The sequence below is a fragment of the Citreicoccus inhibens genome, from assembly GCF_019039035.1.
Lineage (GTDB): Bacteria > Myxococcota > Myxococcia > Myxococcales > Myxococcaceae > Citreicoccus > Citreicoccus inhibens.
In genome coordinates this window covers 1-55,804 of record NZ_JAHNZT010000015.1, presented here as the reverse complement: position 1 = coordinate 55,804, position 55,804 = coordinate 1, and the positions used below count along the sequence as shown (strand labels likewise).

General features: G+C 69.3%; 51 protein-coding genes and 1 other RNA gene (1 of these 52 cut by a window edge). 31 read left to right on the top strand and 21 right to left on the bottom strand.

Translation table 11 applies throughout. The annotated features are described in order from the left end of the window. The 3 genes from KRR26_RS19065 to KRR26_RS19055 form a co-directional block, all read right to left on the bottom strand. A protein-coding gene (locus KRR26_RS19065; protein ID WP_217080473.1) for a hypothetical protein crosses the window boundary here: on the bottom strand, positions 1 to 44 show its 5' end (the start). 1,474 nt of this gene lie to the left of the window's left edge; 44 of the gene's 1,518 nt are visible here — the first part of the coding sequence; it begins with the start codon at positions 42 to 44; its stop codon lies beyond the left edge, outside the window. A 37-nt stretch (positions 45 to 81) separates the two neighbouring features. Then, positions 82 to 846: a Stp1/IreP family PP2C-type Ser/Thr phosphatase gene (locus KRR26_RS19060; protein ID WP_120202117.1), complete on the bottom strand. Its 765-nt coding sequence runs from the start codon at positions 844 to 846 to the stop codon at positions 82 to 84. 96 nt (positions 847 to 942) lie between these two features. After that, entirely contained in the window at positions 943 to 1,326 is a 384-nt protein-coding gene (locus KRR26_RS19055; protein ID WP_120202115.1) for a DUF192 domain-containing protein, read from the bottom strand. Between the two features lie 17 nt (positions 1,327 to 1,343). Here KRR26_RS19055 and KRR26_RS19050 point away from each other — a divergent pair, with 17 nt between their 5' ends. The 5 genes from KRR26_RS19050 to rsmA all read left to right on the top strand — a co-directional run bounded on the left by KRR26_RS19050 (position 1,344) and on the right by rsmA (position 12,261). Then, positions 1,344 to 1,835 carry a tRNA (cytidine(34)-2'-O)-methyltransferase gene (locus KRR26_RS19050; protein ID WP_217080472.1) on the top strand — a complete coding sequence of 164 codons (492 nt, stop codon included), beginning with the start codon at positions 1,344 to 1,346 and terminating at the stop codon, positions 1,833 to 1,835. Positions 1,836 to 1,881: 46 nt separating this feature from the next. Beyond that, positions 1,882 to 7,647: a DnaJ domain-containing protein gene (locus KRR26_RS19045; protein WP_217080471.1), complete on the top strand. Its 5,766-nt coding sequence runs from the start codon at positions 1,882 to 1,884 to the stop codon at positions 7,645 to 7,647. 130 nt (positions 7,648 to 7,777) lie between these two features. Continuing rightward, positions 7,778 to 10,375, top strand: a complete 2,598-nt coding sequence (locus KRR26_RS19040; protein ID WP_217080470.1) for a response regulator — start codon at positions 7,778 to 7,780, stop codon at positions 10,373 to 10,375. Between the two features lie 36 nt (positions 10,376 to 10,411). Beyond that, on the top strand, positions 10,412 to 11,410 hold the full coding sequence (gene tsaD, locus KRR26_RS19035; RefSeq protein WP_199723663.1) for a tRNA (adenosine(37)-N6)-threonylcarbamoyltransferase complex transferase subunit TsaD: 999 nt from the start codon (positions 10,412 to 10,414) through the stop codon (positions 11,408 to 11,410). 20 nt (positions 11,411 to 11,430) lie between these two features. Next, entirely contained in the window at positions 11,431 to 12,261 is an 831-nt protein-coding gene (gene rsmA / locus KRR26_RS19030) for a 16S rRNA (adenine(1518)-N(6)/adenine(1519)-N(6))-dimethyltransferase RsmA (RefSeq protein ID WP_120202107.1), read from the top strand. 19 nt (positions 12,262 to 12,280) lie between these two features. Here rsmA and KRR26_RS19025 read toward each other — a convergent pair whose 3' ends face one another. After that, entirely contained in the window at positions 12,281 to 12,550 is a 270-nt protein-coding gene (locus tag KRR26_RS19025; RefSeq protein ID WP_120202105.1) for a hypothetical protein, read from the bottom strand. A 170-nt stretch (positions 12,551 to 12,720) separates the two neighbouring features. Here KRR26_RS19025 and KRR26_RS19020 point away from each other — a divergent pair, with 170 nt between their 5' ends. The 5 genes from KRR26_RS19020 to KRR26_RS19000 all read left to right on the top strand — a co-directional run bounded on the left by KRR26_RS19020 (position 12,721) and on the right by KRR26_RS19000 (position 16,361). Next, the gene (locus KRR26_RS19020) at positions 12,721 to 13,365 is read left to right on the top strand and encodes a deoxynucleoside kinase (protein WP_120202102.1); all 645 of its coding nucleotides are present in this window, start codon (positions 12,721 to 12,723) and stop codon (positions 13,363 to 13,365) included. 172 nt (positions 13,366 to 13,537) lie between these two features. Continuing rightward, entirely contained in the window at positions 13,538 to 14,449 is a 912-nt protein-coding gene (gene panB, locus KRR26_RS19015; RefSeq protein ID WP_120202099.1) for a 3-methyl-2-oxobutanoate hydroxymethyltransferase, read from the top strand. A gap of 2 nt (positions 14,450 to 14,451) precedes the next feature. After that, the gene (gene panC, locus KRR26_RS19010; RefSeq protein WP_217080469.1) at positions 14,452 to 15,306 is read left to right on the top strand and encodes a pantoate--beta-alanine ligase; all 855 of its coding nucleotides are present in this window, start codon (positions 14,452 to 14,454) and stop codon (positions 15,304 to 15,306) included. Between the two features lie 16 nt (positions 15,307 to 15,322). Next, on the top strand, positions 15,323 to 15,808 hold the full coding sequence (gene smpB / locus KRR26_RS19005) for an SsrA-binding protein SmpB (protein WP_120202095.1): 486 nt from the start codon (positions 15,323 to 15,325) through the stop codon (positions 15,806 to 15,808). Between the two features lie 37 nt (positions 15,809 to 15,845). Continuing rightward, complete coding sequence (locus KRR26_RS19000) at positions 15,846 to 16,361, top strand: ClpXP protease specificity-enhancing factor SspB (RefSeq protein WP_120202093.1); 516 nt, start codon at positions 15,846 to 15,848, stop codon at positions 16,359 to 16,361. A gap of 7 nt (positions 16,362 to 16,368) precedes the next feature. On the opposite strand, the gene KRR26_RS37655 is transcribed toward KRR26_RS19000, so the two are convergent. The 6 genes from KRR26_RS37655 to KRR26_RS18970 all read right to left on the bottom strand — a co-directional run bounded on the left by KRR26_RS37655 (position 16,369) and on the right by KRR26_RS18970 (position 21,538). After that, on the bottom strand, positions 16,369 to 17,133 hold the full coding sequence (locus KRR26_RS37655; RefSeq protein WP_147422869.1) for a PEGA domain-containing protein: 765 nt from the start codon (positions 17,131 to 17,133) through the stop codon (positions 16,369 to 16,371). Positions 17,134 to 17,153: 20 nt separating this feature from the next. Next, complete coding sequence (locus KRR26_RS18990) at positions 17,154 to 17,495, bottom strand: DUF971 domain-containing protein (RefSeq protein WP_120202089.1); 342 nt, start codon at positions 17,493 to 17,495, stop codon at positions 17,154 to 17,156. A gap of 83 nt (positions 17,496 to 17,578) precedes the next feature. Next, positions 17,579 to 19,291, bottom strand: a complete 1,713-nt coding sequence (locus KRR26_RS18985; protein WP_120202087.1) for an HD domain-containing phosphohydrolase — start codon at positions 19,289 to 19,291, stop codon at positions 17,579 to 17,581. Positions 19,292 to 19,312: 21 nt separating this feature from the next. Continuing rightward, on the bottom strand, positions 19,313 to 20,215 hold the full coding sequence (locus KRR26_RS18980) for a LysM peptidoglycan-binding domain-containing protein (RefSeq protein WP_120202084.1): 903 nt from the start codon (positions 20,213 to 20,215) through the stop codon (positions 19,313 to 19,315). Continuing rightward, positions 20,212 to 20,643, bottom strand: coding sequence for a FecR domain-containing protein (locus KRR26_RS18975; protein ID WP_199723662.1), 432 nt, complete (start codon positions 20,641 to 20,643; stop codon positions 20,212 to 20,214). The genes KRR26_RS18980 and KRR26_RS18975 overlap by 4 nt, the downstream gene beginning before the upstream one ends. A 91-nt stretch (positions 20,644 to 20,734) precedes the next feature. Then, entirely contained in the window at positions 20,735 to 21,538 is an 804-nt protein-coding gene (locus tag KRR26_RS18970; protein WP_120202079.1) for a carbon-nitrogen hydrolase family protein, read from the bottom strand. Positions 21,539 to 21,744: 206 nt separating this feature from the next. On the opposite strand from KRR26_RS18970, the gene KRR26_RS18965 reads away from it, so the two are divergent. The 16 genes from KRR26_RS18965 (at position 21,745) to purB (ending at position 40,245) form a co-directional block, all read left to right on the top strand. Further along, positions 21,745 to 22,230, top strand: coding sequence for a ribosome maturation factor RimP (locus tag KRR26_RS18965; RefSeq protein WP_120202077.1), 486 nt, complete (start codon positions 21,745 to 21,747; stop codon positions 22,228 to 22,230). Between the two features lie 62 nt (positions 22,231 to 22,292). Beyond that, positions 22,293 to 23,996, top strand: coding sequence for a transcription termination factor NusA (nusA, locus tag KRR26_RS18960; protein WP_120202074.1), 1,704 nt, complete (start codon positions 22,293 to 22,295; stop codon positions 23,994 to 23,996). A 17-nt stretch (positions 23,997 to 24,013) separates the two neighbouring features. Next, positions 24,014 to 24,355 carry a YlxR family protein gene (locus KRR26_RS18955; RefSeq protein ID WP_120202072.1) on the top strand — a complete coding sequence of 114 codons (342 nt, stop codon included), beginning with the start codon at positions 24,014 to 24,016 and terminating at the stop codon, positions 24,353 to 24,355. Positions 24,356 to 24,433: 78 nt separating this feature from the next. Next, a complete protein-coding gene (infB, locus tag KRR26_RS18950; RefSeq protein WP_120202070.1) occupies positions 24,434 to 27,607 on the top strand; it encodes a translation initiation factor IF-2 in 3,174 nt (1,057 codons plus the stop codon). A 114-nt stretch (positions 27,608 to 27,721) separates the two neighbouring features. After that, complete coding sequence (locus KRR26_RS18945) at positions 27,722 to 28,318, top strand: DUF503 domain-containing protein (protein ID WP_120202068.1); 597 nt, start codon at positions 27,722 to 27,724, stop codon at positions 28,316 to 28,318. Continuing rightward, a complete protein-coding gene (gene rbfA, locus KRR26_RS18940) occupies positions 28,315 to 28,674 on the top strand; it encodes a 30S ribosome-binding factor RbfA (protein WP_120202066.1) in 360 nt (119 codons plus the stop codon). The genes KRR26_RS18945 and rbfA overlap by 4 nt, the downstream gene beginning before the upstream one ends. Positions 28,675 to 28,706: 32 nt before the next feature. Continuing rightward, positions 28,707 to 29,573: a tRNA pseudouridine(55) synthase TruB gene (truB, locus tag KRR26_RS18935; RefSeq protein ID WP_120202064.1), complete on the top strand. Its 867-nt coding sequence runs from the start codon at positions 28,707 to 28,709 to the stop codon at positions 29,571 to 29,573. Positions 29,574 to 29,587: 14 nt separating this feature from the next. Then, positions 29,588 to 29,950 (top strand): ubiquitin family protein, encoded by a 363-nt coding sequence (locus tag KRR26_RS18930; protein ID WP_217080468.1) that lies wholly within the window; start codon positions 29,588 to 29,590, stop codon positions 29,948 to 29,950. A gap of 82 nt (positions 29,951 to 30,032) precedes the next feature. Further along, complete coding sequence (gene rpsO / locus KRR26_RS18925; RefSeq protein WP_120202356.1) at positions 30,033 to 30,302, top strand: 30S ribosomal protein S15; 270 nt, start codon at positions 30,033 to 30,035, stop codon at positions 30,300 to 30,302. Positions 30,303 to 30,679: 377 nt separating this feature from the next. Next, entirely contained in the window at positions 30,680 to 32,842 is a 2,163-nt protein-coding gene (gene pnp / locus KRR26_RS18920) for a polyribonucleotide nucleotidyltransferase (RefSeq protein ID WP_120202354.1), read from the top strand. Between the two features lie 137 nt (positions 32,843 to 32,979). After that, positions 32,980 to 33,774 (top strand): hypothetical protein, encoded by a 795-nt coding sequence (locus KRR26_RS18915; protein WP_217080467.1) that lies wholly within the window; start codon positions 32,980 to 32,982, stop codon positions 33,772 to 33,774. A gap of 9 nt (positions 33,775 to 33,783) precedes the next feature. Then, positions 33,784 to 34,794 (top strand): M23 family metallopeptidase, encoded by a 1,011-nt coding sequence (locus tag KRR26_RS18910; protein WP_217080466.1) that lies wholly within the window; start codon positions 33,784 to 33,786, stop codon positions 34,792 to 34,794. A gap of 69 nt (positions 34,795 to 34,863) precedes the next feature. Further along, positions 34,864 to 35,319, top strand: coding sequence for a dUTP diphosphatase (gene dut, locus KRR26_RS18905; RefSeq protein WP_120202056.1), 456 nt, complete (start codon positions 34,864 to 34,866; stop codon positions 35,317 to 35,319). 104 nt (positions 35,320 to 35,423) lie between these two features. Next, positions 35,424 to 37,985, top strand: a complete 2,562-nt coding sequence (locus tag KRR26_RS18900; RefSeq protein ID WP_120202053.1) for a bifunctional serine/threonine-protein kinase/formylglycine-generating enzyme family protein — start codon at positions 35,424 to 35,426, stop codon at positions 37,983 to 37,985. Further along, complete coding sequence (locus KRR26_RS18895) at positions 37,982 to 38,935, top strand: ABC transporter substrate-binding protein (RefSeq protein WP_120202352.1); 954 nt, start codon at positions 37,982 to 37,984, stop codon at positions 38,933 to 38,935. The genes KRR26_RS18900 and KRR26_RS18895 overlap by 4 nt, the downstream gene beginning before the upstream one ends. After that, a complete protein-coding gene (gene purB, locus KRR26_RS18890) occupies positions 38,932 to 40,245 on the top strand; it encodes an adenylosuccinate lyase (protein ID WP_120202051.1) in 1,314 nt (437 codons plus the stop codon). The genes KRR26_RS18895 and purB overlap by 4 nt, the downstream gene beginning before the upstream one ends. Positions 40,246 to 40,248: 3 nt before the next feature. Here purB and KRR26_RS18885 read toward each other — a convergent pair whose 3' ends face one another. Beyond that, positions 40,249 to 41,205, bottom strand: coding sequence for a phosphoribosylaminoimidazolesuccinocarboxamide synthase (locus KRR26_RS18885; RefSeq protein WP_217080465.1), 957 nt, complete (start codon positions 41,203 to 41,205; stop codon positions 40,249 to 40,251). 64 nt (positions 41,206 to 41,269) lie between these two features. Further along, positions 41,270 to 41,857, bottom strand: a complete 588-nt coding sequence (locus KRR26_RS18880; protein WP_120202046.1) for a hypothetical protein — start codon at positions 41,855 to 41,857, stop codon at positions 41,270 to 41,272. Between the two features lie 51 nt (positions 41,858 to 41,908). Here KRR26_RS18880 and KRR26_RS18875 point away from each other — a divergent pair, with 51 nt between their 5' ends. Further along, positions 41,909 to 42,640: an RNA methyltransferase gene (locus KRR26_RS18875; RefSeq protein WP_120202044.1), complete on the top strand. Its 732-nt coding sequence runs from the start codon at positions 41,909 to 41,911 to the stop codon at positions 42,638 to 42,640. A 48-nt stretch (positions 42,641 to 42,688) separates the two neighbouring features. Here KRR26_RS18875 and KRR26_RS18870 read toward each other — a convergent pair whose 3' ends face one another. From KRR26_RS18870 to KRR26_RS18860, 3 genes are all read right to left on the bottom strand, one after another. Continuing rightward, positions 42,689 to 42,961 carry a vegetative protein gene (locus KRR26_RS18870; RefSeq protein WP_120202042.1) on the bottom strand — a complete coding sequence of 91 codons (273 nt, stop codon included), beginning with the start codon at positions 42,959 to 42,961 and terminating at the stop codon, positions 42,689 to 42,691. A gap of 153 nt (positions 42,962 to 43,114) precedes the next feature. Continuing rightward, positions 43,115 to 44,359, bottom strand: a complete 1,245-nt coding sequence (locus KRR26_RS18865) for a S1C family serine protease (RefSeq protein ID WP_120202040.1) — start codon at positions 44,357 to 44,359, stop codon at positions 43,115 to 43,117. Between the two features lie 87 nt (positions 44,360 to 44,446). Further along, positions 44,447 to 44,737, bottom strand: a complete 291-nt coding sequence (locus KRR26_RS18860; RefSeq protein ID WP_217080464.1) for a hypothetical protein — start codon at positions 44,735 to 44,737, stop codon at positions 44,447 to 44,449. A gap of 100 nt (positions 44,738 to 44,837) precedes the next feature. On the opposite strand from KRR26_RS18860, the gene KRR26_RS18855 reads away from it, so the two are divergent. Together KRR26_RS18855 and KRR26_RS18850 are read left to right on the top strand one after the other, a co-directional pair. Further along, complete coding sequence (locus KRR26_RS18855) at positions 44,838 to 45,914, top strand: CFI-box-CTERM domain-containing protein (RefSeq protein ID WP_120202037.1); 1,077 nt, start codon at positions 44,838 to 44,840, stop codon at positions 45,912 to 45,914. Then, entirely contained in the window at positions 45,911 to 46,486 is a 576-nt protein-coding gene (locus tag KRR26_RS18850) for a TlpA family protein disulfide reductase (protein ID WP_407931725.1), read from the top strand. The genes KRR26_RS18855 and KRR26_RS18850 overlap by 4 nt, the downstream gene beginning before the upstream one ends. Positions 46,487 to 46,822: 336 nt before the next feature. On the opposite strand, the gene KRR26_RS18845 is transcribed toward KRR26_RS18850, so the two are convergent. Further along, entirely contained in the window at positions 46,823 to 48,745 is a 1,923-nt protein-coding gene (locus KRR26_RS18845; protein WP_407931726.1) for an OmpA family protein, read from the bottom strand. Between the two features lie 182 nt (positions 48,746 to 48,927). Further along, positions 48,928 to 49,830: a LysR family transcriptional regulator gene (locus KRR26_RS18840; protein ID WP_120202032.1), complete on the bottom strand. Its 903-nt coding sequence runs from the start codon at positions 49,828 to 49,830 to the stop codon at positions 48,928 to 48,930. A 101-nt stretch (positions 49,831 to 49,931) separates the two neighbouring features. Between KRR26_RS18840 and KRR26_RS18835 the strand changes: the two genes are divergently transcribed. Further along, positions 49,932 to 51,035, top strand: coding sequence for an aldo/keto reductase (locus KRR26_RS18835; protein WP_217080463.1), 1,104 nt, complete (start codon positions 49,932 to 49,934; stop codon positions 51,033 to 51,035). A gap of 57 nt (positions 51,036 to 51,092) precedes the next feature. Here the strand turns inward: KRR26_RS18835 and KRR26_RS18830 are convergent, their stop codons facing one another. Continuing rightward, a complete protein-coding gene (locus tag KRR26_RS18830) occupies positions 51,093 to 52,688 on the bottom strand; it encodes a M16 family metallopeptidase (protein WP_217080515.1) in 1,596 nt (531 codons plus the stop codon). Then, positions 52,688 to 54,043 carry a M16 family metallopeptidase gene (locus tag KRR26_RS18825; RefSeq protein WP_217080462.1) on the bottom strand — a complete coding sequence of 452 codons (1,356 nt, stop codon included), beginning with the start codon at positions 54,041 to 54,043 and terminating at the stop codon, positions 52,688 to 52,690. The genes KRR26_RS18830 and KRR26_RS18825 overlap by 1 nt, the downstream gene beginning before the upstream one ends. Before the next feature lie 246 nt (positions 54,044 to 54,289). Between KRR26_RS18825 and ssrA the strand changes: the two genes are divergently transcribed. Then, positions 54,290 to 54,652: a transfer-messenger RNA gene (ssrA, locus tag KRR26_RS18820) on the top strand. A gap of 166 nt (positions 54,653 to 54,818) precedes the next feature. Here ssrA and KRR26_RS18815 read toward each other — a convergent pair. Then, positions 54,819 to 55,283 carry a hypothetical protein gene (locus KRR26_RS18815; RefSeq protein WP_217080461.1) on the bottom strand — a complete coding sequence of 155 codons (465 nt, stop codon included), beginning with the start codon at positions 55,281 to 55,283 and terminating at the stop codon, positions 54,819 to 54,821. A gap of 9 nt (positions 55,284 to 55,292) precedes the next feature. Next, a complete protein-coding gene (locus KRR26_RS18810) occupies positions 55,293 to 55,685 on the bottom strand; it encodes a hypothetical protein (protein ID WP_217080460.1) in 393 nt (130 codons plus the stop codon). Positions 55,686 to 55,804 lie beyond the last annotated feature (119 nt).

The window sequence follows — 55,804 nt, the reverse complement described above, 5'->3', positions numbered from 1 at the left end:
GCCGCCGCGAGTGCGCCAACCACCACGAGAGCCCACGACAGCATGGGGTCCTCCAGGTCGACGGCGGGTGGGAGGGGCGGCTCAGGAGGCGTGGTAGCGGGCGAGCACGCAGGTGACGTTGTCGTTGCCGCCCGCGGCGTTGGCCAGGTCGATGAGCTGACCACAGGCCTTCTCCAACTCGGGCGTGCGCGCGAGGATATCCTGCATCTGCGCGTCCGTCACCATGCCGCTCAGGCCGTCCGAGCAGAGCAGGAAGACGTCGCCCTGCTGGGGCTCCACGCGGGACACGTCCACCTGCACCTGCTCCTTCATCCCCAGCGCCCGGACGATGACGTTCTTGTGGGGGAAGTTCTCGATCTCCTCGGGCGTGAGCTTCTTGGCCTTGAGGTAGTCGTTGAGGAGCGAGTGGTCCTCCGTCACCTGCTTGAGCGTACCGGCGCGGAAGAAGTACACGCGGCTGTCGCCGACATGGCCCACGTAGGCCACGTCGCTGGCGAAGTGCAGGGACACGATGGTGGTGCCCATGCCCTTGTACTTCGAGTCCGCGCTGGCCCGCTCGAAGATGCGCGCGTTGGCGAGCTTGATGCCCGTGGAGAGGCGGTTCTCGTCGTAGCTGCGCGCCTTGTCCATCTTGAAGGGCCAGGTCGCGTCCTGGTCCTTGGACGTCATCCGGTAGAACTCACCCAGCTCGTCCACGGCGATGCGGCTGGCAATCTCTCCGGACGAGTGACCGCCCATGCCATCGGCCACGCAGCAGAGGTTCTCCTCCGCGAGCACGAGGTAGTTGTCCTCGTTGTGGTTCCGCTTCATCCCGACGTGGGTGCTGCCAGCTACCTCGATGCGCATGCGCGGGGACTCTTCAAGGGGAGGGGCGTGAAGTGGCCGCGGAGGTTAACAAAGCGCTCCGAACAGGGTCAAAACCCAAGCGCGGCCAGGATGGGGTCAGCCAGCCCCCCCGCCCTCGGTCGAGGGGCGGACGGGCTCGAAACTCAACAAATCGCCTTCCTGGGTGCCGCTGGCGGTGAGGACACCCGCCGGAAGCTCCAGCACCGAGTGGGCCCGGAAGTACACCGAAGTGGCCCGCCAGGGAGGCAATGCCGCCATCTGCTTGACGACGCGCCCTTCCTTGTCCAGGAAGGCCACGTCGATGGCGATGCGCATGAAGAACGTATGGATGGAGTTACAGGGGACGATGTGGAGCCCTTCGCCCACCGGGAGCAGTGTGCGCCCCATCAACCCCTGGAAGCGCTGCACGAAGGACTCGGCCCGTTCGGCCTGGTCCGCGAGCAGTCGCTGCCGCGTCTCGTTGTTCACCCTCCAGCGCATGCAGCGCCTTCTACTCCATGATTGAGCCCCTGGCGCGTCCGCTTCACCTCGTTCTCGTCTCACCCCAGATTCCCCCCAACACCGGCAACGTGGCCCGGCTGTGCGCGGTGACGGGCTGCCGCCTCATCCTGGTGGAGCCCTTGGGGTTCTCCATTGACGACCGGCATCTGAAGCGCGCCGGGCTGGACTACTGGGACAAGGTCTTCCTGCGGCTGTATCCCACCTATGACGCCTACGTGGCGGACTACCCGGAAGCTCGGCGCTGGCTGTTCTCGGCGCGGGCGGCGCGGACCCTGTACTCGGCGCGGTTCGAGCCGGGGGACCACCTGGTGTTCGGCTCGGAGGTCTCGGGGCTGCCCTCCGAGGTGGTGGAGGGAGGCACGGGGGCGCCCCTGACGATTCCCATGTTGCCCGAGCGCCGGAGCCTGAACCTGTCCACCTCGGTGGGGATTGGGACGTACGAGGCCCTGCGGCAGATCCAACTTGGGGCGGCGGCCGGGCAGGCCTGACCGTCAAGTTGAGCGGCGGTCGAGAGGGACTACACTCCGGATACGAATGCCCTCCTCGCAGGTCGCCGATGCGCTGTATGCCGCTCACAAGTCCCGCGCCACCGGGCTGCTGAAGCTGCATTCGGGCGGGCTGCACTCCTCGTTGCTGTTGCGCGAGGGGGACCTGGTGGGCGCGCGGCTCGGGTTTGGGTATCAGAGTCCGACGCAGGCGTTGCTCCAGCGGGGGATGCTCGGGGCCGAGGCCCTGGATGCGCTCTGGGCGCGAGGGGGCGCGGCGGCCCCGGACGAAGAGCTGCTGGAGGAGTACGGGCTCGAGCCCGACGTGGTGGTGGAGCAGCAGGTCCTGGCCCAAGTCCGTCGGCTGAGTGAGCTGGCGGAGGGCGCCGAGTTCGAGCCCAGCGCGGTGGAAGGGGAGTTTCGTCCCATCGCGGGGACGCGGGTGGTGCGAGCCGCGCTCGAGCCGATCCACGCGGACGCACCGAGGGCGCGGGTGTACCGCTGCATGGATGTAGCAGCGTGCGAGCCCTGGACCGCGGATGCGTCCGAGTTGGAGTTGCTCGGGACGTTGGAGACGTTCCGGCGGCCGGAGTCGCTGACCGCGGCCCAGGAGGCCCTGCTCCACGTCCTAGAGCGAGAGGGGCGGCTGGAAGCGCTCTCCGTGGAGGAGTGGGACGCGCGCGAGCGGGCCCGGCTGGCGGAAGAGGCGCGAATCGCGGAAGCGCTTCGGTTGGAGGAAGAGGCGCGAATCGCGGAGGAGCGCCGGCTGGCCGAGGAGGCTCGGCTGGCGGAGGAAGCGCGGATCGCTGAGGCGCTTCGGTTGGCGGAAGAGGCGCGTCTCGCTGAAGAGGCGCGCATCGCCGAAGAGCTTCGGTTGGCGGAAGAGGCGCGTCTCGCTGAAGAGGCGCGCATCGCCGAAGAGCTTCGGTTGGCGGAAGAGGCGCGTCTCGCTGAAGAAGCACGCATCGCCGAAGAGCTTCGGTTGGCGGAAGAGGCGCGTCTCGCTGAAGAAGCACGCATCGCCGAAGAGCTTCGGTTGGCGGAAGAGGCGCGTCTCGCTGAAGAAGCACGCATCGCCGAAGAGCGCCGGTTGGTTGAAGAGGCTCGTCTCGCGGAAGAAGCACGCATCGCCGAAGAGCGCCGGTTGGTTGAAGAGGCTCGGTTGGCGGAAGAGGCGCGCATCGCTGAAGCGCTGCGACAGGCCGAAGAGGCTCGGCTGGCGGAAGAGGCGCGTCTCGCTGAAGAGGCACGCATCGCCGAAGAGCTGCGCTTGGCCGAAGAGGCTCGCATCGCTGAAGGGCTTCGGTTGGCGGAAGAGGCACGGGTCGCAGAGGCGGCGCGTCTCGCTGAAGAGGCACGCATCGCCGACGAACTTCGGCTGGCTGAAGAAGCGCGCATCGCCGAAGAGCTGCGCTTGGCCGAAGAGGCGCGCATCGCCGAAGAGCTTCGGTTGGCGGAAGAGGCACGTCTCGCTGAAGAGGCACGCATTGCCGCCGAACTTCGGCTGGCGGAAGAGGCACGGGTCGCCGAAGAGCTGCGTTTGGCTGAAGAAGCGCGCATTGCCGAAGAGCTTCGGTTGGCGGAAGAGGCGCGCATCGCCGAAGAGCTTCGGTTGGAGGAAGAGGCACGTCTCGCGGAAGAGGCACGTATCGCCGAAGAGCTTCGGCTAGCGGAAGAGCTGCGCTTGGCGGAAGAGGCACGTCTCGCGGAAGAGGCGCGCATCGCCGAAGAGCTGCGCTTGGCGGAAGAGGCACGTCTCGCTGAAGAGGCACGTCTCGCTGAAGAGGCACGCATCGCCGAAGAGCTGCGCTTGGCCGAAGAGCTGCGCTTGGCCGAAGAGGCACGTCTCGCTGAAGAGGCACGCATCGCCGAAGAGCTGCGCTTGGCCGAAGAGGCAAGGGTCGCCGAAGAGCTGCGCTTGGCGGAAGAGGCACGTCTCGCTGAAGAGGCGCGCATCGCCGAAGAGCTGCGCTTGGCCGAAGAGGCGCGCATCGCCGAAGAGCTGCGCTTGGCCGAAGAGGCGCGCATCGCCGAAGAGCTGCGCTTGGCCGAAGAGGCACGTCTCGCTGAAGAGGCACGCATCGCCGACGAACTTCGGCAGGCGGAAGAGGCAAGGGTCGCCGAAGAGCTGCGCTTGGCGGAAGAGGCACGTCTCGCTGAAGAGGCACGCATCGCCGAAGAGCTGCGCTTGGCCGAAGAGGAGCGCATCGCTGAAGAGCTTCGGTTGGCGGAAGAGGCGCGCATCGCCGACGAGCTTCGGCTAGCGGAAGAGGCACGGGTCGCCGATGAGCTTCGCTTGGCGGAAGAAGCACGCATCGCCGAAGAGCTTCGGTTGGCGGAAGAGGCCCGCATCGCTGAATCGGCGCGTCTCGCCGAAGAGCTGCGGTTGGCGGAAGAGGCACGTGTCGCCGAAGAGCTGCGCTTGGCCGAAGAGGCGCGCATCGCCGAAGAGCTTCGGCTGGCGGAAGAGGCACGGGTCGCCGAAGAACTTCGACAGGCGGAGGAAGCGCGTCTCGCAGAAGAGGCTCACATCGCCGAAGAACTTCGGCTGGCAGAGGCGGCACGGGTTGCCGAAGAGCTTCGGCTGGCGGAGGAGGCTCGGGTCGCCGAAGAGCTTCGACTGGCGGAAGAGGCTCGTCTTGCTGAAGAAGCGCGCATCGCCGAAGAGGTTCGGTTGGCGGAGGATGCTCGCGTCGCCGAAGAACTTCGACTGGCCGAAGAGGCACGTCTCGCTGAAGCAGCACGCGTTGCGGAAGAGCGTCGACTGGCGGAGGAGGCACGGGTCGCTGAAGAGCTGCGCTTGGCCGAAGAAGCGCGTCTTGCTGAAGAAGCACGCATCGCCGATGAGTTTCGGTTGGCCGAAGAGGCTCGTGTCGCTGAAGAGCTTCGGTTGGCCGAAGAGGCTCGTGTCGCTGAAGAGCTTCGGTTGGCGGAGGAGGCGCGTGTCGCCGAAGAGCTTCGGTTGGCGGAGGAGGCGCGTGTCGCCGAAGAGCTTCGGTTGGCCGAAGAGGCACGTGTCGCCGAAGAGCTTCGGTTGGCCGAAGAGGCTCGTGTCGCTGAAGAGGCACGTGTCGCCGAAGAGCTTCGATTGGCCGAAGAGGCACGTGTCGCTGAAGAGGCACGTGTCGCTGAAGAGGCTCGTGTCGCTGAAGAGGCACGTGTCGCCGAAGAGCTTCGATTGGCCGAAGAGGCTCGTGTCGCCGAAGAGCTTCGGTTGGCGGAGGAGGCGCGTGTCGCCGAAGAGCTTCGGTTGGCCGAAGAGGCTCGTGTCGCTGAAGAGGCTCGTGTCGCTGAAGAGGCTCGTGTCGCTGAAGAGCTTCGGTTGGCGGAGGAGGCTCGTGTCGCTGAAGAGCTTCGGTTGGCGGAGGAGGCACGTGTCGCCGAAGAGCTTCGGTTGGCCGAAGAGGCACGTGTCGCCGAAGAGCTTCGGTTGGCCGAAGAGGCTCGTGTCGCTGAAGAAGCGCGCGTTGCCAAAGAGCTTCGGTTGGCGGAGGAGGCGCGTGTCGCCGAAGAGGCTCGTGTCGCTGAAGAAGCGCGCGTTGCCAAAGAGCTTCGGTTGGCGGAGGAGGCGCGTGTCGCCGAAGAGCTTCGGTTGGCGGAGGAGGCGCGTGTCGCCGAAGAGCTTCGGTTGGCCGAAGAGGCTCGTGGCGCTGAAGTGGCTCGTCTTGCTGAAGAAGCGCGCGTTGCCGAAGAGCTTCGGTTGGCCGAGGAGGCTCGGCTCGCTGAAGAGGCGCGACTCGCTGAAGAGCGTCGACTGGCCGAGGCGGCTCGCTTGGCGGAGGCCACTCGACTCGCGGAGGCTCAGCGTCGCGCCGAGGAGGCCCGTCGCGCGGAGGCCGCTCGCCGCGCCCACGAGGCCCGCATCGCCGAAGACGCACGGCGCGCCGAGGAAGCCCGCCTCGCAGAAGAGGCTCGCGCGGCGGAACTGGCTCGTCGCGCCGAGGAGGCCCGCAAGGTCGAGGCCCAGCGCCTCGCCGAGGCCACCGCGCCCCGTGACCTCCCTCGTCGCGCGGAGCCTCCTCGCCGCACTCGCGCCCCCGCTTCGCCTTCGGCTCCTCCGGTCCTCACTCCCGTCGCGGTGCCCGCTGCCCCCGTTGCCCAGGCGGAGCCGGAGCCGCTGTCGCTCGGGCCCGAGGACATCATCTCCTCCGAGCCTCAGCCCCAGGCTCCTGCGCAGGCCGCCGCAAGCCTCGACCTGCCCCTGACCGAGAACTCCGACGCCATCCGGGCGGCTCGGGAGCGCGCGCAGGCCGCCCTCGTCCAGGACATGCAGGAGGCCCTCCGGCGCTCCGCCACGCAGCCGTTGGACCCCTGGCTCGCGGACGAACCCTCCCCCCACGCCGCCCCGCCTCCCGCCGAGTCGGAACTGCCGCTGTTGGAGGCCGAACCCGAACCGGGACCCGAGAACTGGGGCGATGTCATCCCGGCCTCGCCAGCCCTTCCGGACTCCGAGGCGCCTCCGACCGCCCCCGTCGTCCCCGTCGAGACCGACCCGACCCCGGACCTCTGGGCCGTCAAGCCCCCGCGCTTCCCGTCCTCAGCGCCACCTCCGCTCCGGCTGGGGCCCCAGGCCTCTCGGGCGGGGGAGGAGGACCTCTGGCGCATCGTCGCGTTCGACAAGCCCGCCGAGCCCGCCGAGACGCTCACCGCCTCCTTCGAGGCCGCGCTCCAGCAGGTGGATGCCCACCTGGAGGCCCTCGTCCGCTCGGACGTTCGCCTGAGTGGCGGGGATGTCAACGAGCCCCCGGTCGAGGCCATTGTCGAGGCCACGTTCGAGGCGCTGGATCCCCTCGGCTTCGCCCCCTTCCCGGGTGACAACGCCAGCCCAACTGGCCAGACTGCCCCCGAGTCGTTCGAGGATGACCTGGACGACTGGGACTTCGACGAGGACGACGTGGCGGCAGATCCCTCCAATCCCGACGAGGCAGCGAAGCTCCGGCGCCAGCGCCTGCTGAAGCGCGCGATGGAGAACATGGGTGTGCTCGGCTCACGTCCCGCCGCGCCCACCGGTGCCGCGCCCGTCACCGAACCGGGCCCCTCCGCCGCCGCCGAGCCTCCCACGGAAGCCCCCAAGGGCGACGAGGTCCGGCTCGCCCAGCAGATCGAGCAGCGCTACGCGGACCTCCAGGGCAAGCGCGACCACTTCGCCGTGCTCGGCGTTCCTCAGGACGCCACGCGGGACCAGGTGAAGAGCGCGTTCCTGCGCCTCGCCAAGCTCTTCCACCCGGATCGCCTGCCGCCGACCCTGCCGCAGCTCGCCCCGAAGATGACCTCCGTCTTCGAGTCCATCCGCGAGGCCTACGAGGTCCTCTACGACGACGCGCGGCGCAAGGCGTACGTCCAGCAGACGCAGGCGCCCCAGGCTCCGGCGAAGCCCGCGGCGGGACAGGCCTCGGGGCGGCCCGGCGCGCGCACGGACAGCCCGCCCGACGACCTCTTCAAGATGGGCGAGGTCTACTTCCGCAAGCGGGACTTCGCCGCGGCCACGGACCATTACGAGCGCGCATATGCGCAGGACCCGCGGCCGGTGTACCTGGCGGCGCGCGCCTGGGCCATCTACATGGACCCGAGCCGCAAGGCGGACATGCCCAAGGCCAAGCAGCTGATGGCGGACGCCGTGCGGGCCGACCCCAACTGTGACCGGGCGCACTATCAGCTCGGGGTCATCGCCCGAGTCGAAGGGGATATGGATCGCGCCGAGCGGCACTTCCGGGACGCGGTGCGCTCCAACCCCAAGCATCTGGAAGCCAACCAGGAACTTCGCCTCATCGACATGCGGAAGAAGAATCCGCCGAAGAAGGGCCTGTTCCGGTGAATCCCCCGTCTGCCCGGTGCCGGCCGGGTGCGCGGGGCGTCCCCGGCATTGACACACCTTGAAACCGGGTCCGATGCTCCGCCCGGTCTCCCCGTCCTACTCCGGCCCTCCGCATTGAAAGGCAAGCAACGTGGCCAAGCAGCACCTGCTCCTGGTCGATGGTGACGCGAAGAGCCTTCGCGTGATGGAGGTCAGCCTGAAGAAGGCTGGCTTCTCCGTGACGACGGCCATTCACGGCAAGGATGCGCTCGAGAAGGTCCAGATCAGCCCTCCGGACCTGGTGCTGGCGGACACCAAGATGCCGGAGATGGACGGCTTCGAGCTGTGCAAGACGCTCAAGTCCGACGAGCGCTTCAAGTTCATCCCGTTCGTCTTCCTGACGAACCAGAAGTCGGTCGAGTTCAAGGTGCGCGGCCTGGAACTCGGCGGTGACGACTACCTCACCAAGCCGATCTACATCAAAGAGATCGTCACCCGCGTGAAGATGATCCTCCAGAAGGCGGAGAAGGAGAGGATCGAGAAGCGCGAGACGACGAAGGGCGGCTTCGCCGGCAGCCTCGCGGACATGGGCGTGGTGGACCTGGTCCAGACGTTCGAGATCGGCCGCAAGACGGGCGTCATCTCCATCCAGGGCGAGCGCGCGGGCACGGTCTACTTCAAGGAGGGCCGCGTCATCGACGCGGAGCTGGGCCGGCTCAAGGGCGAGAACGCCTTCTACCGCCTGCTCAATACCTTCGAGGGCCAGTTCGAGGTGCAGTTCACCACGCTCGACCGCCCCGAGCGCATCGAGGTCTCCACGCAGGGCTTGCTGATGGAGGGCATGCGCCGGCTCGACGAGTGGGGCCGGATGCTCGAGCAGCTTCCGCCGCTGGAGACGGTGTTCGAGATTGATTACCACCAGCTCGCGGACCGCCTCTCGGAGATCCCCGATGAGGTCAACGGGCTCCTGCGCTTGTTCGATGGCAAGCGCGCGCTCAGCCGCGTGGTGGAGGACTCGGACTTCGAGGACCTGGCGGCGCTGGGCATCATCAGCAAGCTGTACTTCGAGGGGCTCATCCGCGAGCTGGGCAACGCGCCGCAGGAGCCCGTGCACAGCGGCAAGCCTGGCATCGAGCAGTGGCTGAACGCGGCCCCCGCGCCCAGCGCGCCCGCCGAGCAGGAAGTGGTCCCCGCCGTCACCGAGCCCGAGCCGGTGGCCGCCGCCGAGCTGACGCCCGTGGCCACGCCCGAGCCCGTCGCTCCGGTCGCGCCCCCCGCGCCGACGGTGCTGGCGCCGCCCGCGGGCGTGGAGGACGTGCCGCCCGCCCCCGCGCAGCCCGCGGAGGTCATCATCTTCCCAGCGCGACCCAAGCGCTTCGAGGAGGAGTCGTCCGACGACGTGAACGCGGAGGTGCCGCCGCTCGCGCAGGAGGGCTCGGCGTTCCTCGTGGAGCCTCCGCCGGCGCACCTCGCGGTGGAGCAGGCCCGCCGCAGCCTGCTGCTGGATTGGAGCCGCGTGGACACGGAAGGGCTCAGCGCGCCCAGCACCTGGGGACCGGGCTCTTCGTGGGCACCGGGCCCGCGCGCGCGCTCGTCGCAGCCGCCCTCCGCTCCGGCTTCGTCGCCGCAGGGTGATCCGGCGATGTCGCGTGCGCCCATCTTCGGCGGTGCGGCGATCGCGCCCAGCCCGCTCGCGAACGTGCCGCCGCCCACGCCTGCCCCGCCGTCGTCCGAAGTCACCTGGGTGAGCGGCAATCAGGTGCCGCCTCCGCTCGGGGGGCCGGTGGGCGAGGCCGCGGAACTTCCAGTCGCGCCGCCGCAGCAGCTCGCGCTGCCGCCGTATCCGGGCCATGGCGTGCCCACGCCCTCCATCCCCATGGAGCCAGTGGACCTGGCCACGCTGGAGGCCCAGGCCGAGCCGCCGCGCGCCGCGCCTCTGTCGCCGGAGCCCGTGACGCCAGCGTCGCCTCGCGGCGCGCCGGAGCCCGTGAAGGCCCCGGCGGCCCCGGCACCCGTCGCGAGTGCGCCGGACGTGGACGATGCCGCCCTGGCCGCGGCCGTGAAGCCCAAGCGGACCGGGTTGTTCATCGGGGTAGGGGTCGCGCTCGTTGCCCTGGTGGCGGCCCTCGTCGCGATGCGCAGCGGTCCCACGCCGCAGCCCACGTCCACGCCCCCGGTCGAACAGGCCCATCCGACTCCGCCGAAGCAGGCCCCCCCTCCGACGACGGCCACGCCCACGACGACCGCTGCACCGGCAACCCCGCCCCCGCCCACGAGTGCCCCCACCGTGGCGGACGCAGGCCTCGCCACCGGCGCCCAGAAGCCCGAGGAGGAAGAGGACACGACGCCTCCGGCTCCCAACGTGGACCCGGAAGTCGCCTATGCCGAGGCCATCAAGGAGGGCCGCTCGGCCATCGTCTCGAAGCGCTTCAAGACGGCGCAGGGCAGCTTCCGCAAGGCGCTGACGCTCAAGCCCGCCTCCATCGAGGCGAAGTCCGGGTTGGGCTACGCGCTGGTGAGCGGCAACTCCGCGTCTGAGGCGAGCTACCGCGAGGCGGCGAAGTTGCTACAGGACGTGGTCCGCGAGGAGCCGAAGAACTCGCGCGCCTGGCTGTCGCTCGGCATGGCGCTTCAGTTCTCCGGAAAGAATCCCCAGGCAACCGAGGCCTACAAGAAGTACTTGTTCCTGGAACCGACGGGCGCGTCGGCCGGTGAAGTCCGCCAGATGCTCAAGTCCATGGGCAACTAGGCGGCCGGCCGCTCTCCTCCCGTCCTTCCTGGAGTCATCGTGCTCATCCTCGGTCTGGAAACCTCTTGCGACGAGACGGCGGCCGCTGTCGTCGAGGACGGCCGGCGCGCGCTGTCCGACGTCGTCTCCACCCAGGTGGACATCCACCGTCGGTGGGGCGGGGTGGTGCCCGAGCTGGCCAGCCGCAACCACATCGTGCAGGTCATGCCCGTGGTGCACGAGGCCCTCACGCGCGCCGGGAAGACGCTGTCGGACATCGACCTCATCTCGGTGACGTCGGGGCCGGGGCTCATCGGCGCGCTGCTGGTGGGGCTCCAGGTCGCCAAGGGGCTGAGCCTCGCCACGGGCAAGCCGTTCGTGGGCGCCAACCACCTGGAGGGCCACCTCTTGGCCATCCGGCTGCTGGAGGATGCGCCCGAGCCGCCCTTCCTGGGGCTCGTGGTCTCTGGAGGCCACTCCAGCCTCTACGAGGTGCAGGACTTCGGGCGCTATCGGCTGGTGGGCAGCACCCGCGATGACGCCGCGGGCGAGGCCTACGACAAGACGGCGCGCATCCTGGGCCTGCCGTACCCGGGAGGACAGCCGATTGATGAACTCGCCCAGCGTGGCAACCCCGAGGCCATCCGCTTCCCGCGCGCGCTGCCGGGCGACAACTTCGACGTGTCGTTCTCGGGGTTGAAGACGGCGGTGCTGCACCACGTGCGCAAGCACGGCGTCCCGGAGGGGCAGGCGCTGTCGGACCTGTGCGCGTCCTTCCAGGAGGCGGTGGCGGACGTGCTGTCGAAGAAGCTCGTCGCGGCCGCGCGGCGGCTGGGCCACCAGCGCCTGGTGCTGTGCGGCGGCGTGGCGGCCAACTCCCGGCTCCGCGCGCTCTGTCAGCAGCGCGCCGAGGAGCGGGGCCTGCGCATGTACCTGCCGCCGGTGCGGTTGTGCACGGACAATGGCGCGATGATCGCCGTCGCGGGGTATGAGGCGTGGCGCCGCGGTCTGCGCGGCGACTTCCGCCTGGCGGCAGACCCCGCCTGGCGCATGTGAGAGAGAGCAGGGGACACCGAGTGGAATCGCCGCGAGACATCCTCAAGCGCCATGGCCTGCGTCCCAAGCACAGCTGGGGGCAGAACTTCCTCGGGGACGAGGAGGCCCTCCAGGACATCGCGGACGCGCTCGCGTTGCGCGAGGGCGAGCCCGTGGTGGAGCTGGGCCCCGGCCTCGGGCACCTGACGCGCTTCCTCGCCGCCACGGGCGCGCGCGTCACCGCGGTGGAGCGCGACCGCGACATGATTGCCGTGCTGGAGAAGGAGGCCATCCCGGGCGTGAAGGTCGTGGCGGGCAACGCCGCGGACGTGGACTTCGCCCAGGTGGCCGGAGTGCCCGAGGTGGCGGTGGCTGGCAACCTGCCGTACCACCTCTCCAGCTCCATCCTCTTCCAGGTGCTGGCCCAGCGCACCCACGTGACGCGGGCGGTCTTCACCCTCCAGAAGGAAGTGGTGGAGCGCCTGGCCGCCGAGCCGGGCAACCGCGACTACGGGCTGCTCACCGTGCTGCTCGGCCTGCACTTCCAGGCGGAGCAGGTGCTCACGTTGGAGGCGTGGCGCTTCCACCCGCCGCCGAAGGTGGACTCGGCCGTGCTGCGCCTCACGCGGCTTGCCGCGCCGCGCGCGCCCATCACGGATGACGCGCGCTTCACGCGGCTGGTGAAGTCGGCCTTCGCGCACCGGCGCAAGACGCTGCTCAACTCGCTGAAGTCGGACTCGGAGCTCGCCTCGCCCGAGCAGCTCGTCGCCGCGCTGGCGACCGCGGGCGTGGATGGCACGCGCCGCGCGGAGACGTTGTCGCCGGAGGAGTTCGCGGCGATCGAGCGTGCGCTGGGGCCTGTGACGAAGTGAACAGCGCGCGGTGCTGGGCTCAGCGCTTGGGGCCCAGCGTCGCGAGCAGGCCGCCCTGCTGCTCCAGATAGGCGCGGAACTCGGCCTCGGGCAGACGCATGCGCGCGAGCACCGCGCTCAGCACTTCATCCACGGTGCCCTCGGGGCGGCGCTTCAGCTCGAAGGCCACCTTGAGCAGCGCCACGCCGTAGAGCGGGTCCACCTCGGCGGGTGAGGGTGCCTTGGGCGCGAGGGCTTCCTTGCGCTCCTCCAGTCGCACCACTGTCTTCACCCGCTGCCTGCCGCTCATCGAGCCGAGCACCCTTCGCGTGACGTGGAAAGTGGCGGGCGACCGTAGGGGATGCGCTCCATCAGCGTCAAGGCCGCGCGAGCCGGTGAAAATTGCCGGTCGCGCGCGACCATGTTGTGTTATCCGCCCCTCGCTCGTGTGTCACCACCGGGGTCGGGAGGCCTCGGCCGATGGACTACCGCTACATCGTCGTCGAAGGCCCCATCGGCGTGGGGAAGACGAGTCTCGCCAACATCCTCACGGAGCGCCTCGGTGGACGGCGCATCCTCGAGGTGGTGGAGGAGAACCCCTTCCTGTCGAGCTTCTACGCGGACCGTCAGAAGTTCGCGTTCCAGACGCAGATCTTCTTCCTGCTCTCGCGCTTCCGTCAGCAACAGGAGCTGTTTCAACAGGACCTGTTTCGCTCGGTCACCATCAGCGACTACCTGTTCGCCAAGGACCGCATCTTCGCCAACCTCACGTTGGCGTCGGATGAGCTGGGGCTCTACGACCGCGTCTTCGAGGCACTCGGGCCTCGGGTGACCAAGCCGGATCTCGTCATCTACCTCCAGGCTCGCCTGGACGTGCTCCTGCAGCGCATCAAGAAGCGCGGGCGCGAGTTCGAGCGGAAGTTCGACGCGGGCTACCTGGAGTCGTTGACCCACTCCTACAACGACTTCTTCTCCCACTACACGGAGACGCCGCTCTTGGTGGTGAACACGTCGGACATTGACTTCGTGAACCACGAGCCAGACCGCGAAGACCTGCTGAAGGCCATCGAGAACGCGCGCACGGGCACCCAGCACTATCTGCCGCAACCGTCAAGGCGAGGCTGAGAACAAACGCCCGTCTGGATGCTTGCTCGACTCCGGGCCCCACGCGAGGCCCGAGGGCGTTAGAGTGGCGGACGCGGCACCCATGTTTCCGGCGATCCCCGAATGGGGACGGTGAGAAGCGGACGGTCCGCGCGCAACTCAACCCACCCGCTACATCCACAGGAGGTGAACCATGAAGGACAAGGTCACCATCCACACGCTGAAGCGCCTCAAGCAGATCGGTCAGAAGATCTGCATGGTCACCGCATACGACGCCACCTTCGCCCACATCCTCGACGATGCCGGCGCGGACGTGCTGCTCGTCGGTGACTCGCTGGGCATGGTCATTCAAGGGCACGACTCCACGCTGCCCGTCACCATGGACCAGATGGTGTACCACTGCGCGGCGGTGTCCCGCGGTGCGCGCCGGGCCCACGTGGTGGGCGATCTCCCGTTCATGAGCTACCAGGTGTCGCCGCAGGAAGCGGTGCGCAACGCCGGGCGGCTGGTGTCGGAAGGCGGCGTGGGCAGCATCAAGCTGGAGGGCGGCGCCGAGTTCGCCGACACCGTGCGAGCCATCGTCCGGGCCAGCATCCCCGTCATGGGCCACCTGGGGCTCACGCCGCAGTCCGTGCACCGCATGGGCGGCTATGTCGTCCAGGGCCGTGACGAGGACACCGCGCGCAAGCTGCTGGAGGACGCGCTCGCGCTAGAGGAGGCCGGTGCCTACTCGCTGGTGCTGGAGGGCGTGCCCCTGGAAGTCGCGCGCACCATCACCCAGAGCCTGAAGATTCCGGTCATCGGCATTGGCGCGGGTCGCTACTGCGATGGTCAGGTGCTCGTTTGCTACGACCTGTTGGGCATGAACCCGGACTTCAAGCCCAAGTTCGTCAAGCGCTTCGCCAACCTGTACGGCGCCATCACCGAGGCCACGGGCACGTTCTTCTCCGAGGTGCGTCAGGGCACGTTCCCGGATGAGGAGCACTCGTTCAAGGCGAGCAAGAACATCCGCCTCGTCGCCAGTCTCCCTGGCAACACGAGCGTCGAGGAGACGGCGGAAGGCTCGGGCGAGAAGGTCGGGCCCATCTACGGGGCGCCGGTCTAACCATGGCCCCCATCGTCCTGCGCACCGTGGCGGAGGTGAAGTCGTGGGCCGCCGCTCACCACCGCGAGGGCCGTCGCATCGCCCTGGTCCCCACCATGGGCTACTTGCACGAGGGCCATCTGTCCCTGATGCGCGAGGGACGCCGGCGCGCGGACGTGGTGGCCACCTCCATCTTCGTCAACCCGACGCAGTTCGGTCCCAACGAGGACCTGAGCCGCTACCCGCGTGACTTCGATGGAGACCTGGGCCGCTGCGCCAGTGCGGGCGTGGAGGCCGTCTTCGCCCCGGAGCCCGGCGAGATGTATCCGCCGGGCTACCAGACCTACGTGGAGGTGACGGACGTCAGCCAGGGGCTGTGCGGCGCCCGGCGTCCGGGACACTTCCGCGGCGTGGCGACCATCGTCGCGCGCCTGTTCACCCTGTTCCGCCCCCAGGTGGCCCTGTTCGGCGAGAAGGACTACCAGCAGCTCCAGGTCATCAAGGCGCTCAACCGCGACCTGTACCTGGATGTGGACATCGTCGGGATGCCGACGGTGCGCGAGGCGGATGGACTGGCCATGAGCAGCCGGAACGCCTACTTGTCCGCCGAGCAGCGGCAGCGGGCCCTGGCCCTGTCCCGGGGACTCCGGGCGGCCCAGGCCCTCTACGCCTCGGGGACACACGAAGCCCCGGCGCTGGTGGAGGCCGTCCGTCGCGAGCTGCGAGCGGCGGACCTTCGAGAAGACTATGTGGAAGTGATGGACGCGGAGCGGCTGGTGCCCCTGTCCACGGTCGCGCCGGGCCAGGCGGCGCGCGTGCTGGTGGCCGCCTTCAGTGGCGCCACGCGGCTCATCGACAACATGCCCCTGGGCGGATAGGAGACGCGAGCAAGGTATGGCGGGTGGAAAGTCGAAGGGGCTGGGCAGCGAGCCCGGGGTGAAGATCATCGCCGAGAATCGGCGTGCGCGCTTCGACTACACCGTGGACGAAAAGGTGGAGGCCGGGCTGGAGCTGACCGGGAGCGAGGTGAAGGCGCTCCGAGACGGGACGGCCAGTCTGGCGGACGCCTATGCACTGCCGAAGGGCGCCGAGCTGTTCCTGCTCAACGCCCACATCGGCTCCTACAAGGCGGCCAGCGTCTTCGACCACCTGCCCACGCGAGGCCGCAAGGTGCTGATGCACCGCGCGGAGATCGATCGCTGGACGGCGAAGGTGCGCGAGCGCGGTTATTCCATCATCCCGCTTGTGCTGTACTTCAAGAAGGGGCGCGCCAAGGTGGAGCTCGGTCTGTGTCGTGGCAAGACGCACGACGACCGGCGGCAGGACATCAAGGAACGGGAGACGAAGCGGGAGTTGGATCGGGCCATGCGCCGACGGTGAATCACGCGCCCGAAATACTTCCCGCCGAACAAGCCGGATGGACAAGAAGGTTCTCGACAAGAAGGAGCGGCTGCTGGCCGCGCTCGACCAGGGGATGGTGATGATCCGCCTGGACGCGCGCCGTCCCGGCGTGCTCGTGCCCCCGTCGCTGAGAGGCGAGGCCGACGTGCGGCTCAACCTCTCCTACCGCTTCGACCCGCCGGACCTCGCGGTGGGAGAGTGGGGCATCCGCTCCACGCTCAGCTTCGCGGGGTCGCGCTTCACCGTGGCGGTCCCCTGGTCCGCGCTGTTCGAGATCTCCAGCCACGTGACGCGCGAGTCGTGGCTGTACCCCGACGACCTCCCGCCCGAACTCTTCGCGCAGCCGCCCATGACGGCCGCGCGCCCCCCCATGCCCGTGCCGGTGCCCGTGGCCTCCGAGCGCCCGCGCCCGTTCCTCCGCGACGTGTCGAGCGAGCGGACCGAAGAGCCCCCCGTGAGCCCTGTGACTCCCGAAGGGCCTCGCGACGAGCCGCCCACGCCGCGCCGCGGTCACCTGCGCGTCGTGAAGTAGCCTGGGCTCAGCGCTGGAGCCGGACGTTGAGGTCCACCGGCTCCGCGCCCGTGAACGTCCCCTTCCATGTGCGGTACCCCTTGAGCTTGAGCTGCACGGGGATGGGGTGGTCCGGGTAGACGTTGTCCATCATGAGCGGCGTCGTGCCCACGGACACGCCATCCACCAGCACGGTGGCGCCGTCCGGCTCGCTGCGGATGGTCAGCATGGGGTTGCCGCCGCCTCGCAGGGCCCGCTCCACCTGCAGGTGGAGCTGGGACCAGAGCCACACGCCCGCCCCCGCGAGCAGCGCGGCGATGCAGACCGCGATGACGAGCCCACCCCAGCGGCGCCGTGCCCGCGCGGGTGCGGTCGGGTCCACGTCCCACGTGCTCTCGGGACGAGGCGCCCGGGCCTCCAGCTCCAGCGCGCCCCCCGGCGTGTCGAGCACGCTGGGTTCCGCCGAATCCGTCCGAGCCGCCCGGTGGTCCTCCGCGAGCAGCAAGGGCTCTTCGGCGGGCGGAGGAGGCAGGGGCGCGGAGGCGGCGGACTTCAGCGCGAACGCTGCCGCGTGAGGCCTCGCGCCGCAGCGAGCACACGGCCCCTCGTCGGAGTCACGCGCGGCGCCGCAGTGCGCGCAGGGGCGCAGCAGCGCACCGCTCGCGCTCAACGCGGGGCCTCCCGGCAAGGGCTCCCACGCGGGTTCGCCGTCCTCCGCGTGGGGCGAGGTGCCCGGCGCGTCGTCGTGAGCTGCGTGAGGAGGAGGCGAGGGCGGCCGATTCCTAGGCGTCACGCGAGGCACTCCGAGGCGCGTCAGCCCTGGGGCTGGGTGATGTCGCGCAGGTGCTTCCAGGGATAGATGCCGGTGTTGTGCTGGTCGCTGAAGACGAAGGCCAGCGCGTAGTTGCCCACCGGTTGCACTTGCAACACGCGCAGGTCCGCTGGCACCTTCGCCGGGTCCAGCGTGCGTTTGTTCGTCCACTCGTCCACGCACGCGGCGCAGGGGCACTGCTGACGCAGCACCTGCGCGGTGGCGGTCGTCTGCACTCCGTCATCCCAGGTGAGCGTCAGGCGCTGGGCATCCGGCGACAGCCGGGCGTCCGTGGCGGTGACGGGCTTGGGGGCGGGCTTGATGCGATCCCAAAAGCTGCTCAACGGTCCACCTTCCGAAGTCTCGACAGCGAGGAGCCCTCCCTACCATCCTTCCGGCTCTGGTGGGGGGCAAGCCCGAGGGGCCGCTATGAGGCCAGCTTGACGGGCAGTCGATGTCCCTCCAGCCGGACGCCCTTCTGCCCCAGCACCCGCCGCAGCGCGAGCACCACCCGAGGATCCAACTGGGCGCCGCTGAGGTTGTCGAGAATCTCCATGGCCTTCTCGAGCGGCATGGCCTTCTGGTACGGGCGCGTGGAGGTGCACGCATCGAAGGTGTCCGCGCACGCCACGATGCGCGCGAGCAGCGGGATGTCCTCGCCCTTCATGCGGTCGGGATAGCCAGTGCCGTCCCAGCGCTCGTGGTGGTGCCGCACGCACGCGCGCACCGCGCCCAGGAAGCTCACCGGCCCGATGATGGCGTCACCGATGGACGGGTGCTCGCGCATGATGGCCATCTCCTGGTCCGTCAGCCGCGACTGCTTGCAGAGGATGGACTCCACGATGCCAATCTTACCGATGTCGTGGAGGATGCCGCCGTACTGGAGCTGGCGCAGCTCGCGCTCCGTCAGGCTCATCTCGCGGCCAATCTCCACCGCCACGTCGCCCACGCGCTGGCTGTGACCGCGCGTGTACGCGTCCTTCGAGTCGATGGAGTTGGCCAGCGCGACGATGGTCTCCAGGTAGCCCTTCTCCAGGCTCTCGTAGAGGCCGCGGTTCTCCAGGTCGTAGGCCATGAGCTGCTTGCTCATGTAGTTGAACGTCTGGGCCAGCTCCCCCAGCTCGTTCTTCTGGCGGATGTCCACCTCGACGCCGAACTTGCCGTGCGCCAGCTCCAGCGCGCCGGCGATGAATCCCTTCAGCGGACGCGTGAGGGTTCGCGAGAACACCGCCGCCAGCGCGAGCGCCACGCCCAGCGCGCCGCCCAGGCCCAAGAGGATGCGGCGCTCCATGGTCTCCACTTGCCGGTACGCGTGCTCCACGGGCTGCTCGGACACGATGGCCCAGCCCGCCTCGGGCAGCACCGTGTACGCGGCCACCACCGCGTCGCGGCCCTCGCCGAAGTTGCCCACGTGGAACAGCTCCGTGTCCGGCGAGCCCGCCAGTTGTTTCAGCAGGTGCGCCACCGGGCTGCGCTTGGACACGTCATCGCCCACGCGCCCCAGGTCGCCACCGCCCGTGATGAGGTGCCCATGGCGGTCCGCCAGGTACGCGAAGCCCGTGCTCCCCACGCGCTCCTGCGCCAGCATCTGCCGCAGGTTGGAGAGCGTGATGTCCGCGGCGATGTAGCCCTGAATGGGCTCGCCCACCGGGAAGGCCAGCGTCACCACGGGCCCGCCCCCTCCCGCGGGCATCACCACGTCGGAGAGGCGCAGGTCCGTGGGGTCGGTGTCGAGCAGGGCGCGAGCGCGCTCCTCGTGTTCGGCCACGGCGCTGGGGGACACGTCGTGCACCGCGAAGGCCTGGAGCCCAGGCAGCCGCTGCTTGTTCGCGCCGAACGCGGTGATGGCGAGCACCTCCGCGCGTTGGGTCAGCACCGCGGCGAGGTGCGAGCGCTGGGCGTCGCGCGGCAGCTCGAAGAAGCCGCCCGGCACGCGGGCCAGCCCCATCACCAACTGCGCGGGCTCATCGAGGAAGTTCTCGGCCTTGAGCCGCAGCTGCTTCACGCGCTCCTGGGCCAGCTCCTGGGCGTCGCGCACGAGCAGCTCGCGCGTGTGGGTGACCGAGAGGTAGCCCACCATCATCGTGGGGACGATGGCCGCCACCGACATCAGGAGGAGAATGGCTTTGAACAGGCGCACGGCGGGGCTCCTCGCAAAGGGCTACTTCTGCCAGCCCTGCTTCACCTTCACGTTGAGCTCGAGCGTGTTCGCGGCCAGCTCGAAATGCCGTGCCACCGAGGGCCCCGACCTGCCCCGCGCCGGACTCAGCGCCCGCACCGTCCAGCGGTAACGTCCTGCGGGCAGTCCGGGCAACACGAGTTGCAGCGCCGTCACCGCCTGCTTCACCACGGGCGCCCCGCCACGTCGGGTCGCGGGCTCCGCGAGGACCTCCACCTCGTACTCGTCCGCACCCTCCACGGCCGCCCAAGCCAGCGTCACCGGCCCGAGCAGTCCCTGCTCCGGACGGAACGCGAGACGTCGGTTGTCCGCGGGCTGCGAGGGCTCGGGCGCTTCGGGCGGCTCGGGAACGCTGGCGCCCTGACGCACGAGGACGCGCTCGCCCTGCGTCACCGTCCGGCTGGTGTTCTTCGCCTCCACGGTGACGGGGGGACCCTGCCGGTTGATGATGGTGGTGCTGCCGCCATCGCCGCCCACCTCGACGGTGAAGTTCGAGGGTTGCGGCGGGTTGAGCAGCGCCCAGACCTCGTCCGCCATCCGGATGGCCTCGCCGTAGCGCGCGCGCTGGAAGTGCGCTTCCGCATCCTTCAGGCGCGCCTCGGCCTGGTTCCGTCGCGCCTCGTCCTGTGCGCCCTGCACGGCGGTGCGTGAAATCTCCAACGCCTTGAGGGCCGTCTGCCGATCCGGCCCGGGCACCTTCAGCGGCGTGCCAGCGGGCACCGAGTCCGTGGTGAGCTGATTGAGGGCCTTGAGCTCACTGGCGCTCCCTCCGTCCAGGGCGCGCGCGGCCACCTCGTCGAGCGTCTCATGCTCGCGGACCACCACCGTCGCGGTGGGCGCGGGGGCGGCCCCCAGCCAGGCGGTGAGCAAGAGGGCGGCCTTCATTGGAATTCAATCTTCCTCCCGGCGCGCACCGTGGCGGCCGGAGTGGTGACGGACAGGGACTGGGTCGCGGGCTGCTCCAGTGAGGCGTCGATACGGCCCCGAAGGACGGTGACGTCCGTTCGGAGTTTGGTCTCGGCGATGCCAATCAGCGAGTCGCCCCCCAGATGCACCGTGCTACCGCTGGCGAACACGACCTGGGCGCCCGCGCCTGCTTCTGTTCGCACCTTGTCATTCTCATAGAGCGCCTGACCCTCGCGCGCGGCGCTCCACTCGTCGGCGCTGGCCCGCTTGATCTGGACGTCGCCCTTGAGCTCGCGCAGGTGCGCCCGCGCCACGGCGGCGGGCACGGGCGCGGAGACGGACGCCGACGGCTTCTCCTCGGCGGAACAGCCGGGTGTCAGGGCCGGGAGCGCGAGCGCGAACAACATGGGAAGCCAGCGTCGTCCGTTCACGAGGGGAAGGTTCCGGAGGCCACAGTGTAGCCAGGACAGGCCGGGAAGGGGGACCGGACCGGACACCTTAGTCCAGCCGACGGTGCTGGAGGCACGGCAGGTTGCGTCGAATGCGCCCCAAGAGCTCCGGGTCCACGGGCGCCACGGCCAGTCCCTCGCCCTCCGAGGCCCTCGCGGTGACGAGCCCCCACGGGTCCACCACCATCGCGTGGCCGTAGGTCATCCGGTTGGCCGAGTGCTTGCCGCCCTGCGCGGGCGCCAGCACGTACGCCTGGTTCTCGATGGCGCGCGCGCGCAGGAGGACCTCCCAGTGGTCCTTCCCGGTCATGAGGGTGAAGGCGGCGGGTACGGCCAGCAGGGTGGCCCCGTCGCGAGCGTGGCGACGGTACAGCTCCGGGAAGCGCAGGTCGTAGCAGACGCTCAGACCCAGGCGGCCCACCTCCGTGTCGGCGACCACGACCTCGGTGCCCGGCGCCACGGCGGCGGACTCCTGGTAGGTGGCCCCATCACCCACATCTACGTCGAACAGGTGCATCTTCCGGTAGACGGCGAGCCGCTCGCCGCCCGGCCCGAACAGGACGCTGGTGTTGTAGAGGCGACCCCCAGGCGCGCCGGTCTCCAGCACGGAGCCCGCCAGCAGGGTGACCTTCCGGGCCCGAGCCAGCTCCGCCATGCGGCTGAGCGTGGGCCCCTCCAGGGACTCGGCGGCGCCGGGACGCTCCGGCTCGGGACCCATCCAGGCGAAGTTCTCCGGCAGTCCGACCAGGCGGGCTCCCAGGTCGACGGCTTGATTGACGAGGCGGGTGGCGGTCTCGAGGTTGTGGACCTTGTCCGCGGTGGACACCATCTGGGCGGCGGCGACGAGGTGCATGGGGACGTTATATCTCCCTGCACACGCGTAAACCCCCGGGAATCCTCGCGCGGCGAAGGCGAGGTGCGGGAAGGCGAGGTGCGTCCTTCCTTTACACCCCGAGGGAGCGTGTGTTACGGACGCCCCCGACATTTTTCGACGCAGTTCCTTTCGAAAAGTGGGCCGCCGTGCCCGCTTTTTGCGTTTTTGGAGACACGCTTCCCGGTATGGAGTCGAAGAACCTCAAGCAGACGGTGGAGGAGCGGGCCCTCGCGGCGCTCGATCCCATCGTCGCGGCCGAAGGCCTGGAGCTGGTGGACCTGGAGTTCGTCCGCGAGCGCGAAGGCTGGGTGCTTCGTCTCTTCATCGACAAGCCGGGTGGGCGGGTGGGGCTGGACGAGTGCAGCCAGGTGTCGCGCGCCGTGGATCCGGTGCTCGACGTGGAGGACTTCATCCCCCACGAGTACAGCCTGGAAGTGTCCAGCCCCGGGGTGAACCGGCCCTTGAGCAAGCCGGCGCACTTCGAGCGGGTGAAGGGCCAGAAGATCAAGGTGAAGACCTTCGGCCCCCTGGGCGAGCCTCCACGCAAGAACTTCACCGGCACGCTCACCGAGGTGGCGGCCGACGCCATCTCGGTGGACGTTGAAGGGGCGGGAAGCTTCCGCATCGCCTTCAAGGACATCGCCAAGGCCCATCTGGAGTTCGAGTTCTAGACGTCGACATACAGGGCGCCCCGTTCGTGCCGGGGCACCCGTGGACCCTTTCGGAGAAGACCATGCCCACGCAAGCCAACCCGGCCGTCAACCTCAACCTCGTCCTCGATCAGGTCGCCAAGGACAAGGGCATCGAGCGGTCCGTTCTCATCGCCACGCTGGAAGACGCGATGAAGACCGCGGCGAAGAAGCACTTCGGCCAGGACCGCAACCTCGAGGCCAAGTACGACGTCGAGAAGGGGGTGGTGGAGCTGTTCCAGGCCATCACCGTCGTCGAGGAGATCACGGATCCGGTTCAGGCGGTGAACCAGATCACCATGGCCGAGTCCCACAAGAAGGGCATGGAAGTGGAGCCCGGTGACGAGCTCGTCTTCCAGATCTTCTACCGCGATGAGGACGCCGCCGAGGCGAAGGCGCAGGACGACCAGTACGGGGACATCCTCCGCCTGAAGACGTTCCGCCGGGGCTTCGGCCGCATCGCCGCGCAGACGGCCAAGCAGGTCATCCTCCAGCGCACGCGCGACGCCGAGCGCGAGAACGTCTTCAACGAGTACCGCGACCGCAAGAACGAGATCGTCACGGGCATCGCCCGCCGGTTCGAGCGCGGCAACATCATCGTGGACCTGGGCCGCGCCGAGGCCGTGTTGCCGGTGCGCGAGCAGGTGCCGCGCGAGACGTACCGCCCGGGCGACCGTGTCCAGGCCTACGTGCTGGACGTGCTGCGCGAGTCCAAGGGACCGCAGATCGTCCTCAGCCGCGCGTCGGTGAACCTGCTCACCAAGCTCTTCGAGATGGAAGTCCCGGAGATCGCCGAGGGCATCGTGGTCATCGAGGCGGCGGCGCGCGAGCCGGGTGGCCGCGCGAAGATCGCCGTGTCCAGCCGCGACTCGGACGTGGATCCGGTGGGCGCGTGCGTGGGCATGAAGGGCAGCCGCGTGCAGGCGGTCGTGCAGGAGCTGCGCGGCGAGAAGATCGACATCGTCCCGTTCGACGAGGATCCGGCCCGCTTCGTGTGCTCGGCCCTGGCCCCCGCGGAGGTCAGCCGCGTCATCATCGACGAGGCCAACCACGCGATGGAGCTCATCGTTCCGGATGACCAGCTCAGCCTGGCCATTGGCCGGCGCGGTCAGAACGTGCGCCTGGCGGCGCAGCTCACGGGCTGGAAGCTGGACATCAACAGCGAGAGCCGCGTGCGCGAGATGCGCGAGTTCGCCAACCGCTCGCTGGGCTCGCTGCCGGGCGTCAACGAGATGCTCATCGAGACGCTCTACGCGCACGGCTTCCGCCAGGCCAAGGACGTGGCCGAGGCGAACGCCGAGGTCGTGGCGCAAATCCCGGGCATCGATCCGGCGCGCATCCCGGCCATGCAGGAGGCCGCGCGCAAGCGGATGGCCGAGGACCACGCGGAGCTGTCCCGCATGGACTACGAGCGGGAGCAGGCCCGACTGGCCGAGGCTCGCCGCCACCCGGACGAGCTGTCCCAGGCCGAGCGCATGGCGCGCGTGCGTGGCGTCGGCGAGAAGACCATCGAGCAGCTGATGCTGGCGGGCTACCGCACGGTGGAAGACATCGCCAACGAGAAGGATCTGGCGAAGCTGGGCGATGTGCCCGGCGTGGGCATCAAGAAGGCCCGCCAGTTGAAGAGCGCGGCAGAGAACTACCTCGTGGAGGAGGCCAAGCTGCGCGCCGAACTGAATGCCGAGCGGGGGACGATGACTCCTCCCGCGGAGCCGTCGGGCGGCGCGGACGTCACCAAGTCACCGTAAGCTAGGAGGAAGGGGCGATGCGGCGAGCACCCGGCCGCTCTGCGGATTATAGGACGGAGTCCGTTGCGTCAGGCCCGATGCGCGCATGCGTCGGGTGCGGTTTGCGGCGACCCCAGGCGGAGCTGACCCGGTTCGTGGTAGGTCCCCAGGGCGTCGTGGTCGCGGACGGGAAACGGAGACTGCCCGGAAGAGGTGCGTACCTCTGCGGTGCCGGTTGTCTGACGGCGGCGCTGAAGCGGAAGGCGTTTGGACGTGCCTTTCGTGGAAAGGCGGGGCAGGTTGACCCGTCGCAGCTCGGGCGTGCATGGAAGCCTGGGTCAGAGGGTGGTGGTGGGGTGTCGGGGGGGAGTGGGGGTTAAGGACCACTCGCACACATTTTCGGGTTTGGACTAGGGTGCTGCGCCCCGGTATCGGCGGAGCAGAAGGCCAATCAAAGTATGTCGAAGAAGCGCGTCCACGAAATCGCCAAGGAGCTCAAGAGCCACGGGATTGAGCTCGACAACAAGGAGGTCGTCACCGAGCTCGCTGGGCTCGGTTACGACGTCAAGAGCCACTCGTCCTCGCTCGATGACGACCAAGCGACCGCTGCCGTCCAGAAGATCTTGGACAAGCGCAAGCCCAAGCAGGCCGCTCCTCCCGTGGCGGCCAAGGGCTTCGTCGTGCGCCGCAAGGTGGGTCCGCCCGCTGGAGCGTCCGCCGACTCGATGAGCGAGGGGGCGCACGGCGCGGCCGAGTCCGCTCCAGATGCGTACGAGCCCGCCATGGAGGTGCCCGCCGCTGTCGAGGCCGAGCCCGCCCATGTGGCTGCGCCGTCTGCGGCCGAGCCTCCTCCCTCTGTCGAGGTGCCCCACGCCGTCGAGGCCCCGGTGTCCGAGGCTCCGGCCGCGGTCTCCGCGCCCCAGGCACCTCCTCCCGCCGCTGCGGCGACCCCGGCCCCTGAGGCCCCGGTCGCGGCGGCGACTGCAACCCCTTCACCGACTCCCGCCCCCACGCCGCCCCCGGCGGTGGAGGCTCCTCGCGCAGCGGCGCCGCCTCCGGCCGCGCCTCCGCGCACGCCTGCCCAGGAGAGTACCCACTTGCCCCAACCCCCCTCGCGTTCACCTGTCCCGCCCACCGTTCGGACGCCTTCTTCTTCCTCGTCGACGTCCGCGACGGTCATCTCCCGCGGCTCCGGCTACGTGCCGCGCGTCGGTGGACCTGGGGGCGGACGGCCGGGTGGACCCGGTGGCCAGGGTGGTCGTCCGGGTGGTCCCGGTGGCCCGGGTGGACGCCCGGGTGGACCCGGCGGCCCGGGTGGTCGTCCGGGGGGGCCTGGTGGCCAGGGCGGACGCCCGGGTGGGCCCATGCAGGGACGTCCAGGTCAGGGCCCCGTGCGCCCCTCGAGCCCGCTCCAGGCGACGGGTTCTCCTTCGTCGCAGCCCGCGGCGCCGGGCGCTCCCACCATCATGGTGGGCGGCATCCCGCACGCCCCGGTGGCGCCGGGCGCCGCTCCGGCGCGCCCCACGGCCACGCAGGCCGTCGTCATCTCGCGTCCGCTCATCCAGGTTCGCCGGGTGACGCCGACCACGACCCAGGCCAAGCAGTACCCCATGGCCCCGGGTCGCACGGCGCTCGGCACCGAGAAGCGTGAGTACAAGGTCGTCCCGGATCACCTGGGCCGTGGCCGCGAGCTGGTGGACGTCTCCAAGAACAAGGAGCGGGGCCAGCGCAAGCGCACGGGCGGTGAGACCACCAGCGTGTCGAAGCAGGAGCTGTCCGACATGGTCTGGGGGCGGGTCGCCATCCCCATTCGCGGCAAGAAGAAGAAGCCGACGAAGAAGGGCGCCAAGACCCAGATCACCCAGATGGCCGAGGAGAAGAAGGTCATCAAGCTCCAGGAGGGCATCAGCGTCTCCGACCTGGGCCAGCGCATGGGTGTGCGCACCGCGGACATCATCAAGAAGCTGATGGGCATGCAGAAGATGGCCACCGCGAACCAGGTCATCGACGCGGCCACCGCGGAGCTCATCGCCGTCGACTACGGCTGGAAGGTCGAGCGCGTGGGCTTCGAGGTGGAGGACTACCTGCCCGAGGTGGTCGCCCGTCCCGAGGACGAGCGTCCGCGCCCGCCGGTCGTCACCATCATGGGCCACGTCGACCACGGCAAGACGAGCCTCCTGGACGCCATCCGGCAGGCCAACGTGGCGAGCGGCGAGGCCGGTGGCATCACCCAGCACATCGGCGCGTACAGCGTGACGACGTCGCGCGGTGACGTGACGTTCCTGGATACGCCGGGCCACGAGGCCTTCACGTCCATGCGCGCTCGCGGCGCGAACGTGACGGACATCGTGGTGCTGGTGGTGGCCGCCGACGACGGCGTGATGCCGCAGACGGTGGAGGCCATCAAGCACGCGAAGCAGGCCGAAGTGCCCATCGTCGTCGCCATCAACAAGATCGACGTGCCGGGCGCCAACCTGGACCGCGTGAAGAAGGACCTAGCCAACCACGAGCTGACGCCTGAAGAGTGGGGCGGCGACACCATCATGGTGCCCGTGTCGGCCAAGACGAAGCAGAACCTGGACCTGCTCCTGGAGAACCTGGCCCTGCAGGCCGAGGTGCTCGAGCTGACGGCCAACCCGACGCGTCCGTCGGTGGGCGCCATCGTCGAGGCGAAGCTGGAGCGCGGCCGGGGCCCGGTGGCCACGGTGCTGGTGCAGGAGGGCACGCTGAAGCTGGGCGACGCCATCGTCACCGGAACGCACTACGGCCGCGTCCGCGCGATGAACAACAGCCGCGGCGAGCAGGTGAAGGAAGTCAAGCCGGGCTACTGCGCGGAGGTCGTCGGCCTGTCCGGCGTGCCCACCGCGGGCGACGCCATCAACGTGGTGTCCGACGAGAAGGCGGCCAAGCAGATCGCCGAGCACCGCGGCATGAAGGAGCGTCAGTCCGAGCTCAGCAACGTCAGCCGCGAGTCCCTGGAGCAGTTGTTCGCCAAGACGAAGGCGGGCGGCGGTCCCAAGGAGCTGCGCGTCGTCATCAAGGCGGACGTGCAGGGCTCGGCCGAGGCCGTGCGTCAGGCGGTGGAGAAGCTGTCCACCCACAAGGTCCGGACGGAGATCATCCAGACCGGCGTGGGCGCCATCACCGAGACGGACGTCATGCGCGCGGGCGCCTCGAAGGGGCTCGTCGTGGGCTTCAACGTGAAGCCGGAGTCCGGCGCGGAGGCCGCGGCCAAGGCGCAGGAGGTGAAGCTCCAGACGTACTCCATCATCTACGAGCTCATCGACGGGGTTCGCACTCGGATGGAGGAGCTCCTGGAGCCCATCCGCACCGAGCGCAAGCTGGGTCGCGCGGAGGTGCGCAACACCTTCAACGTGCCCCGCCTGGGAACGATCGCCGGTGCCGCCGTGTTGGATGGCGTCATCAAGCGTGGCTCGCTCGTGCGCCTCATGCGCGAGAACAAGCAGCTGTTCGCAGGAAAGATGGCCTCGCTGCGTCGCTTCAAGGATGACGTCAAGGAGGTCGCGCAGGGCTTCGAATGCGGTATCGGCATCGAGAACTTCAACGACCTCAAGCCCGGTGACATCATCGAGGCCTACGAGATCGAAGAGACCCGCCAGAGCCTCAACTAGCCGAGGCGCTGAGCACCCTCGACGCCCCCTGGGAAGGAACCCAACCTTCCCAGGGCTGACGATGCTGCGACGACCGCCTCTTGAGTGGGCGGTCGTCCAGCATGGGGGACATTCATGTTTGTAGGTGTTGCACGCCTCACCCTTCAGATTCCGGACAGCGCGTCGCTGAAGTCCAAGCGACAGGTTCTCCGCCGGGTGATGGAGCGCGTGAAGGCCCGCTTCAACGTGGCCGTGGCCGAGGTGGATGAGCAGGATCTCTGGCAGAAGGCCGCGGTTGGGCTCTCCGTGGTCGGCAATGACCGCCGCCACGTGGACGAGCAGATGGAGAAGATCATCCACTTCGTGGAAGAGATGTACGTGGCGCCCCTGATGGCTCGGGAGACGGAGATTGTCGCCTTTGGCGATCAGCTCTTCTCCGGAGAGGGCGCGACGGAGCGCGTTCGCACGGCGCGCCAGCCGGCGGTGGATGCGGACGAACCCGCGTCTGCCGAGGCGGCGAGCGCGCACACCGAAGCGGCGATCGCCCGGTTCCTGCGCGGCGACCGCTCGCTGGCGGAGGCCGAGGGGATGGGGACGTGGGAGGAGCGGCATGACGGGGCCTCGTCCGGCCCTGTGGTGCGCCCGGTGCCCGGTGGCGCTGAGATGACCCTGGACGAGGCGCGGGCCCGGGCCCGCTCGCTGCGCAACCCACGAGATTGGGAGAAGAAATGACGACGCATTCACGCCCTGAGCGCGTGGGACAGGAAATCCAGGCGGCGGTGGCCGATCTGCTGGCGCGAGGCTCGCTGAGGGATCCCCGCATTGGCTACATCACCATCACCGGCGTGAAGGTCTCTCCGGACCTGCGCGTGGCCCGTGTGTACTACTCGATGCTTGGCACCGAGAAGGAGCGCTCCGACACGCAGGAGGGGTTGGATGCGGCGAAGGGCTTCGTGCGGCGCGAGGTGACGTCGGTGGTGAAGCTGCGCGTCTCGCCGGAAATCTTCTTCTCCTTCGACGCATCCATTGGCGAGGGCGACAAGATCGATCGTCTCCTGCGCGAGGTCCGAGGCAAGGAAGGCTGGTAGTTCCTCGCTCGGCCCCCCATCATAGGTACGGCATGGACGGCGTCCTGGTCATCGACAAGCCGACTGGACCCACGTCATTCGACGTGGTCCGGCAGGTGCGCACCCTCCTGAAGGTGAAGAAGGCGGGCCACACGGGGACGCTGGACCCCATGGCCACCGGCGTGCTGCCGGTGTGCCTGGGAGATGGCACCAAGGTGGCGGGCTACATCACCGAGGGCGACAAGGCCTACGACGCCGTCGTTCGCCTGGGGCAGGAGACGGACACCCAGGATGCGCAGGGCAAGGTGCTCGCGACGGCGCCCGTGCCCGCGCTCACCGCCGCGCTGCTGGAGTCCGCGCTCGCGTCCTTCCGAGGCACGTTCGAGCAGGTGCCGCCGATGTACTCGGCGGTGAAGGTGGCGGGCAAACGGCTCTACGAGCTGGCTCGGGCTGGTGAGGAGATCGAGCGGGCCAGCCGCACCGTGACGGTGTACGAGCTGGTGCTGCGCGACTTCTCGGCGGATCGCCTGTGGCTGTCCGTGCGCTGCTCCAAGGGCTTCTTCGTGCGCACGCTGGCCTCGGATGTGGGGCGCGCGCTCGGGTGCGGGGCGCACCTCGAGTCGCTGCGGCGCACGGCCAGCGGTCCCTTCACGCTTGCGCGAGCCCTGCCGCTCGCGGAGCTGGGGGCCCTGGCGGCGGCGGGCGCGGTGGCCGGGCGACTGGTCTCCATGTCAGACGCGCTCACGGAGCTGCCCGCGGTGCGCGTGTCCGCGGAGGACGCGCGCCGCGTCTCGCACGGCGTGCCCGTGGAAGTGGCGCCGGCGCCCGGGCGGGTCCGGGTGCTGGGGCCGGAGGATGCGCTGCTCGCGGTGGGCGAGGTCGTCTCGGGGCGGCTGCGCTACCTGCGCGTGCTCGTCTGACGGAGTCGCGGCCCGTGTTCCCCTCCCAGGAAGTGACAGTGGTGGTGGCCCCCGCGCTGCGTGGCGCCTTCGATGGCCGGCGCGAGCTGCGCCTGGGGGTGCCGGTCCCCTCGTCCGTGGGCGACGTGGTGGAGACCCTGCTGAAGCTCTATCCCAGCGCGCGCAAGCTCCTGCTGAGTGAGCGGGCGAGCGGGCCTGCCGTCTACCTGCACCTGGCGCTGGATGCGGGCGCGGGCGAGGCCTGGGGGCACGAGGTCTCCGAGCCCGCCCCGGGCCGCACGCTGTACGTCTTCGCACTGTCGCGCCCGTCGCCTGGTGGGCGGGCGTCGATGGTTGACCCTACGGGGTGTGAAGCTTATAAGCCCCCCGCTCGTTAGAAGCACATGGCCGGGTCTGTACCCCTCCGCGGACCCAGGCGACGCGAGCAGTTACCCCGGAGCGGGCACGAGGTTGATGTCCATGTCGTTGCATCACGAGCGCAAGACCGAGCTGGTGTCGAAGTTCCGGACCCACGAGACGGACACGGGTTCTCCCGAGGTGCAGGTGGCGCTGCTGTCCGAGCGCATCAACATGCTCACCGAGCACTTCAAGACCCACAAGAAGGACCACCACTCTCGGCGCGGTCTGCTGAAGCTGGTGGGCCAGCGCCGCCGGCTGCTGGACTACCTGAAGACGAAGGATGTGGCCCGATACAAGAAGCTCATCGAGGGCCTCGGCATCCGCAAGTAAGCAGTTGAAGCACCCGGGGCGCTGGCACACACCAGCGCCCCGCGCGTTTTGAAGCGGAAGTAGACGTCGCAGTACGGAGGGGAACGGGCGGGCAAGGGAGTGGTGCCGGCGGGGTTTTTGGTTTCCGTTCGGACCGGCCGACCTGAAGTCTGGGGTGGGCGGGTGCGATCAGGGATCAAGAGTTCCGCGACATCCCTCCGGCGCTCCGCAACGGAGCCCTTCGCAGTACAGGCCGCGGTTGCCTGTCATGCGCCTGTCCCAGGCCCTGGCGACCGCTCAATCCATGAAGGCCCCTTCCGGGCGGCCCGGCCCCACCATGGGGTGGCCGTGTCTGGCGCGGGTCTTCGCCCCCAGCAGGACACAGAGGCGTGAAGGACATGCTGAAGAAGAGCGTCAAGATTGGCGAGAGCGAGCTGAGCATCGAGGTGGGTCGTCTGGCCAAGCAGGCCGACGGTGCCGTGGTGGTTCGCTATGGCGACACCATGCTGCTCGTCACGGCGGTGAGCGCGCGAGAGAAGAAGGACGTCGACTTCCTCCCGCTCACGGTGGAGTACCAGGAGAAGCTGTACTCGGCGGGCCGCATCCCCGGCAGCTACTTCAAGCGCGAGGGCCGGCTGACGGAGAAGGAGACGCTGGCCAGCCGTCTGGTGGACCGCTCGTGCCGCCCGCTGTTCCCGGAGGGGTACGCGTACGAGACGCAGGTCATCGCGAGCGTCATCTCCGCGGATCCGGAGAACGAGGGTGACATCCACGGCATCACCGGCGCGTCCGCGGCGCTGTGGGTGTCGGACATCCCGTTCAACGGTCCCATCGCGGGCATCCGCGTGGGCCGCGTCGCAGGTCAGCTCGTCGCCAACCCCACGCTGAAGCAGCGGGAGCAGAGCGACCTGGACCTGGTGATGGCCGTCAGCCGCGAGGCCATCGTGATGGTGGAGGGTGGCGCCGAGGAGGTCAGCGAGGCGGACATGGTCGCCGCGCTCGAGTTCGGCTTCAAGTCGGCCCAGCCCGCGTTGGACCTGCAGGACGAACTGCGCCGCGAGCTGAAGAAGACGGTGCGCGCGTTCGACAAGGGCGCGGCGGTGGATGACGCCCTGCGCGCCAAGGTGCGCGAGCTGGCGATGGACGGCATCAAGGCCGGCTACGCCGTGAACGAGAAGGGCGCTCGCTACGAGGCGCTGGGCAAGGCGAAGAAGGAGGCCGTGGCCAAGCTGAAGGAGCAGATGGGCGACACCTTCACGCCGCTCGTCGAGAAGCACGCCAAGGCGGTGGTCGAGGACCTGAAGTACGAGCACATGCGCGAGCTCACCGTGAACGGTGGCCGCATCGGTGGCCGCGGCCACGACGTGGTGCGCTCCATCACGTGCGAGGTGGGCGTGCTCCCGCGCACCCACGGCAGCGCGGTGTTCACCCGTGGCGAGACGCAGGCGCTCGTGGTGGCCACGCTCGGCACCAGCGAGGACGAGCAGCGGCTGGAGCTGCTGAGCGGCATGGCGTTCAAGCGCTTCATGCTGCACTACAACTTCCCGCCGTTCAGCGTGAACGAGACCAAGCCTTTGCGCGGCCCGGGCCGGCGTGAGATTGGCCACGGCGCCCTGGCGGAGCGCGCGCTGCGCAACATGGTCCCGAAGAGCGAGTCGTTCCCCTACACGGTTCGCCTCGTGTCGGACATCCTCGAGTCCAACGGCTCCTCGTCCATGGCCTCGGTGTGCGGTGGCACGCTGGCGCTGATGGACGCGGGCGTCCCCATCAAGTCGCCGGTGGCCGGCATCGCCATGGGTCTGGTGAAGGAGGGCGAGAAGATCGCCATCCTGTCGGACATCCTCGGTGACGAGGACCACCTGGGCGACATGGACTTCAAGGTCTGTGGCACCACGAAGGGCATCACGTCCATCCAGATGGACATCAAGATCACCGGCCTCACCACGGAGATCATGAGCCGCGCGCTGGAGCAGGCGCGCCAGGGCCGCATCCACATCCTGGGTGAGATGCTCAAGACGCTGGCGGTGCCGCGCAAGGAGATCAGCCAGTACGCGCCGCGCATCACGACCATCCAGATTCGTCCCGAGTTCATCAAGAACGTCATCGGGCCGGGCGGCAAGGTCATCAAGGACATCATCGCCCGCACGGGTGCCGCGATTAACATCGAGGACACCGGCCGGGTGGACATCGCGAGCGCCAACGGCGATTCCGTGAAGGCCGCCATCGCGATGATCCAAGCGCTCACGCGTGAGGCGGAGATCGGGAAGATCTACACGGGCACGGTGCGGAAGATCGCCGAGTTCGGCGCCTTCGTGGAGCTGTTCCCGGGCACCGACGGCCTCATCCACATCTCCGAGCTGTCCGACAAGCGCGTCAAGAGCGTGTCCGACGTGCTGAAGGAGGGCGACGAGGTGCTGGTGAAGGTCGTCAGCATCGACAAGACGGGCAAGATTCGTCTGTCGCGCAAGGAGGCCATGGCCGAGCGCGCCGCCACGCAGCAGCAGGGCGCCGAGGCCGTCGCCGCCACCCCGACGGCCACGCAGCCGGACGCGAAGGCCTAGGCCTCTCGCTTCGCGCGGTGACTTCGCCCCTTTCCGCCACGGCGCGGGAAGGGGCGTTTTCTTTTCCGACGGTCCGCGCTTAGACCGGCGATGGGGGCTCGTGCGTAGACTCGGGCGCGCCATCATGGAGGGCCTTCGTGTCGACTCGACCTCCCGCCGCTTCCGAGCGGCCATCCAGCTTCTTGAGCGACGTGTCGAGCCTGTTGGGCGGCTTGCGCTGGGTGTTCATGCCGCTGGGCCTGCTGGCGCTCGTCGCGGTGGGCGTGCACGCGGCGGCGGACACGCTGGATGACCGGTTGTTGTGGGCGGTGGACCGAGCCGATGCGGCGTTCGACCACGTCGTGGGCCGCTGGGATGCCACCGCGTTCCTCGTCGACTGGGTGTCCCTGGCACAGCGCACGCGCATTGCTCGCGCGTTGGCGCTGGCGTGGGAGCTGTCCGCGGACCTGCTGCTGGCGCTGCCCGCGCTGGGCTACCGCGAGCGTGCTCCCGCGACCGGGGCCGAGGCCTGGCGCGCGGCCCTGGGGCAAGAAGCGTCGCCTTCGTGGCGTGCCCTGTGGCGACGCTGCCTTCGCCAGCCCACCCCGATGCGGTGGATCCGCCCGCTGGCCACGGCGGCGGTGGCGCTGGCGGGCGCGTGCGCGGTGGCGCGACTTGTCCAAGGAACGGTGTACTTGTCGTGGCGTGAGTTGATGGGCGATGGCGCGGCGAATGTGGCCGCGCGAGGACTCGCGGTGGGCGCATTGGGCGGTGTGCTGACGTCGCTGGGCTGGCGCGCGGTGCTGCGCAACCTCCAGCACGCGGATGCGGTCTGCGCGGCGGAATCAGGCCGGCGCGCGTGGACGCGGGGGCTCTTCGGGTGCGCGCTGGTGGTTCCCCTGGCGATCGCGGCCGTGGCGGATGGCTCGCCCGTGCTGTCCTTCCTGCGGTGACGAGGGGCCATGTTCCTGCGACGCTCCAAGGGGCTGCTGGACTTCGCGATGGCCGTGCTCTGCATCTGGGCCGCGTACCACCACACGCCCGCGGGCGCGCTGGCTCGACGCGCGGGGGCTTGGGCGTTGGGCGTCCGCACTTCGGCTCGGCCGTTGCTCGCGTACTACGACGGCGGGGCGGACTCGGAGGGGCCCGCCGCGGTGGGGGCTCCCGAGGGCGCGCTCGCGCACCCGCTGTCGGATGAAGAGGCCCTGGCGTGGGGCGTTCACCTGGCGCTCACGGGGATGGAGCCGCGTGCGCGGGAGCGTGCACTGGGGGCGGCCGAGGCGCTGGGGCTCACTCCCTCGCTGCTGCTCGATGCGCGTGAAGGACCTGGGACGGCTCGGCGGTTGCTCACGTTGCTGACGGCGGACTTTCCCGGCGAGGAGGCTCGGCTGACGGCGGCCTTCGCGGGGACCGCGCCCGCGCGCTACGCGGTGGAGCGGGTGCGCGCGGAGGGCCAGGCGCCGACGCTGGAGCGCCTCGCTCGGCAGCTTCCGCCTGGATTCGAGAGCGCGTCCACGGGGGCGGCTCGGGCGCTGGCGCTCGCCACGGCCTTCGCGCTGGCGTGGCCCGTGCCGGAGGGGACTCCGGTGACGAGTCCCTTTGGCTATCGCGTGCACCCCGTGCTGGGCACTCGCAAGCTGCATACGGGGGTGGACCTGGGCGTGCGCTCGGGCACCTCGGTGGTGGCGGTGGCCTCGGGCGTGGTGCGCCGGGCGAGTGAGGACGCGGTGAATGGCCGCGTGCTCGTGGTGGACCACGGCCGGGGCGTGACGACGGCGTACTGCCACAACTCGGAGCTGCTCGTCCGGGTGGGGGAGCGCATCGAGCGGGGGCAGGTGATTGCCCACTCCGGCAGCACGGGGCGCTCCACGGGGCCGCACCTGCACTATCAACTGGAACTGGCCGCGCAGCCGGTGGACCCGCTGTGCTTCCGGACCCATGTGCGCGTGGCCGGGGGCGCCACGGAGTTGTGACCTTCCGGAGTCAGGGCGTGGGTGACCTCTCGGGTGGAGCCAGGAGGGCGCCCGTGGTAGTGCGCGCCCATGTCTTCCCCGCTCACGTTGAAGGTGCGCCGCGTCCGCGCGCACACGGACCCACTGCCCCTGCCACGCTACGAGTCGGCGCAGGCCGCGGGGCTCGACCTGCGGGCCGACATCGAAGGGGAGCTGGTGCTCGGGCCCCTGGAGCGGAAGAGGGTCCCCACCGGGCTGGCGCTCGCCCTACCGCCCGGGTTCGAGGGGCAGGTCCGCCCCCGCTCGGGGCTGGCGGCGCGCCATGGCATCACCCTGCTCAATTCTCCCGGGACGGTGGACGCGGACTACCGAGGCGAGGTGCAGGTCATCCTGGTGAACCTCTCCCAGGAGGTGTTCACCTTGCGCCGCGGCGACCGGGTGGCCCAACTGGTGGTGGCGCCGGTTACCCAGGTGGCGCTGTGCGAGGTGGAGGTCCTGGACGCCACCGAGCGGGGGGGCAACGGGTTCGGCTCCACGGGGCTCTGACGACCTGCGTCGCAACGTCGTTCCTTGAAGGCCGGGGAGCGTGCAGAATATGAGGTTCTGGCCGTCCGCAGAGGCGGCCCGCCTGGCCCTGGAGTCCGACCCCTTTGCTCTGCTACCGCTGCGGCAGTCACGTCCCCGAGACGTCCGACACGTGTCCAACTTGCGGCCTCAAGTCCGACGCCGCCGCGCGCCAGGCCGCTGGCGTCGCGCGCAAGCGGGGAGGGGACAGCGCGCCCTACAAGCCGGGAGATGTCGTCGCCGGCCGCTATGCCATCCAGGAGCTGGTGGGCTCGGGGCCTTTGGGCTTCGTGTTCCGCGCGCAGGACCAGCAGATTGACGTGGAGGTGGCGCTCAAGGCCATCCAGTCCCGGCTGGTGCAGCAGCCCGAGGAGCGCACGCAGTTCTCGCTGTCGCTGCGCGTGGGCAAGAAGCTCAACCACCCCAACCTGGCGCGCGTCTACGAGGAGGGCCTGGATGGGGACCGGCCGTTCTTCACCATGCAGCTGCTGGAGGGCACCTCCCTCCGTCGGATGATGGAGCAGCGTGCGCAGCGCGGGCTCCTCTTCTCCATGAAGGAAGTGGAGCCGCTGCTCGCGCAGATGGCGGCGGCGCTGGATGGGGCGCACCGCTTCGGGCCGCATTCGGACCTGAAGCCGGAGAACGTCCTCGTCCTGCCGGACATGGTGAAGGTGACGGACTACGGCCTGGGGCTCGCCGTGCCGCACCTGCCCTTCGCGCAGGCGCAGAAGGGGCACCGCGCGGACATCTACATCGCGCCCGAGTACATGAACGGCGGCGAGCTGGACACGCGCATGGACGTGTACTCGCTTGGCGTCATCGTGGGCGAGATGATCACCGGGCTGGTTCCGGATGGGAGCATCCCGGAGCTGCTGGTGAAGCACCCGGACCTCCCGCCGCACTTCGAGGCGCTCTATCGCCGCGCCCTCAACGGCAATCCGTTGGCGCGGCCCAAGACGGCGGGCGAGTTCCACGCCGAGTTCGTCAACGTAATGCAGCGCTCGCCCGCGGCCGCGACCCGCGCGCGCGCCGTGCCGAGCGCCGAGTCCCTGGCACAAGCCGCCGCTGCCCGCGCCGCGAGCCGCCTGCCGCCGCCCGTGCCCACGGGCTTGTTGCCGTCGATGGAGAGCAGCGAGCCATTCCCGGTCGCCGCGCCGCGCGTGCCCGCGCCACCTCCCGCGATGGAGGAGGACGAGCCGCCCCCGGATGCCACGCAGCCGCTCGATGCGGCGACGCTGGCGATGATCCTCAACGCGCAGTCGAAGTCGAAGGGGCTCGGGGGCGACGGGGCTCCGGCCGCGACGCTTCAGGACCTGCACCTGGTGGCGCGTGCGGCCGCAGAGCCGGCGCCCGATGCTCGCGCCGCGCAGCGGGCTGACTTCGACACGCGCGCCTCGCCGCGCGCTGCGCCAGTGGCCGATGGGCGCCCCGCTCCGCGAGGCGAGTCCGCGCCCGACGGTCGTTCCTCGCCGTCACCGGAAGCGCGTCCGCCCGCCCGGCCCGAGCCCGCGCCGGCGCCGCGGGCCGAGCCTCCGCCCGATGGGCGTCAGGCCGCCCGTGCTGCTCCGGAGCCCGCGCGTCCCCCGCAGCCTCGTCCCGGGGATGTGGCCACGTTGCAGGACATGCGCTCGGTTCCTCGGGGCCCGGCGCGTACGCTGGACACGATGCAGAGCGCTCTTCGCGCGTCGTCCCGCGCGGCGGGTGAGGCGTCGACCTCGGGCATGCGCACGGCGCCGCGCAACATGGACTTGTCTCCGTCGATGTCCGGGGCCCGCGCGGCGCCCAAGCTGCCGCCGGGGTCCACGGGCGCGCTGCGCATGGCCCAGGTGGCGCGGGCGGCGCGCGCGCGCTCGCGGGCCATCATGTGGCTCGTCATCCTCGGCGGCGCGGGCGTGGGCCTGGGCGCGGGCGGCGGATGGCTCGTGTTGCATCGCCGGGCTCAGCAGGTCGAAGCCGCGTCGGTGGGGCCGGGCGCCGCCGTTCCCGCGCGGCCCGCGCCCTCCGCGACGGGAGAGCCGGCGGGTGGCGTGCCGGTGGCGGTGGTGCCCTCGGAGCGGTGCCCGGTGGGGATGAAGTGGGTGAGCGGCGGGACGTTCAAGATGGGGACCCCGCCCGACGACAAGCTCGCCTTTGTCGACGAGCGGCCGCTCCAGAACGTGCAGGTGGCGTCCTTCTGCGTGGATGAATACGAATACCCCAACCGCGCGGGCGAGCCTCCCCGTGTGCAGGTGAGCTGGGAAGAGGCGAAGTCGCTGTGCGAGAGCGAGGGCAAGCGGCTTTGCACGGAGGAGGAGTGGGAGAAGGCGTGCAAAGGCCCTGGCAACGCGCGCTTCCCGTACCGCACCGACAACGGCTCGACCTTCAACCCGGACGCGTGCAACACCGAGGACCGGGCCAAGAAGGACCGCGCACTGGCGCCCTCTGGACAGTTCAAGCAGTGCAGATCGGGATATGGCGTTGCGGACATGTCCGGCAACGTGGCGGAGTGGACGGCCACGCGACATGGTGCGAACGCGGGCTTCACCCAGAAGGGCGGCTCTTTCGATGGGCCGGACTACGCCGTGCGGTGCTCCGCGCGAAAGAACGGAGTGCCCGAGGAGAAGTCGGACATGATCGGGTTGCGATGCTGCGCGGGCGTGGGCCCATGAGCCGACGGGCCCTCGCGTTCCTTGTCGCTCTGCTGCCGGTGGCGGTCTTCGCGCAAGGGGCTTCCGGGCCGGCGCGTCCGCTCGTGGTGGCGGTGAAATCCGCGAACCTGGCGCCGTACGCGTCGCTGGTCGCGGGGTTCTCGTCCGAGGCGCGAGCCGAGGTCTCGGAGGTGCTGCTGGAGGACAATGCCGCCTCCGCGGCGCGCACCTTCAAGAAGCTGTCACAGCAGAAGCCCGCCCTCGTGCTGGCGCTGGGGCCGCTCGCGGCCAACGCCGCCCGGCGCTCGCTGGGCGAGGACGTCCCTGTCCTCTTCGTCATGGTGCCGTACTACGAGAAGTACGGGCTGGAGGGCCCCAACCTCACCGGCATCTCACTCACGAGTGACTTCGTCCCGGAGCTCTCCGCGCTCCAGGCCACGGCGCCGCAGGCTCGGCGCGTGGGCATCGTGCATGACCCGCGCTACTCGGCGGCCACGGTGACGCGCGCCCAGGCGGCGGCCACGTCCCTGGGGATGTCCATCGTCCCGCTCGAGGTCGATTCGCAGGCGCGCGTCGACAAGGTGCTGGAGGGCGCGGCCGGCAAGGTGGACGGCCTCTTGATGGTGGCGGACAAGACGGTGGGCAACGCCTCCGTCGTGCAGGCGCTCATCGCGTTTTCCGGCGCCCGACGAGTTCCGCTCGTCGCGCTCACGCCCAGCCAGGTGAAGGAGGGCGCCATGCTCGCGCTGTCTCCGAGTCCCCTGGCCATCGGTCAGCAAGCAGGGCGGCTGGCCAATCGCATCATCCACGAGAAGGTTGATCCCGGGGCGCTGGCGGTGGCGTCACCCGAGGGGCTCGACCTGTCCATCAACCTCACCACCGTCAAGAAGTTGGGTCCGTCCTGTGACGCCGCGCTGGAGTTGCTCCGGTTCGCGGCGCGCAAGGACTTTGCCGTGAAGGTCTACGAGTGATTCCCCGATACAGCCGCAAGGAGATGGCCTCCCTCTGGTCCGACGTCGCCCGCTACCGCCGCTGGCGGGACGTGGAGCTGGCCGCGCTGGAGGGCATGGTGGAGGCGGGCCTGGCGCCGCGCGAGGCGCTGGTGGACTGCCTGGCCCGCGCCGGTGACTTCACCCCCGAGGACGCGGCGCGCATCGAGGAGATCGAGCGGGTCACCAAGCACGACGTCATCGCCTTCCTCACGTTCATGGAGGAGCGGGTGGGGCCCAGCGCGCGCTGGCTGCACCTGGGCATGACGTCCTCGGACGTGCTGGATACGTCGTTGGGCATGACCATGCGCGACGCCATGGACCTCATCCTCACGGGGGTGGACCGGGTGATGGCGGCGGTGGAGAGGCGCGCGTTCGAGCACAAGAACACGCTGCAGATGGGTCGCAGCCACGGCATCCACGCGGAGCCCATCACCTTCGGGCACAAGCTGGCCATCTGGTACGACGAGCTGCGCCGAGGCCGTGAGCGCCTCATGCACGCGCGGGACACCATCGCGGTGGGCAAGATTTCTGGCGCGGTGGGCACGTTCGCGCACCTGCCTCCGACGGTGGAGGCGCACGCGTGTCAGAAGCTGGGCTTGAAGCCCGCGCCCGCGTCCAGCCAGGTCATCCAGCGCGACCGTCACGCAGAGTTCTTCACGGCGCTGGCGCTGCTCGGGTCGAGCATCGAGAAGTTCGCGGTGGAAGTCCGCCACCTGCAGCGCACGGAGGTGCGCGAGGCGGAGGAGGCGTTCACGCCGGGCCAGAAGGGCTCCAGCGCGATGCCCCACAAGCGCAACCCCATCCTCTCGGAGAACCTCACGGGGCTGGCGCGATTGCTGCGCGGCTTCGCGGTGAGCGCCATGGAGGACGTGGCGCTGTGGCACGAGCGGGACATCTCGCACTCGTCCGTGGAGCGCGTGATTGGTCCGGACGCCACCATCCTCATGGACTTCATGCTGCACCGCTTCGCGGGCCTCATGGAGAACATGCGCGTCTACCCGGAGCAGATGCAGAAGAACCTGGACCTGCTCGGCGGCGTGGTGAACTCGCAGCGGCTGCTGCTGGAGCTGGCGCGCAAGGGCATGGACCGGCAGGCCGCGTACGTCATCGTCCAGCGCAACGCGATGAAGATGTACGAGGAGGGCGTGGACTTCCGCCAGGCGCTGCTCGCGGACGCGGACCTGCGCAAGATGATGAGCGCCGAGGAGATCAGCGACTGCTTCTCCCCGGGCTACCACACGCGGCAGATGGATGAGATCTTCCGCCGCGTGTTCGGCCGGAGCGCCTAGTTCCTAGAGGTAGCCCTTCGCGCGCAGGTTCTGCTCGATGCGCGCGTGCACGTCGCCCACGTTCAGGGTGAGCGACGTGCCGGTGATGCGCTCGTAGGCGGCCACGTACTTGGTGGCCAGCTCCACGCGCACGTCATCCGGGATGGCCGGCAGCGGGCCGTGGCCGGAGAAGTTCCGCTCGCGGATGAGCCACTGGCGGATGTTCTCCTTGTCCAGCATGCGCTGGTCCTCGCCGCGTGCGAAGCGGGCCTCGTACTCGTCCGCCACCCAATAGCGGCTGGAGTCGGGCGTGTGCATCTCGTCGATGACGTAGAGCGTGTCGCCCACCTTGCCGAACTCGTACTTCGTATCCACGAGGATGAGGCCGCGGGTGCGCGCCCACTTCTGTCCCTCGAGGAAGAGTCCCCGGGCCGCCTCGGTGATGCGGGCCCAGTCGCGGGCGCTGGCCAGGTTGCGCGCGAGGATCTCCTTCTCGGAGATGGGCTCGTCGTGCTGGCCGTACTCGGCCTTGGTGGACGGCGTGAGGATGGGCATGGGGAACGCCTCGTCCTTGCGCATCCCGGCGGGGATGGGCAGGCCGTAGGCGGTGTGCGTGCCCTTCTCGTAGTCCCGCCACAGGCTGCCGGTGAGGTAGCCGCGCACGACGACCTCCACGGAGAAGGGCTCGCAGGCGCGGGCCACCGTGACGTTGTCATCCGGCACGTCGAGGACGTGGTTGGGGCAGATGTGCTTCGTGCGCTCGAACCAGAACGCCGCCAGCCGGTTGAGCACCTCGCCCTTGAAGGGGATGGTGGTGAGCACGTGGTCGAACGCGGAGAGCCGATCGCTCGTCACCAGGACGAGCTGATCGCCGCGGCGGTACGTGTCGCGGACCTTGCCCCGGTACGGCTGGCCGAGTGCCGGCAAGTCCGTCTGCCGAAGCGTGTGCTGGAGCTGCGCGTGGAGTGCGGAGGTGTTCACGTCGATGCGCCTCGTGGCCGTCTCTTCCAGAGGAAGATGGGCCCGGTTCTGGAGGCGCGCGACTCTACTGGTTGCCGGTCGCCAGGGAAGCGGGACCGTAAGCGGCAGCCAAGTAGAGGAAAGACGGATTGATGCGCAGGATGCCATCCACGTAAGCGACCGCGTACGGCGCGCCTTGCGCTCGGTCCACCTGCACGACGCCCGTCGGGTGGATGCCCCAGAGGGCAAGCAGCGTGCGCGCCACCAACTCGGCCGACTCCCGCTCGGACAGGCCCTGCAGGCTCTCGCGGCGATCCTCGGACCAGCGGTCTCCGGCGCGGCCGTCGAAGACGAACTGGAGCGAGCCACCCGCGTCCGGCGCCTGCAGCAGGTCCGTGCGCGCGTCAAAGCCCGGCGCCGCCACGAACTCGCCTTCCTGGCTGATGGGGAACAGCACCAGGCCCTGTGCGGACTGCCCGGCCTCCGTCTCCGACTGGCGCGCGATGTCGCGGAACATCTCCAGGCGCGTGCCGGGCGACTCGAACTCCACCGCTTCCGGTGCGCTGGTCAGGGCTTGACGGGCGTTCATCGCGGGCCGCACAGGAGTGCCCGCGCCACCACACGCGGTGAGGACGAACAGCGACAGGAGCAAGCCAGGGGCCCAGCGACGCATTCGCAGGAATATACCGATCACTCCCACGCGCCACCAGCTAAACTCGGAGGCATGCGTCCGGGTGAGTACCTGACCGTTGTTCTTCATCAGACGCGATCACCCGAGAACATGGGTGCCGTCGCCCGGGTCATGGCCAACTTCGGCTTCTCCCGGCTCATTCTGTCCGATCCCGTCATCACCTCGTTCCGGGGGGCCGAGCGCCTCGCCGTGAAGAGCGAGCATTTGCTCGAGGCCATGACGGTGGTTCGCGATCTGCCAGAGGCGCTCACCGACTGCGTGTACGCGGTGGGCACCACGTCTCGCACCCAGTTGGAGGGGCGGTCCGCGCTGACCCCCGAGGAGGCGGTGCGGCGGCTGGCGGAGGAGAGCCGGCGGGGACGGGTGGCGCTCGTCTTTGGCGGCGAGCAGCGCGGCATGTCCGACGAGGAGCTGGCCAGGTGCGAGGACGTGCTCGCCATCCCCACGTGTGACGTGCAGCCGTCCATGAACCTAGCGCAGTCCGCCGCGGTGCTGATGTACCTCTGCCACCGTCAGGGGTTGGAGCTGCCCGCGGAGCCGGCGCCCGAGCCGGGGGCGCGCCTGGGCACGTTGAACGCGCTGGGACAGCGCATGCGCGAGGTGCTGTTGCAGGCGGACTTCCTCAATCCAGAGGCGCCGCACCACGTGCTGAACGAGCTGAACCTGAGTCTGATGCGAGCGAAGCTGACCCAGCGCGAGGCGGAGTTGTGGCTCAACGCCTTCAAGCACCTGGGGCGCGCGGTGGCCCGGGACGCCGCCCGCTGAGGCGGGGACGTCCCGGCGCCGCGAGACGCGGGAACGACGGGGCCTGATCTAGGCCGCCGCCTCCTTCTTGTACGTCTCGTTGTAGTGCTTCTCGCACATGCCGCCCTTCATCGTCTTGGTGCGGCACTCCGCCTTGGAGCAGACGCGGTAGCGCGAGTGGGGCAGGTCGCCCTGGCGCCACTTCTTGAAGTGGAAGAAGCAGTAGCTCTTGGCGCGGTAGGGGCGCTTGCAGCCCTCCACGGTGCACGCCTTCTTGCCGCTGCCCTTGGCGGTGCGCGGCCAGTGGGTGAGCTTCTTGGTCGTCTGGGTGGCCTCAGCCATTGTGGAACCTCTCCTGCGAAACGTTGCGCGTGACCCGCGGCGCCACGTCGGAGGGACGCGTCGCCGAGTATGAAAAAGGCGCACTGTGTATCGCCCGAGGAACCGGAACGCAAGGAGGCTGGCGGCCCAGGAGCCGCCTCACCGGGCCTTCCGTCAGGGCTCGGGCGGATCATCCTCGGCGTCGTCGGGCGAGGCGCGGAACGCCTCCCCGCCTGGATGGAAGGCCCGGGCGCGGGGGACAGGAGACAGCAGGTCCTCCAGCACGGAGTTGGAGCGCGTGGGCCGGCGAGGCGCGGGGGGCGCCGTCGCCATGGCCTGGGCGGGCGAGGGCTCCTCGGGCGGCATCTCCTCCAGCTTCACGCGCACCCGGAGCGGGTGTCCCAGCCGGTTCACCTGGAGCTTCACGCGATGGCCCACGCCTCGGGCCGCCACCTGCCAGCGCATGGTGTGGGCCCGCGAGACGGCGCGCTGGTCGAGTCGGGTGATGACGTCACCCACGCGCAGGCCCGCGGCGGCCCCGGGGCCTCCCTCGATGACGTCCGTCACCACCACGCCCCGCCCCTGGGGCAGGTTGAAGGCGGCGGCCACCTCGGGCGAGTAGTCCTGCACGCTGATGCCCAGCCAGCCCCGGCGCATGCGGCCGCGGGCCTTCAGGTGCGGAATCACCGTCTTGGCGATGTCGATGGGGATGGCGAAGCCGATGCCCTGGCCCGCCACGTTCACGGCGTTGGCCACCGCGACCACGTCACCGTGGATGTCCAGCACCGGCCCGCCCGAGTTGCCCGGGTTGATGGAGGCGTCCATCTGGATGTAGTCGAAGTCGCCGTCGCGGCCGTTGGGCGTCACGTCCGTGCGGCCCAGGTAGCTCACCACGCCCACCGTCACCGAGTGCGCCAGCCCGAAGGGGTTGCCGATGACGACGATCCAATCCGCCACGCGCACGTGCGACGCGGAGGCGAGCTTCAGCACGGGCAGCTTGCGCGGCGCGGAGATTTTCAGGAGCGCGCAGTCCGTGCGCGGGTCCTCGCCCACCACTCGCGCCGGGAACTCCTCGGGATAGCCCCGCGTGTCGAGCACGGAGATGAGGACCTCCGTGGCGCCTTCCACCACGTGCGCGCTGGTGAGGATGTAGCCATCCGGGTGGATGATGAAGCCCGAGCCGATGCCCTTCTGGGGCTCCTCGCCGGACACGACGGACTCGGTGGTGGCCTGGCGTGTGGTGATGGACACCACGGCCGGCATCGCCCGCCTCGCCACGTCGCTGATGATGGAGCGCTGTCGATTCAGCGCGCGATGGGGGGCCTCCACCCACAGCGGGCGCGAGGCCCAGGCGGGCGCGCCCAGCGCGACGAGTAGCGCGGCCACTCCGATGAGGCCCTTGACTCGGGTCCAGCCCATACCGCCTCCACCCAGCCACCGACAGCGCGAAGCTAAGGAGCGGTGGGGAAGAGCGGAAGCGGCCAGGCGGGGCCCATGGCGTGCGGCTTACTTCTTCTGAGCGATGATGCGGTTGATTGCCGCACGATCCTCGGCGGTGATGCGCTCACGCGGCGCCGCGGGCTCGGCCTTCTTGTGGGTGGAGACCGCATCCTTCGCGTCGTCGATGGCGTCCTCGAGTCCGCCCTTCACCTTGTCCATCGTCGAGGGGTTCACGGTGCGCTTCCACGCGCGCTCCATGTGCTCCAGCGGGGAGCGCCCGTCCACGCGGCCTTGAGCCAGGAAGACGCCCAGCCCCACCGCGCACGCCGTCCAGACGATGAACTTCAAGGCACCCATGTTTCACATCCTCCTACCTCGTCATACAGGGGAAGGGGCAGGTTGGCGAGTTTCCGACCGGGGGGCAGGGAGTCGCTGACAGGGCGGGGGCAGCCCCCTAATGTCCGGGGCCTTGCAGCCGGAAGAACTCTTCAGGGCCGCCCAACAGCGGGCGGCGGGAATGAATGTGGGCCCAGGGACCGTGGCGCTGGAGCGCGTGCGGGCCTCGGCCTCGGCGTTGTTCGCTCGCATCCCGGAGCCGCCTGTCTACCGTCGCGCGGAGGACCCCTCGCGCAAGGCGGCGCAGGCGTTGTTGCCGGACGTGGAGCGGGTGCTCGCCGAGGCGTTGGCCGTGGCGCGAGAGCCCGCGGTGTCGCCGCTGGTGGATCGCCTCATCGAGGCACTGCGCGCGCATGGCGAGGCGTTGGTGCACACGGCGGACGGGCGCCTGGAGGCCGCCGAGCTGGCGTGGCGACGCGCGCAGGACCTGGAGCGCTCGGCGCATCCGACGCGACAGATGGTGGCGCAGCCCTCGCGTCCGCCGCCGGTGTTCGACAAGGCGACGGGGCAGTCGCGGTTCGATCCCCGCCCCGCGCCCCAGGCGAGCGTGAAGCTGGTGTGCCCCAACACGGGCTGCAAGCGGATGGGCGACTACGCGTTCATCGCGAGCCACGCCTACCACCGCTTCATCTGCCCGGCGTGTCGCACGCCGTTCCTGGCGTACTTCGGGGAGCTGCGGGGGCTCGAGGTGGAGGTGCGCAGCAGCTCCAAGCGCTACCGCTTCACGGTGGACGAGGTGGGCACGGCGGCCACCACGCGCATCGACTTCGAGGAGGCGAGCGGGCAGGACTTCCCCGCGGCGCGGCGCGACCTGCTCGCGTTCCTCTACACGGAGCAGCGCGAGCTGAAGGTCGTGGTGAACCTCACCAACGGCAAGCTCATGTGGGTGAGTCCAGCGGCGTCGTGCTTCGTGGCGACGGCGGCGTTCGGGGCGGGCGCGCCGGAGTTGGTGGCGTTCCGCGCGTACCGTGACGAGGTGCTGCGGAAGAGCCGGCTCGGTCGAGGGTTCATCCGGGGCTACTATCGATTTGGACCGTCCGTGGCGGACTGGGTGGTGCGCCGTCCTCGGGTTCGGGCAGGAGTGCGCTGGGCGCTGGTGCGGGTGCACCACCGCCTCACGAGGAGCGAACGCGCGTGACAGATGCAGGGACCGAGGAAGCGAAGCCGCCAGACCGTCGCGGTGACGCCGTGAAGACCGTGCTGACGGTGGTGGCGGTGCTGGGGATGGCCGCGGTGGCCTTCCTCGGGGTCCGCGAGGCGCAGCGGGCCCGGCTGGCTCCGGATGGGACGTCAGCGCCCACCTTGCAGATGCGCAAGCATGACGGTGGCACGCTGTCGCTGGCGGACCTGCGCGGCAAGGTGGTGATGCTCGACTTCTGGGCGACGTGGTGCCCGCCATGCCGCGAGGAGATGCCGTCGCTCGTGAAGCTGGCGAAGGAGTACGAGTCGAAGGGGCTCGTCTTCGTCGCCGCCAACCGCGATGACGATGCGACCGCCGCGCAAGAGGTGGATTACTTCCTGCGCCGCTTCCAGCCGGGGCTGGCGCCGCACGTCGTGTACGCGCCGGATGAGCTGGCGGCCGAGTTCCAGGTGAACGCGCTGCCGACGCTCTACTTCCTGGATCGCGACGGCAAGGTGACGGACGCCCAGCGCGGCATGCTGTCCGAGGATGCACTCCGGCGCCGCATCGAGCGCGCGCTGGACCTGTGAGCCGCGGTGAAGGCTCGCTGAGATGCCCCCCGCCTCCTCCGCACCGGGGAGGCTCGCGAAGCCCGGTGGTGGGTCGAGGGCGCGCCCCGCTGTTCCGTTGAGCGCGCCGCTGTGGGCTGCGCATCGAGCCGGGCAAGCGCCTTGTCCCGGCGTGCCCGCTCCCTGCGCGGAGCCCCCGCCAACCAAGTCCGCGCGTGTCCTCGCCACACAGGTCGGGGTGCGGCTCCGCATCCCGCACGCCATGGCGCCGTGCGCGACGAGACGCGGTCTCGCGGGGGCGGGCCTGCCTGCCCTTGTTGGGAGGCAGGCGGCGCGCCTGGAGGTCCTCGCTGTGGGTTACTTCCCGGGCGTCGCAGGCGCCTTCTTGTCCGAGCCCGTGGCGGGCGCGGGCGGGTTCGAGCCTGGAGCGGGCTGCTCGGCCTTCTTCTTGTCCGAACCCGTCGACGGCTGCGGAGCCGTGGACTTGTCGGGACTCGGAGCCGGGGCCTTCTTGTCCGTGGTCGTCGATGGCTGCGGCGCGCTGGACTTGTCCGTGCCCGCCGCGGGAGGTGTCTGCCCTGGCTGAATGACCGTCTCTCGCGGCGCCGTTTCAATCTCGGACTTCACGAGGCGGAAGTCGACGCGACGGTTCTTCGCGCGGCCGAGCGCCGTGTCGTTCGTCGCGATGGGCTTGTCGAACCCGAAGCCTCGCGACGTCATGCGCTTGCGGTCGATGCCCTTGCCCGCCAGGTAGTCGAGCACGGACCGCGCGCGCCGATTCGACAGGTCGACGTTGAGCGTGCGCGAGCCTCGATTGTCCGTGTGCCCTTCGATCTGCACCGGCCCCAGCGTGGGGTTCTTGCGCAGCACCGTGGCCACCTCATCGAGCAGCGGATACGACTGCTTCTGGATGATGGCCGAGCCCGTCTCGAAGAGGATGTTTCCCTTGATGCGGATGCGGTCGGACTCGACGATGACGTAGGGCGGCGAGTCGAACGGGCAGCCGTTGTTCTCGGGTGGGCCCGCCACATCGGGGCAGTCGTCCTCGCCGTCCGGGACCTCGTCGAGGTCCGTGTCCGGGCAGCCGTCGTAATCCTTCGGGCCTGGCTTGGTCGGGCACTTGTCCAGACGGTCGATGACGCCATCGCCGTCGGTGTCCTTGTCGGGCTCCACCGGGCAGCCCTTGCGGTCCGCCGGGCCCTTCTGGTCCGGGCACGCGTCCAAGCCGTCCGCGATGCCGTCCCCATCGTTGTCCGGGTCGGGGCAGCCATCCGAGTCCTGGAAGCCGTCCTTGTCCTCGGGCACGGTGGGGCAGCGGTCTCGCACGTCGGGGATGCCGTCGCCATCCGAGTCGAGGAACGCCTCGTCGTAGCGCAGCGCGAACATCACGCGCAGGGCCTCGCGGCCGTAGCCCGTGGTGACGTTGAGGCCGCGGCCCACGTTCAGCTCCAGGCCCCAGTTGCCCCAGATTTTCGTGCGCGCACCGACGAGCAGCTCCCAGGGAGACTTGAACGAGTCCGCCTGATTGAACGTGAACGGGCGCACGAGCGGAGTCCGCAGGTGCATCTCCGCCAGCGCCTGCACGTCATGCATGCGGCCCAGGTCGGGCAGGTCCACGATGCCGCCCGCGCCCATCGTCAGCTCATCATCCACGAGCAGGTTGAGGTACTGCGCCTGCGGCCGGAGCAGCACGCCCACGTTGCCCAACAGCCGCACGGGAAGGGGCCCCAGCTTCTGCTCGAGTGCCACGCGCGGCGCGAACACGACGCCGCGCTCTCCCGTGAAGCTGGCCGCGCTTCCCGTGGGCAGCCGCACCTCGGCGACCAGCGCGAGTCCCACCGGGAAGTTCTCGGGCGCCAGGATGCTCACGCGCGGCAACAGCCGGATGTCCCCCAGCGTGGTGGCGCTGACGCCCGCCGCGCCCGGGAAGTCCGGCGCGTTCAGCGCGTCGCGCAGCAATTGGAAGTGGTCGCCCTGAAGCAACGTGACGGGCAGGTCCACCCCCAGCTCCAGCCGCTCCAGCAACTGATAGGCGAAGAGCAGGTGCGCATCCAGCCGGTACGGCAGCAGGTTGCCCAGCTTCTCGTCACCGAGCTTCAGCGACAGGATGCGCCAGTTGAAGTCGAGCAGCAGCGCGCCGCGGAAACTTCCCGTGGGCTGCGCGCGCGTGCCCTCCAGCGCGATGCCGCTGAGCTGCGCGGCGGTGGGCTTCACGGGCACGGCGTCGAAGCCGCGCGAGAACGGGTTTTGCTCCGCGTGGGCCGCTGTCGTGGCCAGCATCAGGCTCAGGACCGCTGCCTGGAAGGGCAACGGAGAACTGCGCCGGCTCGACGGAAGGCGCCCGGAGTAGAGGCCTCGCATGAGGAGGGCTCTTAGCACCCACCCCTGGGGTGCGGAAGATTTCCCCGCCCAAGCGCCGCGGGATACAGCCCTGCGCCATTTCTCCAGTGTGGGCTCGGGACTCAGGGGGGAGGAAGAACCTGCCGAGCCATATCGAGGTACGCGCGCAGCGCCGGGGACGCGCGAGCCCGATGCGGGAAGTAGAGGAACAACCCCGGTACAGACGGTGCCCACTCCTCCAGCACGGGCCGCACCACGCCGCTTCTCAGCTGCGGCCCCGCGGCGAGATCCGAGACATACGTGAGCCCCATGCCCGCGGCGGCCATGTTGGTGAGGAACTGCGTGTTGTCCGAGGTGAGCGGTCCCTTCACCGACACGCGCAGCTCGCGCCGCCCGCGCTCCAGCTCCCAGTGGTACGGCAGCCCCGTGGTCGGTGAGCGGTAGCCCAGGCACGCGTGCTTCTCCAGGTCCCGAGGCGACTTGGGCGTGCCGTGGCGTCGCAGGTACTCGGGTGAGCCGACGATGAGGAAGCGGAACGGGGGCGTGAGGCGCACGTGGACCATGTCCTGGTCCACGGACTCGGCCAGTCGCACGCCCGCGTCGAAGCCCTGCGCGACGATGTCCACGAAGCGATCCTCCACGGACACATCGACGCGGACGTGCGGATGCGCGGCGATGAACGCGGGCAGCACGGGCTCCACCACGATGGGCAGTGACAGCGAGGGCACCGTCAGCCGCAGCGTGCCCGCCACCTCGTTCGCCTCCGCGCCCAGGTTGTCGAGCGCCGCGAGCGCGGCCTGGAGTCCGGGGGCCGCGCCGTCCAGCAGCCGGCGACCGGCCTCGGTCAGCGACACGCTGCGCGTCGTGCGAGCCAGCAGGGCCTGCCCGACCTTCTCCTCGAGCTGCCGCACGGACTGGCTCACCGCGGACGAGGAGACGCCCAGCTCCTGGGCGGCCTGCGTGAAGCTGCTCCGCCGCGCGACGGTGACGAAGACGGCCAGGGCATTGAGTGGGGTCAGGGCCATTGTGAAGAGATTCTAAGAAGTCTTCGCGGATTTCGCGCCTTCAATTCGAGGCTGGGGATCGCCACTGTATGCGGCATCAACCGCTGCGAAGGAGCACCCCCATGACGACGACTTCCCGAATCGAGTCCCTGTCTCGCTACCACCTGCTGGGCCGCAGCGGCCTGCGCGTGAGCCCCCTGTGCCTGGGCACCATGACGTTCGGCACCGAGTGGGGCTGGGGCAGCCCGAAGGAGACGGCCCATCAAATCCTCGCTCGCTACCTGGAGGCGGGCGGCAACTTCCTCGACACCGCGGACGGCTACACGCAGGGCACCAGCGAGCAGCTCATCGGCGACTACTTCAAGAAGGCGGGGGGCCGAGACAGCGCCGTCATCGCGACGAAGTTCACGGTGAACACCTCGCCGGGCGACCCGAACGCGGGCGGCAACGGCCGCAAGAACATCTACCGCGCGCTGGAGGGCTCGCTGAAGCGCCTGCAGACGGAATACGTGGACCTCTACTGGCTGCACGCCTGGGACGGCATGACGCCGGTGGAGGAGGTGATGACCACCCTCACCGCGCTCGTGCGGGAGGGCAAGGTCCGCTACATCGGCTTCTCGGATGTTCCGGCGTGGTACTTCGCACGGGCGCAGACGCTCGCCGAGCGCGAGGGCCTGGAGCGCATCTCCGCCCTGCAACTGGAGTACTCGCTGGTCGAGCGCAACATCGAGCGCGAGCACATCCCCGCGGCGCTGGCGCTGGGCGCGGGCGTAACGCCGTGGAGCCCGTTGGCCTCGGGCCTGCTCTCCGGCAAGTACACGCGAGAGGGAACGCAGGCCAAGGGCGAAGGGCGACTGCCCTCCGTGTCGTCCTCGAACAACCCGGGCTTCACCAAGCTCTTCACCGAGCGCAACTGGGCCATCGTGGACACGCTGCGCGAGGTGGCTCGCGAGTTGGACAAGCCCGCGGCGCAGGTGGCGCTCGCGTGGGTGACGCGCCGACCGGGCGTGTCCTCCACCATCATCGGCGCCACGCGCTTGGAGCAGCTCGAGGCGAACCTGCACGCGCTCGACGTGGTGATTCCGCCCGAGCTCGCCGCGCGCCTGGAGGCCGTGAGCCGCCCGGAGCTCATCCACCCGTACATCTTCTTCCAGAACGAGTTCTTCACCCGCGGCATGTTCACGGGCGGCACCGAGGTCAGCGCCGAGCCCTCGTGGTTCCGCTAGACACCTGAACCCGCAGGGGACGGAGGTCGACTCCGTCCCCCGGGGCTCGGGCGTCGCTTACTTCTCCATGAACTCGGCGACCGGGACGACGCGGATGGCGTCCGGACGCACGGGCAGCGGCAGGGAGATGAGGGTCTGATCGAGCTGGAGCAGCTCGGGCGCCTTGGGCGAGGCGTAGGTGATGGGCGAAGGCTGGCCCGAGCGCAGCGCCTGCGCGAGTCCCTGCGCGTCCTCGGTGACGAAGACGTAGTTGAGCCCGTCCGGGTGCACGAACTTGCTGACGGCGGCGTGCACGGACGCGGGCGTCATCTTCGCCAGTGCCTCGCGGTACTGATCCAGGAAGTGCGGCGTGCCGTAGTAGAGCGAGTCGATGGCGTAGCCGAGGCGGCGCTGATCCGTCTGCTCCCACAGGCGCGTGTAGCCCTGGAGGAAGCCGCGGCTGATGTCGAAGCGGTCCTGAGGAATGTCCTGCGTCACGAGCCGCTCGAGGAAGTACATGGCCCCGCGCGTGGCGAACAGCGCGTTGGCGGGCACCACGGGCCGCAGCCACACCGTCAGGTCCTGCTGCGTGCGCGCGATGTTGGGCCGGTGGTACGTCGTGCCCGGGTCCTCGCTGAAGTGCTCGGCGTAGGTGTAGTCACCGTAGTTGAGGCCCCGCTTCTCGCGCAGCTCGTTGAAGAGCACGCCGATGAACTGGCGGTGCTCACCGAGATACGACATCGCGAAGGCCACCGAGAAGAAGTCCGGGTCTCCCCGGCGCAGCGGGACGGCGGCGCCCATGGAGACGGCGGTGGAGAGCGCGGGCTTCTGGAGGATGAGCACGCGCCCGCCCTCGGTAGAAATCGGCGGGAGGGCGACGCGCGGCGCGCCCGAGGCCGGCAATCCGCTGAGCCGCGTGGTGACGGTGCGCTGGAGTGCCTCGTCCACCGGCCCCGCCAGCCCGATGACGAGTCGATCCTGCGTGAAGACGCGCTGGGCCTGGGCCTTCACGTCCTCCAGCGTGAGGGACTGGAGGCCCTGCACGGTGCCGCCGCTGTAGTGCCCGTACGGGTGCTGCGCGTACAGCAGCGAGTCGAGGCCCACCTTGCCGAGCGCCTCATCGTTCTCGCTGCGAAGCCCGTTGCGCACGGCACTGAGCGCGTTGGCGCGCAGGCGCTCGAACTCCGCGGGGTCGAAGCGCGGCGCGAGCAGCACGTCGGTGAACAGGTCGAGGAAGCGCGGCAGGAAGTCCTTGTGGACGCGGCCCGTGAGGGTGGTGAACTCCTTGTCGGGGTGCACCTCCAACTCGGCGGCCATGGGGTAGAGGACTTCGAGGAGCTGCGCGGCGGTGAGCTTCTGCGTGCCGCCCTCGGCCATCAGATGCGCCGTGAGGGCGGTGAGGCCCTCCTTGCCCTTCGGGTCGTCCACGGAGCCGGTGTGGAAGACGAACCGCAGGCTGACGATGGGCGTGTCGGGGTGCGCCTGCACCACCAGCTCCATCGGCTTGGGCTCCTTGAGCGGCACCGCGGGCAGCGTCGGAGGCGTGGCCGGGGCGACCGCGGCTTGCGGCGCGGTGGGTGCGGGCGCCTCGGGCGCGGGCTTGGGTGTGGTGGCGCAGCCCGCGAGGGTCAGGACCGCCGTGAGCGAGAGGGATGCGATGGCGGATGTCTTCATCACGGCGTCCCTCCGGCGGGGGCCTTGGGGGTGAGGGTGAGGACGGTGAGGTTGGAGTCCACGAGGTACTTGCCCGCGAAGGCGACGAGCTGCTTCGGAGTCACGACAGAGAGCTGCTTCAGGTAGCTGGCGAGCGCGTCCGGCGTGCCGAGGATGCCGGCGTACACGGCCAGGTCGATGGCCACGTCCTGCGCGGTCTGCTGGTTCATCACGCTGCCGTAGCGCAGGTTGTCCTGGATGGCCTTCACGCGCGCGGCGTCCACCTTGCCCGAGGCGAGTGCCTTCACCTCGCGCCGGAGCGTGGCGTCCACGGCGGCGCGGTTCTTCTCGTCCTGGAGGGTGGCGTCGAGGATGAAGAGGGTGGGGTCGCGGTGCGGCGACGGGTGCGAGTCGATGGACTCGACGAGCTGCTTGTCGAGCACGAGATCCTTGTACGCGGGGCTCGTCTTGCCCACGAGGTACTCGGCGAGCATCGCCTGGATGGCGGCGTCGGGCGTGTTGGGGTTGGAGGCGGGTGTGTGCCAGCCGAGCTGATGGCGCGGCTGCGTGGGCTGCGGCCAGTCGACATGGACGGAGCGCTGCTGCTTCTGCGGGGGCTCGACGGGGATGGTGACGGGCGTGGACTTGCGGTTCCACGCGCCATAGTTCTCGCGCACGGCGGCCATGACCTGGTCGTCGTTGAAGTCACCGACGATGAAGATGAGGGCGTTGTCGGGGGTGTACCAGCGCTCGAAGAAGGTGCGGCTGTAGGCGTACTCCTTCGGCATGGCCTTGATGTCGTCGTAGAAGCCGAGCGTGGTGTGCCGGTACGTGTGCTGGGTGAAGGCGGTGCCGAAGAGCTCCTCCTCCATCTTGAGCCCGGGGTTGGCGGCGTTCTTGTGGTACTCGCCGAGCACGGCGAGCGCCTCGGTCTGGAAGGACGGCTCGGAGTACTCGAGGTTGCGGAAGCGGTCGGCCTCGAGCGCGATGAGCTGGAGCAGGCCCGCGGTCGGCCCATACGAGTGGTAGACGGTGATGTCGTCGCTCGTGAAGGCGTTGTCGTCGAAGCCGAAGCTGCCGAGGACGCGCTCGCGCTGGCCCTCGGGGTTGGACTTCGTGCCCTTGAACATCATGTGCTCGAAGAAGTGAGCGAAGCCGGTCTTGCCGGCCTCCACCTCGTTGCGCGAGCCCACGCGCATGGCGGTGGCGTACGCGACGATGCCGGGTGAGTTGAACGGCACGCGCACGACGGTGAGGCCGTTGGGCAGGCGCGTCGTCTTGAGGGTGTAGGGGAAGAAGCGGGAGGTGTCTTGCTGGGCCTCGGCGGGGAGTGCCGGGGCCAGCAGGAGCAGCAGCAGGGCAAGGAGGCGTGTCATGCGCGGACCTTTCGGCCGGGCATGCGGTGGGCCGCCCGGCAGGCGAGGGGAACCTACGCTGCGGGGTGTTCCGGGAGGCGAGGGAATGTTCAGCGAGTGTCAGAAGGCGGTCTTGCGGCGTGGCGCCGTGGGTGGGGCGTGGACGAAGAGGGCGCCGAAGGGATTGACCGCACGGGTTCAGCGGTTAAGGTAGTAGGCGTGCGGACGAAGTCGGAGCCGCACGGATGTCAGTAACCAGAGAACGCCGGGGGCGACCTGGCTTCGACGGGGGCATAGAAGTTCGAGACGCGTGCCGAGCTTGTTGGGTGCTCGTAAAACCTCCGACAACAACACAAAAGCCAACGACAACGTTGAGCTCGCGCTGGCTGCCTAAAACCAGCTCTTAGCGCGCGGTCCCCCAGCTCTCGGCCCGTGGGGTTGGGTAGGACCGTCATAATGCGGGCTGGCTGCTGAGGGTGCCTGGGCCCGAGGTGGCGAGACCTTTCCAGGACCGGCTCTGAGTATCCCGTCCGTGGGAGCCTCAGGGACGTAATAAATCGCGGACTACGCACGTAGGGTCAAAGAGCGGAAGGCTTTCGGACGTGGGTTCGATTCCCACCGCCTCCACAAAGAGAAGCCCAGCAGCCGCAAGGTTGCTGGGCTTTTTCTTTGCCCGCGTGTCTTCATGTGCCCCTGTGGCGGAACGGGGTAGTTGGAGTTGGATCTTGGGACGGGCGGATCGGTCGATCTGCTGAGCCCCTGCAGCGAGGCTTCCGGATGGATCGGCAGATTCGTCTCAAGGCTTCTGGGAGGCGCGATACTCTTCAATCCTCTTTCGCTGTGCATCCTTGTAGATTTGCGGCATGTGCTCGTGGGGGAGTTCCGAGTCGGGCTCGACAACTTCTGGCCAGTGCCCAATTCTGAAGAGTTCAGCCATCACTTGATGGTAGTCGGAGATGGCCTGCTGTTCCGCGTCGGAGCCTTCCTGGCAGCTCCGGAACCGGCTGGCGATATTCGCAAGCTCATCCTGCAGGTCATCTTGCACGTTCGCTCGCCTCTGAAGGTAACGTGCCGGGAGATACTCATCTGGCAGCTCGTTCTCATGTCCTAGCGTGTAATCCCAGCCTTCTTTGTAGAGTTGCTCTAGCAAATCGTTGAAACGCTGGACCTGCTCCTTTTCGGGCTTGCCCGTTGGATTCGTGCGCTTCCATGCTTCAATGATGGTTTGGATGGACTTCGTCAGTTTTTCTGTTTCTGTCATGGTGCTCTTCTATGCTGGCTTGATGCCGAGATGCTTGCGCTTGGGGGCATCCTGCATGGCCTTCATGTATGCTTGCATGTTTTCATCCGCTGATGGAATGGGCAGGCCAATGGTTGCTGGCCAGGTGGCGCAAATGCAGTCGCCGTTGCCATTGGGGAAGCTGTAACATGGTGCGGTGTGGTTTCTTGCCTTCTCGAATTCAGCTTTGATTTTGTTGTAGGCTTCTTCGGGACAGATATTCTCAATCTGCATGATTTTCAGTCCATACGAGCTGCCCATGGCGAATGCCGGCGTGTCGTCCGTGACCTTGCCAGGATAGGACTTTCTCGCTTTGAGCGCCTCCATGACGATATGGACGGGGTCAATCCCGGTGCTGGGATTGAATCCGAAGATGGGGGTCAAGTCCCGAATCGTGTGTAGTCGGTTCGGAGGGGGTACGGGGGAGGAAAGCTCCTTGGCGGCATCATTCAGCGGTGCCTGGGTTTGAAGTCAGCAAGGCCATGTCGAGGTAGCGACGGTCA

What these genes read in the sequence shown, in the direction of transcription:
- truB (WP_120202064.1), top strand. Translation starts at nt 28,707, where the DNA reads ATGGACGGCGTCCTGGTCATCGACAAGCCGACTGGACCCACGTCATTC.
- KRR26_RS18835 (WP_217080463.1), top strand. Translation starts at nt 49,932, where the DNA reads ATGACGACGACTTCCCGAATCGAGTCCCTGTCTCGCTACCACCTGCTG.
- KRR26_RS18980 (WP_120202084.1), bottom strand. Translation starts at nt 20,215, where the DNA reads ATGAAGGCCGCCCTCTTGCTCACCGCCTGGCTGGGGGCCGCCCCCGCG.
- KRR26_RS18910 (WP_217080466.1), top strand. Translation starts at nt 33,784, where the DNA reads ATGTTCCTGCGACGCTCCAAGGGGCTGCTGGACTTCGCGATGGCCGTG.
- KRR26_RS18945 (WP_120202068.1), top strand. Translation starts at nt 27,722, where the DNA reads ATGTTTGTAGGTGTTGCACGCCTCACCCTTCAGATTCCGGACAGCGCG.
- KRR26_RS19000 (WP_120202093.1), top strand. Translation starts at nt 15,846, where the DNA reads ATGGACAAGAAGGTTCTCGACAAGAAGGAGCGGCTGCTGGCCGCGCTC.
- KRR26_RS18955 (WP_120202072.1), top strand. Translation starts at nt 24,014, where the DNA reads ATGCGGCGAGCACCCGGCCGCTCTGCGGATTATAGGACGGAGTCCGTT.
- KRR26_RS18825 (WP_217080462.1), bottom strand. Translation starts at nt 54,043, where the DNA reads ATGACACGCCTCCTTGCCCTGCTGCTGCTCCTGCTGGCCCCGGCACTC.
- KRR26_RS18965 (WP_120202077.1), top strand. Translation starts at nt 21,745, where the DNA reads ATGGAGTCGAAGAACCTCAAGCAGACGGTGGAGGAGCGGGCCCTCGCG.
- KRR26_RS18895 (WP_120202352.1), top strand. Translation starts at nt 37,982, where the DNA reads ATGAGCCGACGGGCCCTCGCGTTCCTTGTCGCTCTGCTGCCGGTGGCG.
- KRR26_RS19055 (WP_120202115.1), bottom strand. Translation starts at nt 1,326, where the DNA reads ATGCGCTGGAGGGTGAACAACGAGACGCGGCAGCGACTGCTCGCGGAC.
- KRR26_RS19050 (WP_217080472.1), top strand. Translation starts at nt 1,344, where the DNA reads ATGATTGAGCCCCTGGCGCGTCCGCTTCACCTCGTTCTCGTCTCACCC.
- panC (WP_217080469.1), top strand. Translation starts at nt 14,452, where the DNA reads ATGGCCCCCATCGTCCTGCGCACCGTGGCGGAGGTGAAGTCGTGGGCC.
- KRR26_RS18840 (WP_120202032.1), bottom strand. Translation starts at nt 49,830, where the DNA reads ATGGCCCTGACCCCACTCAATGCCCTGGCCGTCTTCGTCACCGTCGCG.
- KRR26_RS18880 (WP_120202046.1), bottom strand. Translation starts at nt 41,857, where the DNA reads ATGCGTCGCTGGGCCCCTGGCTTGCTCCTGTCGCTGTTCGTCCTCACC.
- KRR26_RS18870 (WP_120202042.1), bottom strand. Translation starts at nt 42,961, where the DNA reads ATGGCTGAGGCCACCCAGACGACCAAGAAGCTCACCCACTGGCCGCGC.
- panB (WP_120202099.1), top strand. Translation starts at nt 13,538, where the DNA reads ATGAAGGACAAGGTCACCATCCACACGCTGAAGCGCCTCAAGCAGATC.
- dut (WP_120202056.1), top strand. Translation starts at nt 34,864, where the DNA reads ATGTCTTCCCCGCTCACGTTGAAGGTGCGCCGCGTCCGCGCGCACACG.
- KRR26_RS18830 (WP_217080515.1), bottom strand. Translation starts at nt 52,688, where the DNA reads ATGAAGACATCCGCCATCGCATCCCTCTCGCTCACGGCGGTCCTGACC.
- pnp (WP_120202354.1), top strand. Translation starts at nt 30,680, where the DNA reads ATGCTGAAGAAGAGCGTCAAGATTGGCGAGAGCGAGCTGAGCATCGAG.
- rpsO (WP_120202356.1), top strand. Translation starts at nt 30,033, where the DNA reads ATGTCGTTGCATCACGAGCGCAAGACCGAGCTGGTGTCGAAGTTCCGG.
- KRR26_RS18865 (WP_120202040.1), bottom strand. Translation starts at nt 44,359, where the DNA reads ATGGGCTGGACCCGAGTCAAGGGCCTCATCGGAGTGGCCGCGCTACTC.
- KRR26_RS18970 (WP_120202079.1), bottom strand. Translation starts at nt 21,538, where the DNA reads ATGCACCTCGTCGCCGCCGCCCAGATGGTGTCCACCGCGGACAAGGTC.
- KRR26_RS19020 (WP_120202102.1), top strand. Translation starts at nt 12,721, where the DNA reads ATGGACTACCGCTACATCGTCGTCGAAGGCCCCATCGGCGTGGGGAAG.
- KRR26_RS18845 (WP_407931726.1), bottom strand. Translation starts at nt 48,745, where the DNA reads ATGCTGGCCACGACAGCGGCCCACGCGGAGCAAAACCCGTTCTCGCGC.
- KRR26_RS18860 (WP_217080464.1), bottom strand. Translation starts at nt 44,737, where the DNA reads ATGGGTGCCTTGAAGTTCATCGTCTGGACGGCGTGCGCGGTGGGGCTG.
- KRR26_RS19025 (WP_120202105.1), bottom strand. Translation starts at nt 12,550, where the DNA reads ATGAGCGGCAGGCAGCGGGTGAAGACAGTGGTGCGACTGGAGGAGCGC.
- nusA (WP_120202074.1), top strand. Translation starts at nt 22,293, where the DNA reads ATGCCCACGCAAGCCAACCCGGCCGTCAACCTCAACCTCGTCCTCGAT.
- KRR26_RS18815 (WP_217080461.1), bottom strand. Translation starts at nt 55,283, where the DNA reads ATGACAGAAACAGAAAAACTGACGAAGTCCATCCAAACCATCATTGAA.
- rbfA (WP_120202066.1), top strand. Translation starts at nt 28,315, where the DNA reads ATGACGACGCATTCACGCCCTGAGCGCGTGGGACAGGAAATCCAGGCG.
- KRR26_RS18975 (WP_199723662.1), bottom strand. Translation starts at nt 20,643, where the DNA reads ATGTTGTTCGCGCTCGCGCTCCCGGCCCTGACACCCGGCTGTTCCGCC.
- KRR26_RS18875 (WP_120202044.1), top strand. Translation starts at nt 41,909, where the DNA reads ATGCGTCCGGGTGAGTACCTGACCGTTGTTCTTCATCAGACGCGATCA.
- smpB (WP_120202095.1), top strand. Translation starts at nt 15,323, where the DNA reads ATGGCGGGTGGAAAGTCGAAGGGGCTGGGCAGCGAGCCCGGGGTGAAG.
- KRR26_RS19045 (WP_217080471.1), top strand. Translation starts at nt 1,882, where the DNA reads ATGCCCTCCTCGCAGGTCGCCGATGCGCTGTATGCCGCTCACAAGTCC.
- KRR26_RS18855 (WP_120202037.1), top strand. Translation starts at nt 44,838, where the DNA reads ATGTCCGGGGCCTTGCAGCCGGAAGAACTCTTCAGGGCCGCCCAACAG.
- infB (WP_120202070.1), top strand. Translation starts at nt 24,434, where the DNA reads ATGTCGAAGAAGCGCGTCCACGAAATCGCCAAGGAGCTCAAGAGCCAC.
- KRR26_RS19060 (WP_120202117.1), bottom strand. Translation starts at nt 846, where the DNA reads ATGCGCATCGAGGTAGCTGGCAGCACCCACGTCGGGATGAAGCGGAAC.